This window comes from Desulfospira joergensenii DSM 10085 (assembly GCF_000420085.1).
Taxonomy (GTDB): domain Bacteria; phylum Desulfobacterota; class Desulfobacteria; order Desulfobacterales; family Desulfobacteraceae; genus Desulfospira; species Desulfospira joergensenii.
The window spans coordinates 1-57671 of the sequence record NZ_ATUG01000003.1 but is presented as its reverse complement, the minus strand read 5'-3'; the positions used below and the strand labels follow the sequence as shown (position 1 = coordinate 57671).

The window sequence follows — 57671 nt, the reverse complement described above, 5'->3', positions numbered from 1 at the left end:
TAGGAGTTGACGTTCTGCCCCAGAAGGGTGACCTCTTTGATGCCGTTTCGGGCCAGTATCCGGATCTCTTCCAGGATGGCTTCCGGGGCCCGGCTTCTTTCCCGTCCGCGGACATAGGGGACCACGCAATAGGTGCAGAAATTATCGCATCCCTGCATGATGGTCACAAACCTTGACACCTTGTTCTCTTCAAAACAGGTCTCATCGGGCAGGGCCTCAAAGATCATGTCGGATTCTTCGATATCCACGATCCTCTGGGTTCCTGATTTGAGTGCGTCGATATGGGCACCGAACCGGGAAAAGGCCTGGGTCCCCAGGACCAGGTTCAGGTGGGGAAGACGGTCAAAGGCCTTTTTCCCCTCCTGCTGGGCCACGCACCCGGCCATCACCGTGATAAGATGGGGGCGCCTGGTTTTTTCCCTGGCAAACCGGCCCAGAAAGCTGAAGGCCTTTTCTTCGGCCTTGTGCCGGATGGAGCAGGTGTTGCAGACCACGATGTCGGCCTCATCCATGTCCTGGGTCTTTTCAAACCCGTATGAATTGAGTATCCCGGCAAGCTTTTCTGAATCATAGACATTCATCTGGCAGCCGATGGTGTTGATAAATGCCAGTCCCTTATATTTCGTCAAACCTGAAATCCTTTTTTAAGTCCTCAATCACATGGGAAACGGTCTTTGTCCGATCCGGCGGCATGGATATCCTGATGTGGCCTTGGGCCGGGTCAAGTGTGGTCACCACACCGATTCCCTCATGGGCTTCAAATATAAATCGGATAAATCCGATCCGGGCCTTGTCCACCCGGTATTCCCTGCGAATGGTTTCCATAATCTTTTCGCTTTGATATTGAGGTTCTAAGCGTGGGAGTATACCATCTCATCCCATAAATTCCCAAACAATTTTTTGACTTTACCCCCTTTAACCGCTATATTTTTGTCCTTAACAAAAATGGAATCCTTATTCACATATCTGACCCCGGACCCTGAAAAGGCCAAATCCCTTTCCAGGGAACTGGACTGTCTCCCGGTGATTGCCGGCCTGCTCCTGGAGCGGGGAATCACAACGGCAAAAGAAGCCCGTTCCTTTCTTTCCCCCGGCTTCAGCGAACTGGGGGATCCCTTTGCCTTGAAGGACATGGACAAGGCGGTGGAGCGGATTTACGCCGGGATTCTGAACCAGGAAAAAATAATGATCTTCGGGGATTTTGATGCCGACGGTGTCACGGCCACTGCCCTTTTGGTTGAATTCCTGACCCTTCTCAAGGCAGACCTGACCTGGTATATTCCCCACAGGATACAGGAAGGATACGGACTCCAGCCCGACCATGTGGCCAGGGCCGCGGAGATGGACGTGGATCTGATCATCACCGTTGACTGCGGCATTTCCTCCATTGATGCGGTTGAAGCCGCCGCTGCCGAAGACATCGATGTGATCGTCACGGACCACCACGAACCCGGGGAGAGCCTGCCTCTGGCTCTGGCCCTCATCGACCCCAAACAAGAGGACTGCCCCTCGGGTCTGGATTACCTTGCCGGCGTCGGCGTGGCCTTTTTCCTGGTCATGGCCCTGAGAAAATTCTTCCGGGATAAAGGGGTGTGGAAGGAAATCAATGAACCCAGCCTTCTGCCTTTTCTCGATCTTTTTGCCATCGGCACCATCGGAGACATGGTTCCCCTGATCAAAGACAATCGGATCCTGTGCGTGGCCGGAATCAAAGAGATGCAGAAGAACCAGCGTCCCGGTCTTGCCGCCCTCTTCCGTGCATCCCGCCTGGACCCCGGCCGTCTGGACTCGGATGACGTCTCCTTTAAGATCGTCCCCAGGATCAATGCGGCCGGCCGGATTTCCCATGCCCGGATCTGCGTTTCCCTGCTGATCTGCCCAAGCCATTCAGAGGCGGACAGGACCGCCCAAATCCTTGATGAACTCAACCGGAAGCGCCAGATGATCGAAAAGGAGATCGTGGCGGATATTGAGAACCGGATCTCCAGAGATGCCGGTCTTCTGGATCACCGTCTGCTCATGATCTGGGATTCGGATTGGAATCCCAGCGTTCTAGGGATCGCTGCCTCCAAATTATCCAAAAAATATGTCCGGCCCGTGGTGCTCATGTCCAGTGTAAACGGAAATATCGTGGGTTCATGCCGGAGTATCAATCAGATCAATATCCACCAGGCCCTGGCGGAAAACGCCCATTTGCTCGTAAAATTCGGAGGGCACTCCATGGCTGCGGGCCTGACCTTGACCGAAAAAAGTTTAAAAGACCTGAACAAAGGCCTTTTGGCCCATCTCGATACCTGTTATTCCGACCCGGATTTCATCAAGACCCTGACCATTGACGCGGAACTCGACTTCAAGGAGATCAATTTTTCCCTTGCCCGGGAGCTGAGCTGCCTGCGCCCGTTCGGCACGGCCAATCCAGAACCTGTTTTCCTGCTCCGGAATGCAAGGGTGATCTCGTCCCATATTCTGGGAGGCCTCCACCGGAAGATGATGCTCCAGGACGACCGGTCCGGATCAGGGGATCCCATTGAGGCCTTTCACTTCAATGTCAGGGATATGGATAACCTTCCCAGCTTTTTCAGCCACTTGGCCTTCCGCCTGAAAATCAACAAATTCAGACCCGGGACCGTGCAGATTATTATTGAAGACCTATGATTTTTACCTTGATTAATTGCCTGTTTTTATAGTATATCTGTGGATTAGCGTTTAATGATTTCGTAAATTTAAGGACAGACCCATGGCCAAGATGTTCTACACCGGAAACAGGGAATCCAAACTTCTTTCCAAGATCGAATCTTCCAAGGAAAGAGAGAGAATAAAAACCATCCGCACCATCCGGGACAACATAGATGCCTTCAGCAATAAAGTCTCCATGAAGCTCATTGAAAACGGTCTCATTGAAACCGTGAGCAAATCCAGCATTGAAAACCAGATCGCCAGATGCCTGGACGAACTGGTCAAGGCCGAAGACTTTGACATCGATTATATGGTGGCGCCCTTCAGGACCCTGATATCAAGTCCCAATATTGCCTGCCTCTACCTGACGGCCTTTATCGTTGAAAAACTGATCAACCACAAGGACGTCATTGACATCTACGGCAGTGATGAGGATATCTATTTCAGCATTTTAAAGGAATTAAACGCCTTTATGGCCGGAGAATAGCCTTTAGACCGTCTCCTTATTCAGACATGGCAGCCCCGTGCGTCCACCCTTTCTTTTTGGAGCGCACCTTCCATGTCTATCAGGTAAAAAGAATCGTATAGATTCATGCACAGGGCCACATTCACCGGAATGATGCTGATTCTCTGACCCAGGGCCGGCGGCTTTTTGCAGCGACTGACATCCATCCACCCATGTTCTTCATGGAGCCTGAATATCCGGGCCTCGGGATACTCATACACATACCCCATTTCCAGGTTCCCATGGCGGAGCATCTGCTTGGCGGAAAGGGATTTGGACCCGGCGTCAATGATCACCTGTCCCGGTATACTGTCGGAAACAACCGTGGCAACGACCCGGGCAGCACAGTCCGAACGCCTGCAATGGTTGAATTTAAGTACAAAATAATCGTTTATATAGGCCGTACCGACCCGGACTTCATTGATGTAATTGATTCTGTGGGTCTCAAAAAGGGACGGGGTGGAACCCGAAGAAACCGTTTGAGGAAGCAGCCCTGCCCTGCACAGGGCCTTGAATACCGGTTCCCACCGGGCATTGATCTGCTCAAAACATTTCAGATCCCGGGCGGTATCCCCGTAGAGGTGTCCCAGATAGAGCTGAATGCCTTCATAGCCGAGCCCGGGCTTTTCTTGGGCATACCGGGCAAGCTCCAGGGTCTGTTCAGCATCGGTTACACCGCAGCGGTGAAGTCCCGCGTCAAAAATGATATGGATACCGACTCTTGTCCGGTTCCTGAGAGCAGCGGCTGAAAGACTATCCACCAGGGACTTGGAATCAACAGCGACTTTAACGTAGTGCCTCTTTGAAAGTTCTGCGATGATTTGGGCCCGCTCATCTCCCAGCGCCGGGTAGGCCACGGTAATGTCTGTTTTCTTTTCCGGGGCCAGGGTTTGAGCTTCCGTGGCCTTGGCCACGGCAATGCCGGCAGCACCTGCCGACATCTGCATCCGGGTAATGGCTCGAGATTTATGGGTTTTGACATGGGGACGAACTTGAAACCCGTGAAGATCTGCATAGGCATGGATGCGGTGAATATTCCGTTTGAGGATGGTTTGGTCCAGGACAAGAAAAGGAGTGGGAAGCCCTGAGGTAAGCGTGAAAAGATCCGGCATGAGCTAACCCGCCTTGCCTTCTTTAGATATGAAAACCGAGGTATTGTTCACCGGCGGCTGGGGCCGGATGCGCCTGTACTGCCTGAACCCTGCCGGCAGGTCAAAGCTTGACTGAACATCCAGGAGCCGCCGCAGTCCCTTTTCATATATACGGTAGGAAAGTTTTGTCCCCTCTTCCAAGCGGTCTGCAAGGTGGGAAAAAATCTCATCCTTGGGCAGGGCATCGGCACCGATCATGATCAGGCTGCAGTCTTCTGCCAGTGGCAAACAATAATGGTTGCCTTCAATAATGCGAATCTCTTCCGCCAGGCCGAGACCTCTAATCAGCTGGCGTGAAAGATCTGCATATTCCGGACATTGTTCAATGCCAATCCCCTTAATACCGTACCGGGTCCAGAGGCAGATGAGGGTCAAAGGCAAAGGGCCGCTGCCCAGGAAAACCACCTTGTCGCCGGACAAAAGATTGGCGCCGGACGATTCCATCCGGGCAAGTTCCAGGTAGTTGGGATAATATACAAACTGTCTGACTGCCTCCCAGGGTGCGGGAGACTGGATAATTGTCCTTGCGTTATCGATTTCCATGCGCAGCCCGTTTATTCTTTTCAACCGGCAGATATGGGCCATGGCTTTCCGAAGTTCCTTGTCCCTGCGGATCTCTTCAGCCTCCCGGTCATCGACATCCATTGCCGCCATCCGGTCAAGCCGTTGGAAAAAGGGATATGACCCTGCCTGGATCCCGTTAAGCAGTGATGTTTCCGTCACATCTGAAAGGGATGCGTAAATATCCAAGAATTCTTTTTTGACAAGGTCCAGGTCTGCCAAACTTTCCTACCTGTTTTTTTGATCAATGCGCACGAAAACCGTTGTGTTGTTTACCCTGCCTGTAGGGGCAACGGCCTTCACGATTTTAAATCCTTTGATGTCCTCGGGCTGAACCGGTTTGTACAGCACGGCCTGCATGCCGGTATAGGTCCTGAACACCACCGGTGCAGGCCCCCGTTTGTCCAGGATGTTTCGCAGATTTCTAAAAATTCTGACCTTGGGTTCTGCCAAGGCGGCCACAAGAACAATATCCCAATTAAAATTTTCCAGGGAGGAATCATCCCCTTGAACGATTTCAATCTCTTTTTGCAGGCCGAGATGTTGAATCACTTCCCTGGAAAGCCTGACAGTTTCAGGGGTATTGTCTATCCCGATGGACCGGATACCAAAGAGACGGTTCATGAGAATCAACGTCAGGGGAACAGGGCCGCTTCCAATGAACACCAAGCGTTTCCCGGGTGCAATGTGCATGGCCTCGATCTGTTTTTCCACCAAGGAAACATACCGGGGATACAGGGGGAAGGTGCCAAGAAGCTTCCAGGGATCCCGGCTGTGGATCAGTTCATCTGCCAGGTGATCCTCATGGATGCCGAAAAAGGCGGTGTAATAGGAACGGATCAGGGGCAGTTCATGCCGGATCTCTTCTTCGTCCAGCAGCAGGGAAGACAGGTGGCTGCCGGCATTCATATGGGCCAGGTCATCCAGAATCTGGTAGAGCCGGTATAGCTCTTCAGGAGGCAGTGCTTCAAGCCTCTTGCGGGAGTATTGCCTGATCCTGTCGGCAAATCCCATGATATGGGGCTTAATGACGGCAAGGCTGTTTTGGCAGTCTTTGCAGCACCCTAAAAAATCATGTTCCTTAAGTTCATGTTCATGGGAAAAATTGATATCGTGCATAGTTGTATCTTTATATCCTTCATTCCCCCAAAAGTGCTTCGGAAAGGACCGGTAAATTTCTCAATGGTGATGATGGCCGGGATTGGGATGGGAATGGGTGTATTGACCGACGTCCACATCAGTTCTGATTTTACCGTTTTCCATCATGTACATGGCATCCGTGATTTTCGACATGAATTCGATTTCATGGGAGATAAGGATATAGGAAAGTTCCAGCCGGTTCAAGACATCAATCAGGGTCTTTTTTGTGTTTTCATCCAGCCCGGTGCTGGGTTCATCCAGCAGGAGCACCTCCGGCTCCATGGATAGGACCGTGGCCAGGGCCACCAGCCGCTTTTCCCCACCCGACAGCCTGTGGGTGATACGGGACTCAAAGTCTGCAATGCCGAGTTTGGCCAATGTCTTGCGGGCAATCGCCTTTGCCTCATCTTTTGATCTCCCCAGATTGAGGGGGCCAAAGGCCACGTCTTCCATGACGGTGGGGCAGAAAAGCTGGTCATCGGCATCCTGGAACAGCAATCCCACTTTTTTGTACGTTTCTTTAAAATCCTTGTCCGTTTTCATTTCTTTGCCGAAAATTTTAATGCTTCCCGAGGTGGGTTTCAAAAGGCCCATGATAATATGAAAGAGGGTGGTTTTCCCACTGCCATTGGGGCCGACAAGGCCGATGCGTTCACCTCTGTTGATTTCAAGATTAATATGGTCCAATACCATACCGCGGCCGGGATAGCTGAAGCTGATATTGTTCAGGCGGATGAGGGGGGGATGACTTGTCATATTCTTGCTATAACCTCCATAATGATTAAAAGGGCAATCCCGATCATAGCAGCAGCGGTCCAGATCCAGTCTGAGCGGGAAAGGGAAAATTCATGCAGGCAATGGAACTCTCCCTTGAATCCCCGGCATTTCATGGCGTTGTACACCCGTTCCGCCCGTGTTGATGCCCGAACAAAGAGCATGCCGACAAGATAGGCATAGGTTTGATAGGTGTGCAAATTGGTTTTGGGTTGAAAACTGCGAATCTTTGCCGCACGGATCAGCCGCCGATATTCATTTTCAATGACAAAAATATAGCGGTAGGTCAACAACAGCAGGTGCACGAGATTTTTGGGCATTTTGAAAAAATTGAGCGTGTATCCCAGTGTACTGAAATCCATGGTGGCAATTAAAGCAATAAAGGTCAGTACAATGGCATTGGACTTAAGACTGATTTTAGCGCATAGAAGAAAGCCTTGTTTGGTCAGGCCAAGTTTTCCGATCCGGTATATGACGTCACCTTCATAGGTCAAGGGCAGGAGGATCCATAAAAAAAGGAGAAACCCCCAGATGACCAGAACTCTTTTTATGACTTCCCTTGGGTTCAGGCGGGCTGCAAAAACCAGGACCAGAGAAAGGACAAGGCCGGCCCAGAGGGTTGAAAAATTCTCACAAAGGGCAATCACAAAAGAAAGCAGGGTGGCAACAGCCACCCTGCTCCTTGGATCTATTGAGTGAACAGGAGAATCCCCTGCTGCAAAAACCTCTTCAATCATGGGTAAAAAACATCATCCTAATTTCTTCCGGGACTTGAAATAAAGCGCCAGGCCCATCAGACCGAAAATATAGCCGATTCCCCCTGCAATTTCACTAAAGGAGGGATCCTTCTGCTCCAAGTCCGCCATCATTTTTATCAGCGGAGTGATTTTTTTGTTCAGAGATTTTTCCACTGATTTTTCAACAATGGCCTCAAGTTCAGCTTTATTCAAAAAGGGAACCTGCGCCTCTTGGCTCGTTGGCTTTTCAACCTGGACCAGGGAGGGTGCTTCGGATTCCTGTTTTGCTTCATCCCTGTTTTTTTCCGATACTGAATTGTCCGTTGCAGCGGCCTCACCTATCTCGCCTATCTCCTCTAGGGGAATGGTCCATTCTCCCTTATGGCCCATTCCCGCAATGAGCTCAATGCGCATGGCGCACTTTTTAGGGATTTGAAATGAAAACTCTCCGTTTTCCTCGGTACGGGTACGCAAAAGCTCATTTCCGGACTTATCCCAGACAATGATTTCAGCATTCTTGGCTCTTTTCCCGCCGCTGAATTTGGTTTCCCCAAAAACCGTGTCCCCCTCCACCCAGGCAAAGACCGTTACTTTATGCGCCAGGGCATTGCCGCTGAATAGAGTCACAAAGACCACGGAACACCAAAAATATATAAAAGCTTTGTGGTTCATAAATTTATCTGACCTTCTGAATAATCTGTCATTAATATGGCTCCCAAGGGCAGGCCCAATCTTTCAAAATTACGGACTAAGCCTGTTTTTCCACGACCTTTTGCCTGGTTTCTGCTGCAGCAAGCCCTTGGCTTTGCCAGTGGGGCAGAAGCTCGGGGCGCACCTTTTTAAGAAAACCGACGCAGAACCCTGTTACCAGCCCCTCGATTACCATGACCGGCAGGTGGGCCACAACCACGGCCCATGCCACTTCAAAAAAGCTTTCTTCCGTAAACATCAGGGCCGCCCCCACAATAAGGCTGCTGATAAAAACACTTAAGAAGCCGCAGGCAAATGCGGCTGCAAAGGAGATTGCCCCGTTTTTATGGATAAAGGATCCGAATAGATAAAAACAGATCACTGCAGGCGAGGCCATGATCACCGTATTAATCCCAAGGGTGGTGATCCCTCCGAACTGAAAAAGCACCCCTTGGAGCAGCAGGGCGACCAATATGGACGGAAACGCCGCCCAGCCCAGCAAAAGTCCCACAATGCCATTGAGGATGAGATGGGCGCTGGAGGGACCAATGGGCACGTGAATCAGGGACGCCACAAAAAACGCGGCAGACAGAATGGCGGCCTGGGGGATTTTATCATCTTTGAGTTTTTTTAAGCCCACAGCCGTTCCGGCTGCGGCAAGCCCCATTCCGGTAATCAGAACCGGTGCTGAAAGCACGCCTTCGGAAATATGCATAACACCCTCCTCTTTAAAGAGACAAGCCGGGGCTTCCGTTGCCATCCCCGGCTCGGGTCTTTCGTTTATTTGCTCTTCCAGTCTTCGAACTTGATCCAGATCACAGCACCAAGTTCCACCCCTTTTTCCTCGCCGTCCTGTTTGAGTTTGAAGTCGGCTTCGTTCAGGGCGGCAAACCCCCACCATCCGGATTTGGGGGCGGCGTAAGTGAAAACGCCGTTTCCATCGGCCTTGATGGTCTGGGTTACCATATAATCCGTGGGCGCTTCATATTTATGGTCTGCATTGTAATATTCGATTTCCACCTCTGCATAGGGAACCGGTTTTCCGTTCATTTTAACGATACCCTGGAATACGTTGCCGTCATACAGCCCAAAGGGTTTGGACAGGGGAACGATCTCCGTTTTCAGGCCGAGTTCACCGTCCCAGCCTTCGTCATCCCCGAAAGAGGTGACAACGGTTTTGGTGTAATGGATGATAAAGCAGTCCTCTGCAGGCTCCCAATAGGGCTTTGGCTCCATGTAAAACATATATACGCCTGGTCTTTTAATTTTGTAATCGGTTTCCCAGGCAGTGTGGCCCATCACCTTTGTCTGTTTCAGGCTGCCCAGCAGGTCTTGATTTTTGCCGTTGGCAAGGACGGAAAAAATTTTGGGTTTTACCAGTTCCATGCCGATCATTTCAAAGGGGTGGGAAAACGAGGCTGTAACATGCACTGTCCGTGCATCGTCCTGCATCACCATTGAATCCGAGGGAATCACCATTCCGTAGTGGGCCTGGACGGATACTGCTGCGAAAACAATAAAAAGAAATACCGAACAAACACTTGCCTTTTTCATAATCTCTCCTTTTCAAAAAATCCATTAAACAGTGGTCGCAATAGTCTTTTCAGCCTTCGTGACTTGAGTTGTAAAAGAAGTAAATTGTTTTCAGGCAGGCTTCATGCCGGCATTAGTAATTGAAATATGTATAATAAAAAGAATCCTAAATCAATGCAAGATACTTAATCCTTGTTCAAAGATAGAAAATGATTCCCAAAAGAACAGCCAATGACTTACCAAGCTTTATTTTGCCCCTCCGAAAAAAACCACGAAAGTCCAGACACATCCTGTCAACCTTCGTGGTTTTTTTATATGTAAATATAGTGCTTTTTGGGTCTCAGGCTTCTGCCTGAATTTGGTCATTTATTTATCCGGTATTTCCCATACCGTCAATGGCTATTCTCCCATGGAATATTTCCGGTTATGTTTTCGTTTATTTTCTCACCCACTGCCCGGCTGGATTCTGGATATACTCTCCTGGATTGGCCTTTTGGGCCTTTCTCTTTGCCTGAACCTGTTCCACAACCCCCACGCTGGTCTTCTGCTGTTTGGCAAAATAGGTATAAATGGCCTTGCGGTCCTTGTTTTCCGCGGCAATGACCTCTTCCCGGGCTTTCGTTTTGCCCACATAGGCAAGGTATCCCTGGTTGTTCTCTCCGATGATTCCCTTGGTTTTCAGGTCGGCAATAACCGGCAGCCGTTTTTTCATCCTCTCCTTGATCCCCTGGCCAAAGGCGGTCTGACCTGAAACCATCAGACAAAGAATCACCAGTACAGATAATTTAAGAATATTATGATGTCTCATCGTCCCTCCTATTCCTTTATTTCATCTTCGGCTGCTTCAAGATCGTCAAAAAAGTCATCCAGGGCTTTTTCCACCCGGACGTTCACATCAATGGTGATGTGAATGGGTTTGATTTCAACGGGCTTCATCTCCACTTCATGGCTTGTCTGGCAACCCATTGAAACAAAGCCAAAAAGAATGAAGACCAATGCCGTACGAAAAATATTATTGGCCATAGTCTCTCCTTGTATTGTGTGCCACTATTATTTGAACAGGGATTCTATCCTAGTACCAAATTTCATGACCTGATTAAAGGGAAGTTTCAAATTTACATCCAGTTTTATTCCCTGGAAATGGGATCCGGGGCTGCCGGCCTTTACCCGGACAAAGGAGCCCAATTCCTTTTTATACTCAAAAGGGAGAACATTGGAAGGCTTGCCGTCCAGCTCCATCTTGAGGTCCAGGGTGTCTTTCACGGTATTGAGGGAAAGCTTTGCCCATGTATAATCAAAATTTTTTAGAGCCTCCCTGGCCAGGTCGAGCTGGACAAACTGGGGACTGTCCACGGGAATGCCGGTGGTGATCTTCTCGGTATTTCCAATTTTCACGGCACCCCCCTTGCCCGGAGTGGAAAATAAAAATCCATTGTCAAAGGAAATACTGCCATGGGCATAGGTGACCGGGATCCGTCCGCTTAAGGTCCCCTCCCCCATGGCCTGAAACGCCCCTATCTGCTCCAGCAGCCTTGCCAGTTCCAGCCTATCGCAGTAGATGATCAGCTTGTTCTGCCGGTCCTTTGAGGGGAACCGGATGGATTCCGATGTAACCAGACCCTTGCACCACCCTGCCCTTGCGTTTTCAATGTGGATGAATTCCCCGTCTTCGATACTGAAGCGTATCCTGGCGTCGGTAAACTTCAATTTGCCCGATTCAATAGACTCCATGGTCAGAATCTGCCCGGGAAGGGATTCAGGGGTGAGCAGGTCATTCAACTCCAGGGCCGCCTCAATCCCCTCAGCTTTCAAATTCATGTCGGGAAGAGAGAGAGAGCCGTCATGGATGATGACCTTGCCATGGGTTTGGATTTTCTCTCCTTTGTATGAGATCCCTCCCCTGCAGGACAGACCCAGATCATATTCAGCGGCCAGACCCAGCTCCGGAACCAGGGCCCGGACTCTTTCGGACAAAAGCCGGAAAAAGGGAGCTGAGAAATCCACCCGGGCCGATACTGTTTTGTCCAGGTCTGCATTTCCGGAAAAGTCCAACTTGAGTTCCTCAACATCCGGGCAGGCCAGATCTCCTTTGAATTCAAGCTCCAGGGGGCCGGTCTGGGCCATTTCTCCGGACATGCGAATTCCGGGTCTTTTGCCGTATTGGATGGAATCAACGGAAAAAGTCCCTTGCTTATACCTGCCGTCGGCACCGATTTTAAAGGGAAGACTTGCACGAATCCCCCGGCATTCAACCCCAAGCCCGGGAAAAGAAACCTGCCCGTTGATCAGCCCGGCAACACCGGTGAGTTCCGGATTATCTCCCCCGTCAAAACGGAAAAGAGCGCGGGTTTCAAGGGCCTTGAATTCTCCCCGGACCCCGGAGGCCCCAACCCGGATGCCGGAGATACGGGACTTTAGATCCAGGGCAAGACTCAGGCCGGTTCCGGCTTGTTTGGATGTTTCGTAGGCTTTTCCCCTTATATCGGATTCAATTTCAAGGGAACGGCCGGCAATCTTTCCTCCTTCCAGATCTGCCCATACCCTGCCGGACCGGATGAAGATCTTCCCCTTGATCTTTTCTTTATCCCCTTTCAGGGTCAGGGCCATGAAAGGATCTTCAACCCTGATTCTTTGAAGATCCTGCGCAACCACCAGGCCCTTTAAGGTTGATGTTTCTAAGTTCAGGCTCTTCAGTTTCGGCCCCTGGCCGCCGCCCCCTAAATCGAGTTGAAGGCGGCCGGACAAGGAAATGGGCAAAGGACCCGGTTCCTTTGATCCGGAACCCGGTTTTTGGATGCGGATTCCGGGAAGTTCCCTGCAGATAAGATTGAAGCCGGTGTTCAGGGTCAAAATTTTGTTTTCCAGGCCAAGGTCAGCGGACAATGAATCGATGCCCAGACCCCAGGGCCGGGCAAGGTTTATCTTGGACAGGGAAACGCCCCAGTCTGACCTGCCTTTTTTGACTATACGGATATCTGAACCGCCGGAAAATAAGAACGGGCTGTCAGACGGCCCCAAAAGAGAGACGAGATCGCCAAGCTCAAACCCGGCGGCATCCATGGTGAAACTCTGGATCGCTCCGGCAAAATCGCGTATGGACAGTTTTCTCAGATCCAGTCCGGCCAGGATCTGGACCTTATTTCCGAAAAGAGTGAATTCCCCGGAAAGATCTGTTCTTTTGTTCTCTTGGTCAATGGAAGCCAGAACCTCAAAGGGAATATGGATCCCTCTGCCCCTGAGGGTGAGGAAAATCAGGGAGTTTTTTACTACAAGTTTCTTGGGCAGCAGGGGCAGAATATCCTGAACCGATTTTTCCGTGTCCCCGGATACCGAACCCGTTTCCGGCCCTATCCCCTGAATAATGAATTTGTTGGATTCATCCATTTCCCCTTTTAGGGATATCCCTGAAAGAATCAGCTTTTGAGGTGAGAGCCAGAATGGAAAAGGCTGGGATAAATCCCATTCATACTCAAGCACAACCTGGTCTGCAGACAAACCCCTGCCCATGCCCAGGCCCGAAATCACCATGCGGGACGCCCCGATCCGGTCGATCCGGAATTGGATGTCCCTTTCCCGGAGGGTCTCCTTGAATTTCTGATGAATCGCCTGTTCGGCGATAAAGGGCAGGCCTGCCGCCAGAAGCATCAGGCAGGCAAAAAGAACAAGGCCTGAAACCAGACCTATTTTTATCAGGGTCTTAAATCGCATTTTTAATCTGAACCGTCAGGAACAGGTCTCCCTTGGGCTGTCCCGGAAGTGTCCTTCCCATCCCTGCCAGCCGAAGTTTTGTCCCCTGCCTTATCCCCGGGGGAATGGTGATCCTGTAGAGGGGCTTATAAAAGCCCCAGGGAATAGTGATGATTTTTTTGGCTCCGGCCAGGGCTTCCAGGGAGCTGACCTCGATCTGGCCGTGAAGATCCCCCCCCTGGGAGGCTGGCCGGGTCACGATGGCCTGGAGTTTGGGAGTATGCTTTTTCCGGGTAAATTTCTGAATTTTTTCCCGGGTGCCCGTGCTGGGCAGTTTCTTTTCCAGTTTCACCAGCAAAAGTCCGGCAATGAACCCCCCGACATGGGCCCACCAGGCAATACCGGCGCCTCCCCCGGACCCGGCGGCATTTAAAAACTGCATTAAAAACCAGAATCCCAGGAAGACAAAGGCCGGGATCTGGATGAACATGGGAATGATGATAATGGGCACCAGGGTCAGAATCCTGGACCGGGGATACAAAAGGAAATAGGCCCCCATGACCCCGGCAATGGCTCCGCTGGCCCCGATGGTGGGCACCATGGATACGGGATTGAGCAGAAAGTGGAACATGCCGGACAAAAGACCGCAGAGCAGATAAAATCCCAGAAATCTCAAGGATCCCAGATGACCTTCGATATTGTCGCCGAATATATAGAGGAACCACATGTTTCCCAGAAAATGCCAGAACCCGCCGTGGAGGAACATATAGGAGACCATGGAAAACAATTGGTTCAAAAAAGAAAAATGGCGGGACATCTCCGTTACCGTGTACTTTCCGGGCACCAGGCCGTACCGGTAAAAATAGGCCTGGTTGTCCAGACCCGCCTGAACCTGGAACAGAAATACCAGGAGATTGGCCGCAATGATGCCGTAAACGGCAACGGGCATGGTCTGGGAAGGCTGGTTGTCCCGGATGGGAATCATTTCACCACCTTGAGCCTGTAGGCCGGCTCCAGATTCATTTTGACGGCCTTGAGAATCTCCATGACCCCGTCCTCAATACTGAAAAATTCAAGGTCAAGCTCTTTTTGACAGGCCTTGAGCAAAGCTTGGTTTCCGTTGTCAAACCCCACCCGGCGCCGGATGTACTCCAGCCAGATAAAATAAAGATCCTGAAGCCTTGCCTCCTCCATTCTGGCGATATAGGTCCGGGCCCTGAGGGAAAGGTCCTGGATCACAATTGAAACGGCATCTTCCATTTTTTCCGGGAAATCCACCTGTTTCACCCTCTTGGGGAGATCCAGGCGGATCCTGCGTTCCCCTTCAAAATCGAGAAAAAGCATGTAAAGCACGGATTCAAGGATGGTCTTGACATCGAAATAGATCCCGGGATCATGGCTGGCCCGGGGCCCGGCCAGGTTGAGGACCTCGATCCCGTTTTCAAGAATAAAGGACTGGAGGACAAGGGAGGCTTCAAAGGCCTCGTTCATGGACAGATCGATATGAACATTGGGTTTTCCCTTCACCCGGGCAAAGGATTGGGTCAATAAAGAGCCCCCGGTGAGCTTTCCCCTGGAGATGATGGCGGTTCCCTGGGAATCCATGATATTCCGCTTGGTTCTTGCCGGGTAGTCCGCCTCCAGAATCTCCCGCAGCCGGTACCGCTCCGGCAGGGGACCGGCCTCGGTTTTCCGGCCCCTGGAAATCCATCCCCCATGGGGAATATTGAATTTTATGGCCACATCCAGGGCTGCCCGATCCGCCCCGGTCTGCCCTCCTGAGATTATTTTCTTGAGCATATCCATCATCAGCCTTGTCAAAAAGTTCTTTCATTATAATAACAATAGAGGGTATAACTTCAACAGGATTTTATCGGCCCCGTGAAAAACTCCTGGGAAACCGGAATTTTGGAGTCCGGGCTATTGACTTCAGACTTTTTGACCATAGGCTTATGAAAATCCCCAGCACAAATCAATGCTTCAAACTCATCCGTGAAATGGACATGATGGAACACATCATTGATCATTCCGTCATGGTCGGGAATGTGGCCCTCTGCCTGGGACGGCATCTTCAAAAGAAATTTCCCAGCCTTGATCTCAGGCTGACTTCCTCGGCTGCCCTGCTCCACGATATCACCAAAACCCGCAGTTTTGATACCGGGGAAGTCCATTCTGAAACCGGATGTTTTCTGATGGAGGAACTGGGATATCCGGAGGTGGGAAATATCATCCGCCAGCACGTTGTCCTGGACCATATTTCCATGGACTGCCCGGTGTCGGAACAGGAGATCGTCAATTACTCGGACAAGCGGGTTCTCCATGACCGGGTGGTCTCGCTGGAGCGGCGTCTGGAGTATATCCAGGAACGGTACGGCTCCAATATGGAGTTCCGGTCAAGGATCGAAAGGATGGCTGAAGTCACAAGGGTCCTGGAAAGTAAATTGTTCAAAAACCTTCCCTTTCGTCCCTTTGAACTGGAAGAGGAGATTGTTCCCGATATTTGCAGGCGATAATTAATTTGAGCCGATGCTCTCCAGGTTCCGGGTGATCTGATCCACTCTTTCCCGGATAATGGAAATTTTCTTTTCCTGGTCTTTTTTTTCTTCCTTCCTCAAAGAGAGGAGGTGTTCCATGTCCTGGTCCAGGGTGGCGTACATGGAGAACCGGTCATGGATTTTATCCTTAAAGTCCCGGGTGGCGGCCCGGATCAGGGGGATGAAGTACTGATCCAAAAGGATCTCGTGGTATTGGTCGATCTGCTGCCGGAAGGATTCCAGACACTTCTTTTTAATTCCTGCACCGGCTTTTTTAAATCCCGGGGTAAAGGAAAACCGAATATTTTTATTGATACATGAGGTGATGAGCAGGACAAGGCTGTGGAGGCTTAAGCCGGTAAGAATACTGGTCCGGATCCGCTTGGTGTACCTGGGGGAAAAAAGGGTCTGGGGCAGTTCCAGGCCCAGGATCTTCTTGACCGCCGGAATATCGATGGACGCGGCGGGAAAAGGATTCTGTTCCAGTATTTCCCGGGTAAGATCCTGAACCTCCCGGCCGGATTCTGAATTGAGCAGGGAATTCCGGGGATCCGGTTTTAAAAAATCAATGCGGTAGGAATCGAGCAGGGACTGGAAATAGGTTTCAATCCGGTCCTCCTGTTCCCGGACCATGGTTTTCAGATCCGGGATGATATGTTCCACGGCGAAGAGATCCAGCTTGCGCTTAAAATCCTGGAACATGAGGTAGAGGATCTGTTTAAACCCGGATTCCCTTAGCATGTGCCGGTAGGGACCGGGATCAATGGGGGTCTGTTTGATGAAATCCCGGACCTTTTTCCGGATATGGATGGAATCCCTGGAAAAAACGGATTTGAGGTGATCCTCAATTTCCCCTTTCAGTCCTGAAACGGCTCCTTCAACGGAGTTGTCCACAATGGACCGGAGACGGAGCCCGTTTTCCCGGATCGTCCGGGCCCGGGCCCGGGCCTGGTCGTCCTCTTCCGATCCCAGGACCTCCATGGACACGGCAGCCTTTTTATCCATGGCAGAGGCAATGATCCGGAGACGTTCCACATGATTGGAGATGAGAAGATCAAAGTGATGCCGGGCCAGGGAATGACTTAAATCCCCGTGAAAAGACCGGCTGTTTTCATTGCAGTATGCGGTCATGGCCTTGTCTGTCCGCCAGGAATCCAGCCGGATTCTGTTCTTTTGGGTCAGCCTGGGTTCCATGGCGGCAAACAGATCGTAGAGAGCTGAAAAAGAATAGAGGGCCGGGTCAGGGGTGAAGAGCCTGAGGTCGGTTTGAATCCTGGATTCAATTGCCTTAAGGTCGTCCAGGCCTTCATGTTCGGTAAGATCGCAGTTATTGAGAAAGAGGATGTTCTCAAAGAGTCCCAACCGCTTGATCAGCTCCAGGAAAGCGATGTCGGCCTGACGCAGCCCGGTCCGGGAGCTGATGCAATAAACGATAAGGTTGGCCGATTCGATATAGCGTATGATCTGGGCCAGCTGGGACGGGTCCGTGGAATCGGCTCCCTGGCAGTCTGCAATTTCAATATGGGGGTCAATGACCTTGCCGAACACCTCCAGGCAGACGTCCTTTACATAAAAGGCCCGGGCCGGATCCGCCGTGAAATCCTTATGATTGTCAAAGGACCGGGATTCAAACAGAATCTGTTTGGGATCGGCCCGAACCATGTCCTTGCAGAATTCAAATCCCCCAATGGCGTTTCTCAGCACAAGGGTTTCGGGCCGGATGCCCTCGCCGGTAACGGGAAAATCCCGGGTGAGTCTTGAATATACCTTTTTGAGAAGGGCCCGATCCTTTTTCCGCCTCATGTCAAAGCCGGACAGGGAGGGATCTGTTGGTTCGGAATCCCGGTTTTCTCCCGCATCATCCGGGTATGATCCGTCCAGGGGAAACATCTCCAGGGTTTTTCCCAGGATATGATTGATCTCGTCCCAGGATTTCAAGGTGATCACGGCCCGGTTTTTTTTCCCTTTTCTGATCCGGGTGGTAATGGAGGTGACCACGCCGGCTCCCCGGCGTACCAGTTCCTTTCCGATCAAGGCGTTGATAAAGGTGGATTTCCCGGATTTTATCACCCCGACCACGGCAATTTTGACCCGGCCGGATTCAATGAGTTCAGGAATTCTGGCGCAATGTTCCCTGAACCCGGCAAAGGCGCTGTCGGACATGCCGGGAATATTGTCCATCATGTCCATGACGTCCAGAAGATCGGTAATTGCGGCTTGGAGAGATTGGGTCAGGGCGTGTTTATTTGTCATAGGCCAAGAATCAAACGATGAGCATCATTGCCTTTTCGTACTTGTGATCCGTACGGGTGGAAAACATGATGTCCCGGGTCATGTCGCAGGTCAGCCAGGCATTGTCGAGAAGCTCGTTGTCCAGTTGGAGGGGGCCCCATCCGGCACATCCCAGCAAGATCATGGAAGATTCCGGACCCTTTTCCATGGCAATGGCTTCGAGAATGTCCCGGGAATTGCTTAAGGCCAGCCAGTCCGTTACCCTGAGAGTTTCATTCCATTTAAAGGGAGGGCCGTGGAGAACAAACACCCCGCTGGGCTGGACCGGTCCCCCCAGGAATATGTCCAGCTTGTCCACACCGTCGGTACAAGGGATATTCAGGTCGTCAAACAACTCCCGGCCCGTAAGAAGGGGATGAACCTTGTTCACGATAAATCCCAGGGCCCCGGATTCGTTGTGTTCACACATACAGGTCACGGTCTGGGCAAAATTGGGGTCGGGCAGTCCGGGCATGGCCAGGAGAAACTTGCCTTTCATATTCTGTGAGAGGGAATCATTCATACATATGCTCCACATTTAATCTTGACACAGGGCTTTTCCCCCACGTATGATCATTAAATAGGTAGTTTTAAATATTTTCAATGGATTTGCAATAGTTTTTATCCGAATTATGGAAGAATTAGACCGCATCCCTTCCCGGTCCGGACAGATTGCCAAAACACCGGGAAATGACTCCGGAACCCGGTCCCCATCCGAAAAACCAAATCAGGCGTCCGATGATCCGGATGGATTTTCCGCTATTTTATCGGAACGGCTCAAACCGGCTCAGTCATCCAATGATATGGGCCGGACAGGTTCTGATCCGGCCTCGGGACTGCCGGAATTAGAGGGTTCTTTCCCGGTCCGGGCCCTTGAAAACCCATCCGGGCCGGACAACCGGGACAGGGCCTATTTCATTGATACAATCGAAGAATTTATCAACGGCCTGGACACCTATGCCTCCTGGCTGTCAGATCCGGAAAAAAGCCTGAAACAGGCCCAGGATCTGATCCAAACGATGAGGGAAGGGCTCCGGGACCTGACCCTGAAACTGGATCAGAATTCCGAGGATGGGAATGCCCCGGACCTGGCAGGTATGATCACCCGCCTGAATGCCATTCTTGAAACCGAGCAGATCAAGATCGACCGGGGCGACTATTTATAGCCGCTCCGCCCGTCAATAAAAATCAGTCTTCTTCCCTTCCGTAGACATCATCAAACCGGACGATATCATCCTCCCCCAGATAAGATCCTGACTGGACCTCGATAAGTTCCAGGGGAATCTTGCCCGGGTTTTCCAGTCGATGTACGGTTCCCAAAGGGATATAGGCGGACTCGTCCTCTTTGAGAAGAATCTCTTCCTCCCCCCGGGTGACAATGGCGGCTCCCGACACCACGGTCCAGTGTTCGGCCCGGTGGAAATGCTTTTGTAAAGAGAGCTTGGCCCCGGGCTTTACCGTGATCCGTTTGACCTGAAACCGGTCTGAAGCATCAATGCTTTCATAATCCCCCCAGGGCCGGTAGACCCGGGAGTGGGAGATGGCCTCTTCCCTTTTCTGGGCCTTTAACTGGTTGACGATCTTCTTGACGTCCTGGACCCTGTCCCTGGGGGAGACCAGTACCGCATCCCGGGTCTCCACAATGACGAATTTCTCCAGCCCCACGGCCGCCACCAGCCGGGATCCGGCATGGATATAGGAGTCTGCCACATCATGGATGAGCACATCCCCGTCAATGACATTGGAATCCCCGTTTTTCTTTCCGGTCTGCCACAGGGCGTCAAAGGAACCCAGGTCGTTCCAGCCGGCATCCAGGGGAATCACGGCTCCCCGGTCTGTCTTCTCCATGACCGCATAGTCAATGGAATCCGGTTCCACCGAAAAAAAACTCTCCCGGTCTATCCTGAAAAAATCGAGGTCATGCCTTCCGCCTGCCATGGCCTTCCGGCATAGATCCACCATTTGGGGGGCGTGGATTTCCAGTTCAGCCACGATGGTGGAGGCCTGGAACATGAACATTCCTGAATTCCAATAATACTCTTTGGAGTCCAGATAGGCCCGGGCGGTTTCAAGATCCGGCTTCTCCACGAATCCTGCAATCCTGGAGGCGGTCCCCTTCCCTTCCATATTTTCTCCCTTTTGAATATACCCATACCCGGTTTCAGGGGAGAGGGGCACGATCCCGAAGGTGATCAGGTATCCCTGCTCTGCCAGCCCGGCCCCTTTGGTGATGGCCTCATGGAAGGCCGGCCGGTTTTCGATCACATGGTCGGCGGGCAGGACCAGGAGGATCGGGTCCTCCCCTTTTTCCAGGAGTTTGAGAACGGCCAGGCAGATGGCCGGAGCCGTGTTTCTGCCCACGGGTTCCAGGATGATGGCCAGGGGATCTTTATGGATCTGCCGGAGCTGTTCAGCAGTCATGAACCGGTGCTCTTCGTTGCAGACCACCAGGGGGCGGTCCAGATTTTCCACCCCGTCCAGGCGAAGGAGGGTGTTCTGGATCATGGTGTCCTTATTATAGAGATCAATTAACTGCTTGGGGTATAGCTCACGGGATAGGGGCCACAAACGGGTGCCTGACCCGCCGGCCAGAATTACCGGAACAATCATAAAATCTCCTCTTCAAATCTAAGCTTTTTGACCGACCCCTTTTCCTGGCCGGCCTTTCTCAATTTTTCTTTCTTATCCGTCCATCCTCTTTTGGGCACTAAACTGGTAGATACACAGATCATGCTCCACCTGAAATTCTTGAAACTTCTGGATATCAAATCCAACGGACCTGAACCACTTTTCAATCTGAGGCCTTGTAAACCCGAGCCAGACCCCGCCGATGATATCTCTGATATTTTCATGGTCATGCTTTTTAAAATCCGCCAATAAAAAGAGCCCCCCGGGCTTGAGCACCCGGAAAACCTCGGCAATGGCCTTTTGGGGCTCAAAGATATGAAAGAGCACCATACTCAGAATGACCCCGTCCACTTCCCGGTCCCGCATGGGAAGGTTTTCCAGTTCTCCCAGCCTCAGGTCGATGGAATCCGAGGCGGAAAGCCGGATCCGGGCCTGTTCCAGCATTTCCGGCGAGCTGTCCACTCCGATGAATTTTTCTGCCCTGTTATCGGTGCTTTCCCGGGACAGAACCGCCAGCATCTCCCCGGTTCCGCAGCCCAGGTCGGCCACGATCAATGACCGGCCGATTTCATCCCTGAGGACCCTGTTGAGATCAAATTCCCCCAGGACCTCTTTTTTGAGCCGGTCCCACTGGGGCGCCACCGTGCTGAAAAACCGACGGGTCCTGTTCTTACGGATCACAATGCTCTGCCGGGCCTTTTCCAGGTCCAGGGTGCAGATCTCATCGGTCCGGGCCTTTGAGCAAACATACTGGATCAATGTTCGGTTTTCACTAGTCTGGTTGGCGGAATAGTAAATAAAGCTTCCCTGTTTGCGGGAAGAAAGGAGACCGGATTCCAGCAGAATCTTGAGATGGCGGGAGACCCCGGACTGGATCATGTCCACGATGGAAACGATCTCGTTCACGTTCAACTCGACCTCATTGAGAATATTCAGCAGGCGCAGCCTTGTGGGATCGGAAAGGGCTTTAAATTGTCGTATCATTTCCATGGGGACCGGTTCTTAAATGTCTATCTCCTGTGTAAATTGAAACGCTGAGGGTGAAATATACCTGGGTTTCATTTCCGGCGCCTCCTTTGCAGATTGTTTTTTGTCTATTCTTGTATCACATCCTGGGCAAATCTCAACTCTTTGATGGGGGTACCCCCCAGAATATTATATTCTCGTCCCTGGTCCGGGACCAAAAAATGAAAAAGGCAGTCACCCCGACAAGGGGTGCTGCCTTTTTCGCAGGCAAAATAATAGTAATTAAGGAGGTAGGGCCGAAAGTCTGATTCCGATAACCTCTGTGTGAATCAAAGGGGCTTGGATGGCGCCAAAACCCTTTTTCCTTTTGGACCTGAATCAATATAACTACAATTTAACTAGCCGTCAAGCATAAAGTTATGATCAGCAAACTTTTTAATAAAAAACATTTCAGGTTTGAATCAATTGACAATGGAAAACTAATTGTATATACAATACTTACACTCCGGGAATCTGTTATGACCGACCAATTTTTTACAGGATGTCTGTTTTTCAATATCAATGCCTTTTCCAGGCAGATGACCAAGATGGCTGAAGCCCACTTCAAGCCTCTGAACCTGTCCCCTGCCCATGCGTCGCTGCTCCTAGTCGTTTTTCACCGGCCCGGCATCAGCCCCAAGGAACTGAGCAAAGAACTGCGCCTGACACCTTCCACCATCACCCGGTTCGTGGATTCCCTTTGTGTAAAAGACATGGTGGAAAGGGAGAGCCGGGGCAAGACCACCAAGATCTTCCCCACGAAAAAAAGCCTTGAACTCAAGGCCTCCATTGCAGGGGCATATAAAGGCTTTTACCTCGACTACACGAAAATTCTCGGCACTCAATTCGCCTTGAATCTGTCCCAGGAAATCGCAAGGGCCGGCGAACAAATGGACGCCTCGAATCAAAAAAAGCCTTAAATGAAAAAAAATTTCAAACTCGTTGTGGAATATGACGGTACTGATTTTTCCGGATGGCAGCGCCAGAAAGACCGGCTCACGGTCCAGGAAGAAATCGAAAGAACCCTTTCCACGATTCTGAACCAGGAAATTAAAATTTCAGGATCCGGCCGGACCGATGCCGGGGTCCACGCCCTGGGCCAGGTGGCAAGTTTTACTGCTTCCACCCGAATCGGGCTCCCGGATCTGAAAAAGGGGTTTAACAGCCTGATCAAACATCCCATAGTGGTCCGGGAGTGCACCCTGGCCCATGGAGATTTCCATGCCCAGTATAGTGCAATTTCCAAGGAATACCACTATATGATCCTGAACCGGGAAACCCCCTGTGCCGTCGGCAGAAATTATCTATGGCATATCCGCCCCCCCCTGGACCTTGATCTCATGAATCAATGCTGCACCCTCCTTGTGGGAGAGCATGATTTTAAATCCTTTGAGAATACGGGCAGTCCCAGGACATCCACTGTTCGGGAAATCTTCAGCGCCCAGGTAAGCTCCAGGGAAGATCATCGGCTGGTTTTTAAAATCTGCGCATCCGGTTTTTTAAAGAATATGGTGAGAAATATCCTGGGCACCCTGGTGGATGCCGGACGGGGAAAGATCGAGGTTCAAACCTTTAAAGAGATACTGAATGCCGGGGACCGGAGCCTTGCCGGCGCCACGGCCCCGGCAAGAGGCCTCTTTCTCTACAGGGTAAATTACTGACCGGGCTGGGGCTCGATTGTAATCTCCTCCTCATTCTCCCTTATCTTCTGAATATGAGCATTGTAATGGGCGATAATATCCCGCCGGTAGATCAGCCCGAGAAATTCGGACGGATTGTCCTCCATAACCACGGGCAGGGCATCGATATTTTTCTGGGTGAGCTTGAACAGAACCGTATTCAGATCTTCACCGGGATGGGTGGTGATCAGATTGGAGATCATGATGTCCTTCATGACCACCAGATCCTCAATATGCACGGTAAAGATGACCTCCCTTATATCCGTGGATGAAAAGATACCGGTAAACCGTCCCTCTGCGTTCATCACCGGGAAATAGTGCTGCTTGGTGGTCTGGAAGATCTTTTTAAACTCACTGAAAGGAAGGTTCTCGTTCACACATCGGACATCCTTGATCAGATGGCTCAGATTTTCCACCTTGATGGTCTGGAGGATGTCCATCATGAATTCCCCGGCATGGGCCGGAGAATCGATCCTCGATTTGACCTGATTTTCATACAGGGTCCAGCGCTGGGCCAGAAGATAACACAGGGAACAGACCAGCAGACTGGGCAGCAGCAGATGATAGGAGTTGGTCATCTCACTGACAAAGATAATCGTGGAAATCGGGGTGTTGGAAACCGCCGTAAAAAATCCGGCCATCCCCACGATGACAAAGGATCCGGGGGTGGCCACCACCGAAGGAATGAGCAGGTGAAAGATCTTGCCCACGGCCCCGCCCATGGCCCCGCCGATGACGACGGAAGGGCCGAATACCCCGCCTGAACCGCCCGACCCGATGGAAAAGGCAGTGGTAAAGATCTTTCCCAGGGCCAGGGCAATGAGGGTGGATATGGCCAATTTGTTGAATATGGCGTCCTGGGCCATGCCGTATCCAAAGGCCAGGGTATAGGGCAGGAAAAATCCGATGATCCCGGTCAAAAGCCCCCCGATGGCCGGCTTGATATGATTGGGGATCTTCCAGCGGTGGAAGATGTCGACAACCCCGTAGAAGACTTTTACATAGAGGGCTCCGGTAACCACCAGAACCCCGGCAAGAACCATATAGGGTCCAAGCTCCAGGGGATTCTGGAATTTAAACCCCGGAGAATCAAAAAGCGAGCCCCACCCAAATACCAGGCAGAAGATGCAATAGGCCACCACCGAAGAGATCCCGGCCGGGATAATGACCTCGGACTCAAAATCCGGATCCCGGTAGAGCACTTCTGCGGCAAAAAGAGCCCCGGCCAGGGGAGCCCTGAAGATACTGCCTACACCGGCGCCGATCCCGGCGGCCATCATGATCCTTCGTTCCCTTTCAGAGAGATTGAACCGGGTGGCCAGAAAAGATCCGAATCCCGCCCCGATCTGGGCAATGGGCCCTTCCCTGCCCCCGGACCCGCCCGTGGTCAGGGTGATGGTGGAGGCAATGGTCTTGATAAAGGGAATCCGGCTTCTGATCCTGCCTCCCTTGTGGTGGTAAGCGTCAATGGCAGCATCGGTACCATGCCCCTCGGCTTCCGGGGCAAAGGTATAGACCAGCCAGCCCGAGACAATACCGCCAAGGGCCGGGAGAACCAGGAGGATCCATCGATTGAAAGGAGTGTCGGTGTGGGGCAGGAGCAGATGTTCCCCTGCAGGAGGATTGGGACGGTATCCGGCCATAAGATCCAGGAAATAATGCATGCCAAGGCCGCACAGATAATGAAAAAGCACGGCACCGGCACCGGCAATGACACCGATCAAAACAAAGTAAAACAGCCATCTTCCGGCCAGGGCAATGTCCAGGGAGTCGAATTGTTTTTTAAGGCTCATGTTGTCATCAGCTGCGAAGATCCTTGATTCCGGTCAAAATTGTATCGAACAGAGTGGAAACGTCTTTTTCTTCCAGGCAGGAAAAAGCCACCCGGATGTTCTCATCCCCCATGGAGATGAGACCGACCCCGTATTGATCCAGGAGATGAATCCGCAATTTTTCCGCATCCACCCCCTTGATCCGGATGCACATGAAATATCCCGAGTTAAACGGGTATACCTCAAAGCCCTCCCGGTATTTGGGGTCCTTTAACACCTCTTTCATCTTCATGGCCCTGGCCTTGAGCAATTCGAACTTCTCGGCCTTAAGGCTGTCATACCTGGGATCGGCCATGGATTTGAGCAGGATGGACTGGCTTAAATGGGAGCAATTGGAGATATTGCCCCGGATGCAGCCGGCCGTCTTCTTTTCCAGGGCCAGGCCGGCCTCTTCCACATTTTTTTCCGCACAGATCCCATAGGTGACAAACCCGGTCCGGAAGCCCCAGACATAATCTTCTTTGGTGGCCCCGTCCAGTTTCACGGCCAGAAGCCGTTTTTCCCTGCCTGCGATCTTTGCAAACAAAGATTCCTTGGAAGTCTCCTCTTCAAAGAAGAGCCCGAAATAGGCATCGTCACATGCAGCCACCACATTGGTGCCCCCTTTGGCGATGTCCATGAGGATGGCGGCCACCCTGTCGGCCTCTTCCCGGCTCAGGGTGTATCCGCTGGGATTGTGGGGAAAATTGAGAATGGTGATGATCTTGTCGTTTTTTTCTGCCTGCTCCCGCATCACCGATTCAAAGGAGTCCAGGTTGAACCGGGTCAGACCCTCATCATAGGCCTTGAAATGAACGATCCTGGCTCCATTCCGGACACAGAAGGTCATATTGTAATTGCCCCACATCATGTCGGGCAGGACAATGACATCCCCTTTATTTACCCACATGTCCGACAAAATGCTGACCCCGTGGGTGATGCCCGAGGTCACCACCGGCAGGGTAATGCTCCTGCCCTCCAGCGACGGGTTCTTTTTGTAAAGATCCTGCTTCCATTTTTCCCTGAGTGCCGGGATACCGAAGGACGGGGCATAGGGCAGGTATTCATCCGGGGTGATCCCCTGAATATACTGGGTCACCGAGGAGAGGCTTAGAACGGAATTCCCCTCCTTGGCAATTCCGATGGTGGCATTGATGCGGCCGGCTTTTTCCTTGGCTTCGGCACTCTGGCTCAAGATGCCCTTGGGAAAGAAAAGAGCCTTGCCCATGTCTGAAAGCATCTCATAGACATGGGGGTTGGAATCCTGGATAACGGTGTTGAGTTCTTGAGCAATGGCGTTCATCTTTGAACCTTTCTTGAAAACAATGGGTACTATTATAAAATTGAAAATCCGGACAACCCGTCTGAAAACAAAAACTCTGCGATCCTACATGAAGCAGAAACCGCAGAGTCTGATGTTGAAAAAACTGGGTAATCTATCTTCTCTTGGACGCCTTGATCGGATTGATCTTCTGCTTTTTGGTTTCCGTAACGGTTTTGACGTGGGTAGCCATATTGCAATTGCCGTTTTTCCATTTCAGGGAGGGGTCCGGAGCGGCGGCGCAATAGTTGCCGGTGGGATACTCCGCAGACCTCTGGCATCCCATGCACTCGTCCACGATGGGAAGGCAGTTGCCTTCATTATAGCTGCATCCGGCAGCCGTCATAAATACGCAGTCGTCACCTTCTCTGACAGTTGTGCAAATCATAATTTTTTGTCCTAAATCCTCTGGGTTGAATTTATTAAAATCAAAGGAACCGCCTATCCTTTCCACGGTTTCTTTGGTGTCATCTCATCCTTTTCAGCCGACATGGCTGTAAACCTGATTCTCTTATCACAGGCAGGGGGTCTTGTCAATGATTGGGTGGATTGGATTTATATAAAAGAAGGATAAAAAGCGAGAACAATTATCAGTGAGAATAGGATCCCTTTTTGGACGAGATCAATCGCACGGATTTAAACCTTGAGATAACTGTACATCGATGCAGATATATATTTTCCAAACACTCCTTTCGAGATTTATAGAGGGTGTCATGTTGTTTCCCATACTATTATACAATTCGTGGGGTGCGTGAGCGGCTTTTCCTCTAAAATCTGTGCGCCCGGAATAATCGCAGCCAACTCATCGGCTTTATACGATTTGAATTCTTTCGGTGTGATTTCGTTATAGGTGATATAACCTCTTTTGGAGCATAGTATAATCTTCTCCATATATACATCCTGTATCTTACGCGGAAGTTCAGTAAAAGCATAATTACTGATTACCAGATCATAATTTCCTTGGGCAAGCTGATCCATTGTCCTGTAGGATAATGTTGATGTAATTGGAAAGTTATCTAAATATTTCTGAGCAAGTGCCAATGCGGGTTGAATGTCGACCAGACAATATGTTTCAGGTGTATAATAAGAGTTTAGAATTCTGCACTGGCCACCATAACCGACCCCTATCTCGCAAATATCGAAATCATCTAAGGTTTCAAAGAGTGTGCGTATGTCTGAAAGCACTTTAATATACCGCAGGGTCGATGGTGAAATCATACCAATCTCGGGATAATCATATTTTACAGGATTCCCATAGTTATCGTTTTCTTTAAACCCTGCCATTGAATGAAGAAAATCAGGATTATCAGATATAATTTTAAAATATTCCAATCCTAGTTTCTCTGTTACATGCTCTAAAATCTCAGTATATATTGGGCTCCGTCTGAAATTGTTGAATATCAATTCATCACTGCTTGCCTGGCTGCAAAATTGAGGATAGGTTTGATTATCTGACAGACTGTGAATACGTTTGGGGGCGAACTTCCGGAGAATTTTTGACGGCATATCTTTCATGGGGATTCCTAAGGCTCAGATTAAAAATATTCCTGCGATATCATTCGCAAAAAGTTTTGTTGTGTTTCAAATAAATCGAGAATCAATTTAATTGGAGATTATCCTTACTCCAGCATAAAAAGCAACAGAAAACTTTCTATATAAAACAACTTACCCGGAGCATTTTTAATGGTGTGTGATAAAGGCTGGGTTTATCGTGGAGGCCGGTACGGGCTGCGGCGGAGACATGGAGTGGAATTCTGTACAGCCTCTTAATGGAATGGAGCGGTTAAAAGGGGGAATTGTTTGAACAGTTTTCCCCCTTCAGTGCAATGCCAAATTTGATAATCGGTCGAGGCTGTAGGAATTTTTCACTCTGTGCAGCCGCGGCCCGTCCCGGCCGGATTTCCGAATTGCCGGGCGCTTCGCTTCTCTCCACAGATCTATCTTCAGACCAAAACATGGGGTCTGTGTCGACAAACCCGGTTATTGATGGGAACCTATTGAACACCGGGCCGGGAGTGTGTTAGAGTTCTTCAGGAACTCAAAATTAACGGTCATCATAAATCAGGAACACCTTATGAAATCCCTATTCAAGCTCATCCCGGCTCTGGTTTTCAGCATATCCCTTGTGGCAGCGGGTCTTGTTTCTCCTTATTCCGCAAAAGCCCAGGACATCATTACCAATAGGCTGGGTATGCGGTTTGTCCGGATTCCGGCGGGCAGTTTCATCATGGGAAGCCCCACCTCGGAACCGGGCAGGAACTGGAATGAGCAGCAGCACAAGGTGACCATCTCGAAAAGCTTTTACATGGGGGAAACAGAGGTGACCCAGGGGCAGTGGAACAAACTGGTCTCCCCCAATCCCTCGGCCTTTAAACTGGGCAATACCTATCCCGTGGACTCGGTGACCTGGAATGAGGCCGTGCAGTTCATCTCATTTCTCAATCAAATGGAAGGGACCCGAAAGTACCGGCTTCCCACGGAAGCCGAATGGGAGTACGCCTGCAGGGCCGGGGCCACCACGGCCTTTGCCACCGGCCCCATCACCAATTTTTCCTGCACAGAACCGGACCCGGCCCTCAAGGACACAGCCTGGTACTGCTATAACTCCGGACTCCAGGGGCCTGCCAGGGATTTCAAACCCCATCCGGTCAAGACCCTGAAGCCCAACCGCTGGGGGCTTTTTGACATGCATGGCAATGTCCAGGAGTGGGTCCAGGATGCCTGCAAATGGCGGGATATTTTAAGGGCCCGGGTGGGTGTGGTCACGGATACCTATAAGGAGAATATCGTGGATCCCTTAAGCCGGACCGGAAACCACAGGGTCATCCGGGGCGGGGGCTGGTACCAGAACGGCAAGTACCAGAGATGCGCCTATCGAAGTTACTACAAACCCATTGCCGTCCGCAACAGCCTGGGATTCCGTATCGTCCGGGAACAATAGAAGATCAGGAGGACCGGGTCCGGATCAGCCCCGGGAGGGCGGGAAGGTGCCTGTACAAAAAGGTGCCTGCCGCCAGAAGAACAAGATCCCTCACCAGGAGCCAGACCGCAGACAAGGGCTCTGACCGGGCTGCCAGGGAAAAACAGCCGCAGTCAAACTCATGGCCCCGGATCAGGTTAAACCCGACCACCAGAACAAAACCCAGAAGCAATGCATTGATGATGAGCAGGGCCGATGCCGGGAAAAAACCGAGGATCAGGCAGGTGCCGGCCACAAGCTCCAGAAAGGGGACCCAGATGGCCAGGATATTGATCACGGCCTCCGGAAAGATATCGTACCCGTAGAGGATCCTGGCAAAGTCCGCCGGATGGAGGATCTTGTGCAGGCTGGCATAGATAAAGGTGAGCCCCAGAACCAGGCGGATCAGCCAGAGCAGCATATTTTTCCCGGATAGACTATTCAATTTCAAACCCCATTTCCTGCCATTGGGCAAATCCCCCGGCAAAGACCCGGACCCGGGAGAATTGAAGGTCCATGAGCCGGGATGCAAAGGTGTGGCTGTCTGTGCATTGGAATCCGCTGCAATAGACCAGGATGGGCGTATCCCTTTTCACCAGCTTCAGAAGTTGATCCAGAAGGTCGTCAAACTCATCCAGGGGAAAGGAATAGGCCCCGGGAAGATGGCCTTCTTCGTAGACAAAGGCCGGCCTGACATCCAGAATCATCATCTCCTTTTGGGTCACAATCCTGCGGACTTCCATGGGATTGTTGATTTCAATATCCCCATGAACCGCATCATCCCTGGCCCGGGCCGAGACCACGCCCTTTTCGGTGTTCCATTGTCCGACCAGGGCGATTCCCGACGGGGAAAGATAGTTCATTCCCAGCCCGAGGAAGAGGGAAAGGGCCAGAAGCAGTACAACTCCCAGAATATTCTTTTTTGCCGGCATCACATGGATCTTATGAAATCGGGTTCAAAACCGGGCCTTGATTTTCCGGAACAGGCCCAGCCTTTTTTTTAAAATCAAAAGCCGCAGCCATTGTTCCAGAAGATCTTGGATCCTTTTCCCAGGGTCGGATTCATTCACCACGGCTTTGGGGGGATTTGCCTGGGCCGCCTCCACCCGTGCGATTGCCTCCCGGATTTTTGCTCCGGAATCATGGTCATTTAAATCGGCAAGGCTTTGATAAATATCCAGGGCCTCCTGGTAGTGACCCTGATTTTCATAGACCTTTGCCATTTCCATGGTCATAAATTCCTGATTCATTGGGTCTTGTCCTTTTTTTCAGGTTTGCTTTTGAAAATCAACTCTCCCTGTTCAACCATTTCATGTTCATGCTTGGCCAGGTGCTTGATATACTCGATATCGTTTCTCAGGCTGTTAATCTGGCGTTCAAGCTGTTTGTTTTCCTTTTCCACCGCGGATATCCTTGCGGTTACACCCGCTTCCTTTGCCTTTAATTCCTGATAATCCAGAATCCCGTTCCTGGAAAAAAAGATCAGGAAAAGCAGCAGGAGGATCAGTACAACGGTCAGATAAAATCCGATTTTTTCAAGTACGGTCATTGATGTTTATGCTTTATCCATTTTTTTGCCAGCCGGACTTCCGGGCCGGCTGCCCCAAGGGCAAGCCCCCCAAAAACCAGAACACCCAGAAAGACACAGGCCGTTACACCCATCCCGAACCCAAGTCTGCCCATGGTCTCGACATCCCTGAGCAGGCCGGCAGCCCAGCAAACGGGAATTATCATTATACCAGAGAGGAGAATGGCCCTGCAAGCGGAAACAAAAATCCTCATTCTGGACAAACACAGCCCTTTGGGAAGCCAGACAAAGAGCAGGACAAATCCGGCTGAACCGGAAAGGGAAACCGCCAGGGCAAGTCCCTGAAATCCCATGGGCTTGATCAGGGAAAGACAGAGCAGCGCGTTGACCGTCATGGAGACCATACCTGCAGCAAAGGGAAGCCGGACATTGGAAAGTGCATAGTGAAGGGTAACAAAGAGCCGGGTGCCGGCAAAGGCCCACAGCCCCAGGGCAAGGTACGACAGACAGGCCGCCGTATGCCGTGCCGCCTCCGGGCCAAAGGCCCCCTGGTCAAAAAAAAGAGTAACCAGGGGCCGGCTGAGGGACATAAGCCCGGCCATGGCCGGAATGGTCATGAAAAGCACCAGCCGGATCCCGTCTTCAAAGATCTTGGAGATCTCATCGGGGCTGCCGGAAACCGCTTTCCTGGAGAGGGTGGGCAGGAGAACGGCTGAAAAGGCTCCCCCCAAAAGGGCCAGGGGAAACTGAACCAGTCTGTCTGAATAGTAGATGTAGGAAACACTTCCCTCGGAGAGAGAGGAGGCAAAAAAAGAGGCCACCATTACATTGACCTGAAAAGAGGCGGCCCCGACCATTGCGGGAAGGGTTGCTTTGCCCGCACGGACAAATCCGGGGTGCAGAAGACAAAAATCCCTGAGAGAGGGCTTCAGTCTTTTCAGTATAAAGGGAACCTGGAAACAGAGCTGGACAAGTCCTCCCGCAAAAACGCCTGTTGCCAGTACCCGGATGTCTGCCTCAAAAAGACCGGCTGCCAGCAGGGTAAACAGAATCACCACCAGATTGAAGAGAATGGGTGTGGCCGCTGAAACATAAAAATTGCCAAAGGAGTTCAACACCCCCATGCTCAAGGAAATCAGCATGACAAAGATCAAATAGGGCATCATGATCTTTACCAGGACAACCGTTAGATTAAAGAGATAGGGATTTCCTGTAAATCCGGGAGCGACCCGGCCGAAGAGAAAAGGCGCCAGCAGGATTCCGGCCAAAACCAAAAGAACCGATACAAAGGAGATCAGGGCCAGGGCCGACATGAACATGGCCCGGGCCTGGTCAGGCCGGTCCTGTTCCAGGTACCTTGAAAATACGGGGACAAAGGAGATACTCATGATGCCGTCGGAAAACATCTTCCGCATCAGGTCAAAGGGACGGAAGACCATGAAAAAGGCGTCGCTCTGCAGGGAGGCCCCGAAAACCGAGGCAATCAGAACATCCCTTGCCAGCCCCATGATCCGGCTGACCAGGGTCAGTCCGCTCACCTGGGAGGTCTTTTTAAAGATCTTTCCCACAGGTTTGCCTTGACAAAAAATAGAAAAACATATAAGCTGTCTAATTTGAAATATTAATAATTATATTTATTACAATAACATAAGGAGCTAGACCAAGTTGGCGAATCATAAATCTGCAAAGAAACGGGCAAAACAGAGTCAGGTAAGACGGCTTAGAAACAAATCTGCAAAGACCTCGCTTAAAACCCTGGAGAAAAAGGTCCGCGCTGCCAAGGAAGCCGGTGAAGATGCCAAAGATGAACTCATGCGGCAGACACAGTCTGCGCTTCACAAGGCCGCAAAAAAAGGGATCATTCATAAGAAAACCGCTTCCAGGAAAATATCCAGACTGTCCAAGCTTGTTAATGCATAAGATCCATGGGTCCGGATCCGGGGCTTACATCCCAAGGGATTCAACCCGGTCCGGAACTCCTGCCTTTTGACCGGGGCAGGCTCTAGGGAGTTTCAGATCCTTACAGCGCCTGCCTCTTTTGCTTTCCAAACCCGGTTTTCAAGCCGGAGCCTTAAAAGTTCACCATCATCTGGCTGACCAGTCTTTCGGCACTCCGGGTGGCGATTTTGTCCACAGCCTCCCGGATATTTCCATCATCATCAACCTTATCCTCGGCCACAGTATAATCTTCATGGGATGAAAAATCCCTGACCGACCAGAGGATCTCATCGTCCGGACCCACGAGACGCACATCCACAACGGCGGTCACTCTTCTTTCCACAACGGTTTCCGTTGAGGTCCGGGACAGGGTAGAAAATTTAATCGCCTTGACCACCCCGACGATCCTCCGGGTGGCCCGGGATGAATCCACAACCTTGGTATCTGTTTTTTCAAGGATCTCCCGGATAAGTTCATTGGTGAAGGCCAGCCCGGCCCGGGTCTGGGAGCTGTTGTTTTCAAACACCTCCACAGCCACCCGGGTGACATTCTCCTTGATATACCCCCCGCCTTCCAGCCGGTAGCCGCAGGAAAAAACAGATACCATGATCACCAGAGCCAGCAGAATGCCGAATTTTTTATCCATGATTACACCACGATATTGACTAGGGTTTGTTTTTTTCTGATCACAATGATCTTTTTCACCGGCTGATCCTGGATATGCTTTTTGATCTTCTCATCGGACAGGGCCTTTTCCCGGACAAGATCCTCGCCGGCATCTGCACCGACGGAAAATTTTGATCTGAGCTTGCCGTTGACCTGGACCACCACCAGAACCTCATCGGACTCAAGACTGTCCTTTCTGAAGTCCGGCCATGGCTGTTCCAGAACAGATCCCTTTTTGCCCATTTTCTCGAAGAGTTCCTCGCTGAAATGGGGAATGATGGGACTGAGCAGAAGAACCGTATTCTCAAGACAAAAGTAAAGAACCGATTTCATCTCCGGGTCGGCCTTGTCAATATCCACATTGTACATGGCATTGACCAGTTCCATGACCGCGGAAATGGCCGTATTGAAATGAAAACTCTTGTCAATATCCTCCCCGACTTTCTGGATGGTCTGGTTGGCCTTGATATAGAGGTCCTTGGCATGGGAAGACTTGAGTCCGGAGGCCGGGCCGGTATAGGATGAAGGTTTTTCAATCTTGTCCAGACAGGTCCGGGCCAGACGCCAGACCCGGTTGACAAAGCGGTTGGCACCCTCCACCCCGTCCTCACTCCACTCCAGATCCCTCTCCGGAGGGGCGGCAAACAGGCAGAAGAGGCGGGTCACGTCTGCCCCGTATTTTTCCAGGAGTTCATTGGGGTCGACCACGTTTTTCTTGGACTTGGACATCTTGATGACCCGTCCCACCTCCACATCCTTGCCGCAGAGGGTACAGGACAGGGATCCGTCAGATTCCTTCTCGGCCTGCTCCGGGAAAAGGTACCCGTGTTCCGGACAGGTCATGGTTTCCTTGCAGACCATGCCCTGGGTGAGCAGCCGGGTAAAGGGCTCCTTGAACTCGATCATTCCCAGGTCCTTGAGCACCCGCATGAAGTACCGGGAATAGAGCAGATGAAGAACCGCATGTTCCACACCTCCGATATACTGGTCCACGGGCCCCCAATACCCTACGGCATCGGGATCAAACATGCCCTGATCATACCGGGGAGAACAGTACCGCAAATAGTACCAGGAGGATTCCACAAAGGTATCCATGGTGTCGGTATCCCTTCTGGCATCCTCCCTGCCGCATCGGGGACAGGTGGTTTTGGCAAAATAATCCAGGGTCGGAAGCGGGGAACCACCCTTTTCAAGCAGATTGGCATCTTCGGGCAGCAGGATGGGCAGATCCTCTTCAGGCACGGGCACCACACCGCAGGAATTGCAGTGGATCACGGGAATGGGTGCGCCCCAATACCGCTGTCTGGAGATTCCCCAGTCCCTGAGTCTGTAGGAGATGGCCTTTTTCCCCCTGCCCTTTTCTTCCAGCCACTGGATGATGGTTTCCATCCCCTCTTTATTATCAAGGCCGTTGAACTCACCGGAATTGACCAGGACCCCTTCTCCCGCATAGGCCTCTTCCATGGTGGCTCCGTCCAGGGGCTCTCCTTCCGGCTGAACCACCGGGATAATCTCAAGCTTGTATTTTCTGGCAAAGTCAAAGTCCCTCTGGTCTCCGGCCGGTACCGACATGATGGCTCCGGTTCCGTATTCCATGAGAACAAAATTGGCCGTATACACGGGAATTTTCTTTCCCGTGGCCGGGTTGATGCAATGGGCTCCGGTGAACACCCCTTCTTTTTCGTACTTTTCGATTCCCTCTGCGGAACGCTCCTGGCTGGCCACCTTTTCGATAAAGGCGGTCACCTCTGCCTCCTGATCCGTTCCCCTGCTCAGGGATTCCACCAGGGGGTGTTCCGGGGCCAAACACATGAAGGTGGCGCCGAAAACCGTATCCGGCCGGGTGGTAAACACCTCAATCTCTTCGTCCCGGCCGTCAATTTTAAACTTGAGCTCAGACCCCACGCTCTTCCCGATCCAGTTTTTCTGCATCACCGTGACCTTGTTGGGCCAGCCCGGAAGTTTATCGCAGTGGACCAGAAGATCCTCGGCATAGTCGGTGATTCTGAAAAACCACTGCCACAGCTTTTTTTGCTGGACCACCTTGCCACACCGCCAGCACCTGTCCTGCTCCACCTGTTCATTGGCAAGCACGGTCTGGCATTTCTCACACCAGTTGACAAAAGACTCCTTGCGGTAGGCCATGCCTTTTTCCAGCATCTTAAGAAAGAGCCACTGCTCCCACCGGTAATATTCCGGACGGCAGGTGGCGATCTCCCGGTCCCAGTCATAGGAAAACCCCATTTTTTTGAGCTGGGCTCCCATGGCCTTAATATTCTCGTAGGTCCAGGCCGCTGGATGGGTGTTGTTGTCAATGGCTGCATTCTCAGCCGGCATGCCAAAGGCATCCCACCCCATGGGATGAATGACGTTGAATCCCTTCATTCTCTTGTACCGGACCACCACGTCTCCGATGGTATAGTTTCTCACATGTCCGATGTGGATCTTTCCCGAAGGATAGGGAAACATCTCCAGAAGATAGTATTTTTCCTTTGACGGGTCCTCAAAAACCTTAAAAAGCCCTTTTTCATTCCAGTATCCCTGCCATTTGGACTCAACAGCATCGGGGTTGTACCGCTCCTCCATGGTCCTGATTCCTTTCCAAAGCATCTGTTTTAATAGTGAACTCTATTAGATGCCATAAGCCGGTCCAAATAGCAAGCCCGGGTTGGAGGACCGGGACACTTTCTTTTTGATGGTAAAGACAGGGCACTTCCCATGGATCATGGGTTCTGCGGCAGGTTGAATTCAATACTCTCTATTACCCGAAGGCATTTTTGGCAGGCTTTTTTATGTTTACGAAGGGCCTGGACCGCACGGACTTCTTCATCAAACCACTTACCGGGCCTGCCTGAAAGCATTTCAGTTTTCCATTGCCTGGAAAGGCAGAGGGGCTGTATTCTGTCCCTGTCCGCCGGGGAGGCCAATAAATGAAATTTCCCGTTTCCGCTTATCCTACCAATCCCGTATTTGACTGCTTTTTCCGACATCCGATCATCAAAAAACATCTGATTTCCCTTTTTCCATTTTCATCAGCGGCCAACAGGGCAAAATCCCTAAAATTCGATCAAACCTTGCAAGTTGAATTCCATCCGGGAACACTTTTCAGGACTTTCAGATTTTTTAATTAAAATAGATTTTATAATCAAAGACTTACTCTATATCACCAAAACCCGGGGTTACGCCCCAGGAATCATGCCTTGATTATATTTCGACAATCCGGGTCAAAAGCAACCACCAAAATGGGGTTATTTCACCAAGCTCCAGTCCCGATCCTATGAACCCGGCCTTATCCCTCATCCCCCCTAAGGCTTGATATCCGAAAATGCAATTGACCCCTGGAGTATATAGTGGTATATAGAATGGTTTTTAGTCACCTGATGGGCAGGTGACAGAAGTATTAATCCTTGCTCCGGCCAAATGCCGGGGCTTTATATCCGCAAGGAGTTAAAATGAGGAAGTATGAAACTGTTTTTATTTCTGACCCTGATCTCCAGGAAAAGGCTCGAACAGAATTGTTCGACAAAGTCAGAAATATCATTGCCAAGGAAAATGGAATTCTTTTAGATTTTGATGAATGGGGCAATAAGAAACTGGCCTATGAAATCAGAAAAAAAATCAGGGGCCACTACGCCTGCATCACCTACGGCGGCACCGGTGACCTTGTATCCGAACTTGAAAGAAATTTTCGTCTCAGTGACGATATAATGAAATTCATGACCATCCTTCTTTCCGATGACGTGACCGCCGAATCGCTGGCACAGGAAGTCGAAGAGGCTGAAAAAGCAGCCCAGGCATCTGCAGAATCCGCTGCCAAAGCAGAAGAAGCCAGACAGGCTGAGGCTTTGGAAAAAGCAGCCGAGGAAGAAAAGCCTGCAGATGAAGCCGAGGAAGAACCCGAAGCTGAAGCTGAAGAGGCAAAAGAAACCAAAGAGGTCGAGGCAGATGCTGAAGAGGCTGAAAAAGCCGAAGAAGAGCAGAACTGATTTAAGATTGAAGGAGATTTATTATGTATAGAGGTCAACGAGGCGGAGGTAAAAACAAATTTTTCCAGCGGCGCAAAATCTGCAGATTCTGTGTGGATGACGGCATGGAAATCAACTATAAAAACCCCAAAGCATTAAAACAATTCATCACTGAACGGGGCAAGATCATTCCAAGAAGGATCACGGGAACCTGTGCGAAACACCAGCGCAAGCTCTCCATTGCCATCAAACAATCCCGTCAGATCGCCCTGCTGCCCTTTGTGGGCAAACCCCTGTATTAAGGATACGGGAGTATTGCAGGTGACCGGCAATAGCATAAAAGCGCCCTATATCCGGGACATTATCCTGGGGATTTGCCTGTGCATGGTGATCTTTGCCATCATCTTTGCATTTCCCCTCATCGGGGTTTTTGCCCTGATTTTCCTTCCCCTGCCCGTGCTTTTCTACAGGCTGAAACTGGGGAGGAACAGCGGGGGGATCATCGTGGCGGTCAGTTTTGCCGCCCTGATGGTCATGACCCAGGGATTTGGATTTGATCTGCTTTACTTCGGGGTGCTGCTCATGACCGGATTTCTCATCGGAGAATGCATTGAACGGCAGATGGGCATTGAGCGGACAATGATCCTGACCGGGGTTGGGATACTGGGCCTGGGACTGGCCGGACTCCTGGTATATTCAGGACTCCAGGGGCAGAGCCTCGGGGCTCTTTTTTCCGATTACATGTCCCAGTACTTCACCATGAGCCGGCAGGTCTATTCGGAGATGGGCATAGAAGAGCAGCAGATCCAGATGCTCAACTCGGCAATTGTATTTGTTCTGCCGGGAATGTTCACCATCTCGCTCATGTCCACGGTATGGATGAATATCCTGATCATGAAAAGGCTGCTGGAAAAAAAAGGAATCCGTCTGAAGAACCTGGAGAACTTAAATCACTACCAGGCGCCGGACCACCTGGTCTGGGCCGTGATTATCCTGGGCATCCTCCTGTTTCTGCCGGCCGATGCACTCAAGTACCTGAGTGTGAACTGCCTGATTGTTTTAATGCTCGTTTATTTTTTTCAAGGAATAGCCATTGTATCATTTTTCTTCCAGAAAAAAGAATCACCCACGGCTCTTAAGGTTTTCTGTTACAGCCTCATCGCCGTTCAGCTCTATGTGCTGCTTCTGGTTATCGGCCTGGGATTCTTTGACAACTGGATCAATTTCAGGAAACTTGATACGCAAAAATGAGATACAAAATTTAAAACCAGCCTGACTTTAAGCTGGTCCTTTTTGGAGGTTACATGAAAGTCATATTAAAAGAAACCATTGATACACTGGGTATCGCAGGATCAGAAGTTGACGTGGCGCCCGGATACGGACGCAACTATCTTCTGCCCCAGGGCAAGGCCGTTGTTGCCACCCCCCAGAACAAAAGGGTAATGGAACAGGCCAAGGCCAAGCTGGAACTCCAGATTGCCAAGGAAAGAAAACTGGCCGAAGAAATGGCCGACACCATCAAGGGAGTGGTCTGCACCATCAAGGCCAAGGTCCATGAGGATGTACATCTTTACGGATCCGTCACCACCCATGACATCAAAGATGCCCTGAACAGCCAGGACATTATGCTGGAACGCCGCTCCATCCTCCTTGCCGAACCCATCAAGGAGATCGGGGAATACCAGGTTCCCATCCGGCTTTACAAGGATGTTGAACCCAAGATCACCGTGAATATCGTTCCCGAAGAAAAAGAAGAAAAATAATCATCCGGGGGAGCAGGGCCGGTTACCGGCCCCTCCCCCCTTTTTATCCCTGCCGTGGCCGTGAAATCACAGGAGGCCGTGGGGGATAAAGACTGTCCAAGAACCTTTTCATCCTTTTATATAAAAACCGCCGTGCCCCCGAACAAGACCATAAAAACCGATCCCCTGCTCAAGCGGACCCCTCCCCATGATATTGATGCGGAAGAATCGGTGCTCAGCGCCGTTTTCATCAACAATAACAATCTTTTTGATATCATGGAGATCCTCTCTCCGGATGACTTTTACAAAGGCGCCCATAAAAAGATCTTCAGGGTGATCCTTGAATTGGCATCCCGGGAAGAGCCGGCAGATCTTGTCACCGTTGCCAATGCCCTCAAGGAAAAGGGAGAGCTGGAAAGCATCGGAGGGGCCGCTTTTCTGGCTTCCATTTCAGATTCCGCCCCGGTGGCGGTTAATGCCGTTCACTATGCCAGGATCATCCGGGGAAAGGCCACCCTGCGGCTGCTCATTGACGCCTCATCCAAGATCATTGAAAACTGTCTTGAAGAGAGCGGAGACGTGGAAGAAATCATTGATTATGCGGAATCCGAGATTTTTAAAATTTCAGAAAAAAAGACCGGTTCCTCTTTCCAGAACCTGGGTCACCTCATTGATCTGAACATCGACAAGCTGGAGGAGCAGCAGGGCAAGGACGGCGGTCTGTCCGGCCTGTCCACCGGATACACCCGGCTGAACAACATCACCTCGGGCCTCCAGGGTTCGGATCTTATCATTCTGGCGGCCCGGCCCAGCATGGGAAAAACCGCCTTTGCCCTGAACATTGCCAGAAACGTGGCCCTGGAAGAGAGAAGGCCCGTGGCGGTCTTTTCCCTTGAAATGTCCAATGAACAGCTGTCCATGAGGCTTTTGACCTCGGAGGCCCGCATCGACTCCAACCGTCTGCGCACCGGTTTTATCAGCCAGGAAGACTGGAGAAACGCCACCCAGGCGGCCGGGCTCCTTAACGAGATTCCCATTTTCATCGATGACACCCCCAATATCTCGGCCATGGATGTGAGGGCAAAGGCCAGGAAACTGCTCCAGAAGCAGGGAGACCTGGGCCTTGTGATCATCGACTATCTCCAGCTCATGAAATCCCCGTTCAAGTCGGACCGGCGGGACCTGGAAATCGCTGAGATCTCCCGGTCCCTCAAGGCCTTGGCCAAGGAACTCAACATACCGGTGGTGGCCCTGTCCCAGCTCAACCGGATGCTGGAACAGCGGGCGGATAAACGGCCCATGATGTCGGATCTGAGGGAGTCCGGAGCCCTGGAGCAGGATGCGGACATCATCGCCTTTATTTACCGGGACGAGGTATACAACAAGGAGCCGGACAACCCCAAAAAGGGAATGGCAGAGATCATTGTTGCCAAAAACCGAAACGGAGCCATCGGAACCGCCCTCATGCATTTCCACGGCCAGTATACCCGGTTTGAGGAGCTTGCCCCGGATTTTTACCAGGACGTTCAATGAAGCAGATCGTTTACGGCACCACCACGGGTCTTAAGAATACCCAGATCAAGCGCATTGAAAATCTCTATTCCCTTAAATCCCCGCCGGAGTTCATCCTTGACCCGGAAATTGCCAGGGAAATGGTGGAAATCAGCCATGAGATCCGCCGCCAGGTCGGCATCCTTGTCAACCGCAGCGGAAAGGTGATCTCGGTAATCGCCGGAGAACCCCACAGGATCGTCATTCCGGTAACCCCGGACCACATGGCCATCCCCGGCCGGCTCAAGGGGCTAAGATGCATCCACACCCACCTGCAGGACGAACCCCTGACCCGGGATGATCTCACCGATCTGGCCCTGCTGCGCCTCGATTTCATCACGGCCCTCTGCCTCACCCCGGACGGGCAGCCAGGCCCTGTATACTCCGGCCATATCATTCCCGATGAAACCCTGGATCCCTTTCAGGTCCTGGAACCTTCCACTATAGAAGATCTTGACAATGACTGCCAGAACCGGATCCTTGCCCTGGAATCGGAACTGAGCCGGAACAATGCCCTTCACAAACCTGAATCCGGACGGGAAAACGCCTTTCTCATCAACGCCACTACCACAGATCCCAGGGAAGCCCACGCCTCCATGGAAGAGCTCAAGGAATTGTGCAAAACCAGCCGGATACAGGTGGTGGGAACCGCTGTCCAGCGCAGGAAAAGCATTGACTCCAAATTTGTCGTGGGAAAGGGGAAATTATCCAGCCTGGTGATCCGGGCCATCCAGCAGTACTCCACAATGCTGGTCTTTGACCGGGAGTTGTCCCCCTCCCAGATCCGGTCCATTGCTGATTTCGTTGAGATGAAGGTCATTGACCGGACCCAGCTCATCCTGGACATCTTTGCCAAACAGGCCAAATCCAGGGAGGGTAAATTCCAGGTGGAACTGGCGCAGATGGAGTACCTGCTTCCCAAGCTGAGCACGAAAAATACGGCCATGTCCAGGCTTACCGGAGGAATCGGAGGCAGGGGGCCGGGGGAGACCAAACTTGAAATCAACCGGCGGAGGGTCAGGGACCGGATTGCCCGCCTGAAAAAGGAGATCCTGAAGATCCGGAAACAGCGGGGACAGCAGAAAGCCCGGCGCAGGAGGAAAGACCTTCCCGTCATCTCCATTGTCGGATATACCAATGCCGGCAAATCCACCCTTTTAAACACCCTGACCCAGAGCAATATCATCGCGGCAAACCGGCTCTTTGCCACCCTTGACCCCTCATCCAGGCGGCTCAGATTTCCCAGGGATCAGGAGGTGATCATCACGGACACGGTGGGGTTTATCCAGAACCTTCCCAGGGAACTCATGGAAGCCTTCCACGCCACCCTGGAAGAACTCTCGGACGCAGATATCATCCTCCACGTCATTGATATCAGCAACCCCAGGTATCTGCAGCAGAAGGAGTCTGTGGAAAAGATCTTAAAAGGCCTGAACCTGGATAAAATCCCCACCCTTTATGTATTCAATAAACTCGACCGGGTAAACATGGAGGATTTTGACAACAAATGGCTCCTCAACCAGGGGATTGCCATATCCGCCACCAACCGGCAGAGCCTTGGCCCCCTGGTGGAAAAACTGGAATCCATGGTCAGCCTTTCCCCCCTGTAATTTTCTTGCCAGTTTCCATCTTTGATCCTGGGAAGAGGAACAAAAAATTTAAGTGTTGACCATTCGATTTTTTTCATTTACATAAGAAAAAATCTTTTGAGAATGGATGGAATATGGAAATAAAATTAATGAACGAGACCCTGCCAAATCCTTCTGGCAAGAAGGATTCCATTGATACTCCCGAGTGCTTTGGCGACTATGATAAACAGAGCAAACTCTGCTCAACCTATTGTGCAATATCCATCAAGTGCTGCATTTTACACGCCAGAAATCCCAAGATCGATATCCTCGAAAAACTCTTAATTCACAATCAATACGCCATTAAACTTCACTGAATAAAAATCTTGCCGGGATTGAGAATATTTTCCGGATCAAACACCTTTTTAATCCCCTTCATTAAATTCAGCTCAATTGAACTGATCTCCCTGGGAAGGAACTTCATCTTGGTAATGCCGACCCCGTGTTCTCCGGTAATGGTACCTCCCAGATTCAGGGTGACTTCAAAAAGATCGTCCACGGCCTTTTCTGCCCGCTCTGCCTGGTCTTTATCCCGTTGATCGTACATGATATTGCAGTGGATATTGCCGTCGCCGGCATGGCCGAAACTGACCAGGGTCAGGCCGGATTTTTCCTGAATTTTCCGGGTCTCCCTGACCAGATCCGGAATCCGGGAAATGGGGACCACGATATCTTCGTTGATCTTGTTCTTGGCAATTTTGAAAAGAATGGGAGACAGCGCCTTTCTGGCCTGCCAGAGCTGGTCTGCCTGGGCCTGGTTCTCTGCCAGGATCACGTCAAGGGACCCGTGCCCCTCACAGAAATCCCTTACCTGAACGGCTTCCCTTTCAATGGTATCTGAATCCCCGTCCAGTTCAAGGATGAGCAGGGCTTTCACCGAATCCGGCATCTCAAAGCTGAGACTGTCCCGAACCAGACGGATGGAGGCTTCATCCAGATATTCCACGCACCTGGGGACAATGGCCTGTTTCATGATTCCGGACACGGTTCTGGCCGCCTGATCCACGCTGTCAAAAAAGGCAGCCATGGTTTTCACCTGTTCGGGTTTGGCCAGAAGACGAAGGGTAATTTCAGTCACCAGGGCCAGGGTGCCTTCGGATCCCACGATGAGCCGGGTCAGATCATACCCGGCCACGCCCTTGGCCGTGGCCACTCCGGTCCGGATTATCTCCCCCGAGGGCAGAACCGCCCTGAGCCCCAGGATATAATCCCGGGTTACCCCGTATTTGACGGCCCTGGGTCCGCCGGCGCATTCACCCACATTCCCGCCAATGGTGCAGACCGATGAGCTGGCCGGATCAGGAGGATAAAAAAGGCCTTTTTCCTCCACGGCCCGGTGAAGATCCCCCACGATCACCCCCGGCTGAACCCGGGCAATAAAATTTTCCCTGTCGATTTCCAGAATCCGGTTCATCTGGCTGGTCACCAGGACGATGCCCCCCTGAACAGGAACGGCGCCCCCTGTCATTCCGGATCCGCTTCCCCTGGGAACCACGGGGATCGAATTTGCAAAGGCAAGTTTTAGTATGTCTGCGGCCTGGGCTTCTGTGCTGGGAAAGACAACCGCCTGGGGAAGATAGGAGCGGCCGGTGGCATCGTAGGAATAGCAGAGGAGTTCTTCTGAATCCAGGGTAACCCCTGCTTTACCGACAATGGCCTCAAGCTCTTTAACCGTATTGCCGGTAAATCCCATTTAAAATCTGCCGGATTCAAGTTTGGTGGAAAGATAGTTGACCTGCTCGTAGATGAGACCCCGGGTCCGAATCTCTTTTTCTATGGCATTTACGGAATAAATGGCCGTGGCGTGGTAGCGTTTGAAACTGGTGCCGATTTTCTTGATGGGCAGGTCTGTATACTTTTTTGCCAGAAACATGGCCACCTGCCGGGGTTTTACGATCTTCTGCTTTCTGGATTTGGAGATAATCTCTTTTTCACTGATGGAAAACTCATTGCATACCAGTTTCTTGATCAGATCGATGGTGATCCGCTTCCGGTTATGGGTGATATTTGCCAGAACGCTTCTGGCAAGCTGGATATCAATGGTCTGATTCATGATTTCCCCCTTTGCCGCCACACCAAAAAGCCCGCTTTCCAACTGCCGGACATCATCACAGAGTTCCTGGGCAATGTATTCGGTCACATCCATGGGGATGGCGCAGTTCAGAGTGTTTGCCTTTTTCTGCAATATCTTGACCCGGGTCGGGAAATCAGGGATTCCGATTTCCGTGACCAGGCCCATGCTTAGCCTGGATTTGAGCTGATCGTTCAGCTTGGGGATATCATCGGGCCGTTCACATCCAGAAAAGATGATCTTCTTGTCTGCATCCAGAAGATAGTCCAGGGTAATGGCCAGCTCCTTCTGGGTGGCTGTTTTTCCTGCCAGAAAATGAATGTCCTCCAGGATCAGGACATCACATTTTTTGCGGTACTTTTCCTTGAAGGATTCAATCTTATTGTTTCTCAGGGCAAAGATCATCTCATTGGTAAAATCTTCCGCCGTCACATAATAGACCCGGGAGCTTAAGCCGTGGGTAATGATATGGTGGCCGGCAGCCTGGGATAAATGACTTTTCCCAAGCCCGGTTTTTCCCAGAAGATAGAGGATGGATGAACCGTTGATGGTTCCCCGGGCAAGGGAAAGCGCTGCCGAGTAGGCAAAGCTGGAGTTGTCCCCCACCACAAAATCATCAAAGGTGAATCCTTTCTTCATCATTCTGCCGCTCCTGAAACAGGCATCGAATCCAGGGAGTTTTGCCTGGGGGCTTTTGTTCTTTTTCGGCTTGAAAGATAGTGCCGGATAGGCTCCTTCTACTTTTTTCCCTGATTTTTTGACTTTTCCTGTTTTTCCGGGTTCTGCCCTGAATTGGATCTTGACTTCACTGCCGAGTCTTGAGAATTCGTTCTCAAAGACATCAAGGTAGTTTTCTTTCAGGCGGCGGATAAAGAATTCATTTGGAGTGGACAACCAGATGGAGTTCCCGTCATACTCAAGCAGTTCAACCGGGTCTATCCACATTCGATAGCTGTGGTCTGGAATTGTTTGTTTGATTTTAGATTTGACCTGTGTCCAGAATGATTCAATATTTTTCAAAAACAGTCCTTCCCTTCCTGAAATAAACCCTGCGCTAAATTCTGTTCAGGAATAACACCCGGTGTAAAATTCCTGCTGAACTATATTTGTATATAAAAATCAATTGTGCCGAATCTGACACATTTTATCGAATACTTAAGATTGAACTTAAAGTATAGAATTTTTTATTCCAAAATTTATATCCGGTCAAATCTGATAACAAATGTTAGAACAAGACTAGGATTTTGTTTGGCATGTTTTTTCAAGTATTTGTTTTTATAGATATTTTTCTGTGAAACATCCCTTTTTTTAAATATTACAATTAGTTCTACAACTGCTTATATTTTCAAGGTTTTTTCCCCGGCCCGGTTTTCGCCGGGAAGCAGGTGTAAAAAAAACCCTCTGTTTTCCTTTTGTTTTCTCCGATTTTTTTTGAATTTAATAAAATCTGCCAGTTTTTTTAAACTTGAGTTCAATAAGGGTTTCACAATTTTAAGACTCCCATATTTACTCTTGGCCGTTTCAATAGTATATTGCTGCTTTGCCAACCCAAAGTTCATGGACATCCTATGACCCCCTTTCGTCCGATCATCGGTATTACAATGGGAGATCCCCTTGGCATAGGCCCGGAGATTCTCATCAAAACCCTGAATGACCCCCGGGTCTATTCCATATGCAGACCCCTTGTTCTCGGGGATGCTGGGATTCTTGACAAGGCCCTTGTGTTTTCGTCGGTTTCCATGGACATCAATTGTCCTGAAACTCCTGACCAGGGCCTGTATGAACATCAAACCCTGGACGTCCTCAATCTGTCCGATTTAAATCCGGATATCCTGGGCCTCACAACCCCCACTGCTGAAACCGGCCGGGCCATGGAAAATTATATCATCAAAGGGGTGGACCTGGCAGTTAAAAATCAAATAGCCGCCCTGGTTACCTGCCCCATCACAAAAACCGGGCTTAAACTTGCCGGGTCACAATTTCATGGTCACACGGAATTGATCGCAGAGCAGACCCATACCAAAGAATTTGCCATGATGCTGGCCGGCAAAAGCCTTCGTGTGGTTCTGGTGACCATTCACATGCCCATTTCACAGGTGCCCGGAGCCCTGAGTTCCGATGCCGTTCTCAGGACCATACGATTGACCCGGGACAGTCTGAAAACCCGTTTCGGCATTCCCGAACCCAGGATCGGAGTCGCCGGATTAAATCCCCATGCCGGAGAAGACTCCATGTTCGGAGAAGAAGAAAAAAATATCATTTCCCCGGCAGTGGGCTCTGCCCTGAAAGAGGGGATTGACGTGAAAGGCCCCCTGCCCCCGGACACCATTTTTTATCATGCCGTGCAAGGGGCTTTTGATGCAGCGATCTGCATGTATCATGACCAGGGACTGATTCCTTTTAAACTGGTTCATTTCAAGGACGGGGTAAATACCACTTTGGGCCTTCCCATTATTCGAACCTCTGTCGACCACGGAACTGCCTATGATATTGCCTGGAAGGGAAAGGCAGATCCTTCATCCCTGATGGAGGCCGTTAAAATGGCCGTTGTCCAGGCCGGAAACCAACTCTCTGGAAACTAGAATCGGACATTCCATGAAGCCGGACAATATTCTTATCCAGGGGGCCAGGGAACACAACCTGAAAAACATCGATGTTGAAATTCCCAGGAACAGCCTCACCGTTGTCACCGGCCTTTCCGGATCTGGAAAATCAACCCTGGCCTTTGACACCCTGTATGCCGAAGGCCAGCGAAGGTATGTGGAATCCCTTTCCACCTATGCCCGGCAGTTTCTCGGGCAGATGGACAAGCCGGCAGTGGATGCCATCATCGGCCTGTCTCCGGCCATATCCATTGAGCAGAAAACCGCCAGCCACAACCCCAGGTCAACCGTCGGGACCGTCACTGAAATCTATGATTTCTTAAGACTTCTCTTTGCCAGGGTGGGCAAACCATTCTGCCATGAATGCGGCAAACCCGTTTCATCCATGTCCATTGATCAGATCTGTGATCAGATCCTGGATCTTGACCCGGGGACAAAGATCATTCTCCTGGCCCCCCTGGTCAAGGATGCAAAGGGGAGCCACGACAAGCTCTTTGCCAGGATGAAAAAAGAGGGGTTTGCCCGGGTCAGGGTGGACCGGGAAATGATCCGCCTGGAAGATCTCACTCCCCCTGCCAAAAACAAAAAACATACCATCGAAGTGGTGGTGGACCGCCTGGTCATCAAACCGGGAATGGAAAAAAGGCTGACCGACTCCATGGAACTTGCCCTTTCCATGTCGGAAGGGGTGGTGACCGTCCTGGACCTGGGTCGGGAAAAGGAGATCCTGTTCAGCGAAAATGCCTCCTGCCCCGGCTGCAATGTCAGCTATTCAGAGTTTACTCCGGCCAGTTTTTCCTTTAACTCTCCCCAGGGGGCCTGCCCCCGCTGCGACGGTCTGGGCACGGCTTCTGAATTTGATCCGGACCTCATTGTTCCCGATCCCGCCATCTCTTTGCGCCAGGGCGCGGTTCTTCCCTGGCAGAACAGGGACTCTGTCCAGTTCATGGAATTTCTGGATGCCCTGACCTCCCATTATAAGGAGGACATATATAAACCCTTTAAAAAACTGGCCCCAAAATTTCAAAAGGCCATCCTCTACGGATCCGGGAAAGAAGAGATCCCCTTTTATGTGGAAAGGGCCGGCAAAAAGATCCTGTACAAGAAAAAATTTGAAGGGGTGATCCCCGGACTCCGGCGCAGATACAGTGAGACGGACTCTGCCTCTGCCAGGGAAGAGATTCAGCGGTATATGAACTTCAGACCCTGCTCCCATTGCAGGGGAACCCGGCTCAACCCGGCCTCAGGCTCAGTCAGGGTCGGTGAAAAGGCCATCTGGGAGATCTCCTCCATGCCGATCCAGAATATCCTTGGATTCATCTCCTCCCTTGAAATGGCCGGCAGGGATAAAGTGATTGCATCGGCCATCTTAAATGAACTCGAGCAGAGACTGGGCTTTCTCCAGAACGTGGGCCTTGAATACCTGACCCTGGACCGGTCCGCCGCCACCCTGTCCGGAGGGGAAAGCCAGCGGATCCGGCTGGCCACCCAGATCGGCTCCCGGCTCACCGGGGTTCTCTATGTTCTGGACGAACCCAGTATCGGACTCCACCAGAGGGATAATGCAAGGCTGCTGAAGACCCTCATGGGCCTCCGGGATCTCGGGAATACGGTCCTGGTGGTGGAACATGACGAAGAGACCATTCTTGCCTCGGACCATGTCATTGATATCGGACCCGGAGCCGGTGTCCATGGCGGGAAGATTATGTTCTCAGGGCCTCCCGAGGATTTGTTTAAAAGTCATGACTCCCTCACCGGTCAATATCTTTCCGGAAAAAAACAAATACTGGCGCCTGAAAAAAGAAGAAAAGGAAACGGAAAGGCCCTGACCATCAAAAAGGCTTCGGCAAACAATTTAAAAGGGATCGATGTTTCCTTTCCCCTGGGATGCTTTACCTGTGTGACCGGGGTGTCGGGATCGGGCAAATCCACCCTTGTTCTGACCACCCTGTTTCTGGCCCTGTCCAATCAGATCAACCACACCCGGAAAAAGGTGGGCAGGTATGGGGAGATCCTGGGCATCGAGCTTCTGGATAAGGTAGTCCACATTGACCAGTCCCCAATCGGAAAGACTCCCAGGTCAAACCCCGGCACCTATACCCAGGTATTGAATCCCATCCGGGACCTTTTTGCCAGGACCCCGGAAGCCAAGGCCCGGGGATATAAACCGGGAAGGTTCAGTTTTAATATCCGGGGAGGACGGTGTGAAGCCTGCTCGGGAGACGGAATCGTCAAGATAGAAATGCATTTTCTGCCCGACGTTTATGTGGGGTGTGATGTGTGCAAGGGCAAGCGCTTCAACCGGGAAACCCTGGACATTAAGTACAAAGGAAAGAACATTGCCCAGGTCATGGATATGACCATCAACCAGGCGGTCCGATTTTTCGATAAGATCGCTCTTATCCGAACCAAGCTTGAAACCCTGGTCCAGGTAGGGCTGGGCTATATCAAGCTGGGGCAGTCCGCCACGACTCTGTCCGGGGGCGAGGCCCAGAGAATCAAGCTCTCCCGGGAACTCTCCAAAAGAAGCACCGGCAAAACCATTTATATCCTTGACGAGCCCACCACAGGACTTCATCCCGATGATATCAATAAGCTGCTCATGGTGCTGAACCGTCTGGTGGATGCGGGAAATACCGTTGTGGTCATCGAACACAACCTGGATGTGATCAAGTGTGCCGATCATGTGATCGACCTGGGACCGGAAGGGGGGGACAAGGGAGGGGATATCGTTGCCCTGGGAACCCCGGAGGAGATCTCAAAAAACCGCAAATCCTATACCGGATACTATCTGGAAAAAATCCTCAGCAAAGAAACTTGATGTCTGCTCTGCCGGTTTGAACTTGTTCTTATTCCGAAACCCTGACTCCGCCTTCCAGAACACAGACATCCGTATCACAGGGGCAGGCCCCGTCGATCTCGCAGGCATAGGCTATTCTGGAAGCCTTCTCAAACAAATCGCCGGAAACAACGGGAAAGGAAACTTCCGGGTCCAGGGCTAAAAGAGTCTTTTTTCCGGGAACGGCATCCAGCCCGTGGCCCGTTACCCTGCCGGTAATTCCATCTATAATTTCCGCATCTTCCCCGTTGGTGGTGACGATCACCGGGATCTGGTAAGGATGAATGATTCTCGAAAGGGCCAGGTTGGAGAGCCGCCTTGTCACCAGGGACCCTGGTGCATATTTGATGACCATCCCGGTTTTGTCCCGGGCCTGGACGAGAAAATCGATTTTGAGTTTTGCCCTTTGGCTTCCCGCAGATACGGTCAGTTCTGTCTCTTTCCTGATATCCTCTTTGGCGTATCCCAGATTCATGATCAGAAGCCTGGCCAGTTTCTGGCGGTACCGTTCATCGTGGGTGTCGGCCAGAACCCGGCCGCTTAAAAAATCAATAAGCTCTCCCATGATCAAATGGTGGGGATTGGTTTCCATGGCATCCTCTTCCTCCTGGTTTTATTTACCTCTATCCTTAAATATATAAGAAGATTTTTAAAAATAACAATAGGAGGCCAGGGTGTTTGAATAATCGGTGACCGACTGGTCGTGTTTCCCTAAAAGATAAGAGGCTATCCCCCCTGCCGCGCCGGGAGCCAAAGCAATGACCTGGGTATAATCTGAGATGGCCCTGGGATAGTATTTTTTTAAAACCCTGCGCCAGAAATGAGAATCCATGGTTCCATCTCTGTTTATCCCTTTCTGGCAGGTTCAGTCAATTTATACGGTCTGCCGTGTAAAACAAAAGCATTCAACCCCTTTGTCTTCATCCATCTCGTATAAATCCCGCTCTGTTTTTGGCTGGATTCGGCGCATGGCCAGCAGCTTGAAAATTTCCATTACCATGGGATGCTTTTTAAGGTCGTTCCCGGATATTTTGCGGAGCACGACATCGCTGTCGGCCAGAATCATGGCCCTATGTCGATGGTCTGGGGGGAAAAAAAACATTCCCCCAAAGACATTCCCCGGGGAAAGGTAGGTGCGACCCTCCCCATCCAGCATAACAACCGAGCCGCTTTCAATGTAATACACATCATCCTGGGAGTCGTCCCGGCCGAGGATCTTTTGGCCCTTCTTTTTCCAGATAAGGGTAAAGCATCTCTCCCATTCGGTATCCACCACGAGGGTGTGGTAAAATTCTAGATTCATGGCCCAGAGAAGCTCATTGGAAAAATGCAGCAGGCGGATGCCCAGCGAATCACCAGCGGTCTTGGGTAGCATCACACCGTCATGGATAAACCCGTCCACCGGAACCGACATGTGGTCGATATAGTCCAGCAGTTTTTCTGAAGGCAGGTCTTTTTTGCCGGTGATCGCGGAGAACAGATTCTGGGCGTCGCTCAGTCGTTCCCTGGCACGGGGAAAATCCGGGAAGATCCCTTGAAGCCCGTGGCCGAAAAACAGGTTCACCGCTTCATTTTTCAATTCAATAAATCTGGACAAAAGTTCCGGGTCGACATCTGGGGGACACTGGTGGATGCCAGGTTTATAGATTGTGTACACATGGATGGGGTGATCCAGGTTCCTGGGCGTGATCTTGCCGATACTGACGGTGCTCTGCCTGTTCCTTGACTGGCCAATGGCCACCCCCCTGTCCATCAGAAAACTGGTGCCGAAATAGCCGCAGAGTTCTTCCAGCCTTTTGGCCGCGGAAAAACTTGCACCGCACCGCATGGGTTTCCCTTCAATGGATGTCTCAATGATGTCCCCTTCAAAGAGGCCGATACGGATTTTGGGAATACACCCCTGCCCCATGGCTATAGAGAGCTTGACCGCTGCCGAAACTGCCCGGTCGCAGCATTCTGATGCGGCTTCTCCCGGCTTTTTCTCAAAAATGGAGATGGCGCCGTCTCCGGCAGAGGGTTCTATGGGCTGGTACGGTTTCCCGTCACTATTGATAATTTCACGGAGGCTGCAGTGATAGTTCACAATAAAATCGCGAATTTCCACAGGTCCCATATCTGCCGTGATCTGTGAATAGCCAACCATATCACAGAGAAGGATTACCACATGTTTTTCACTTTGGCGCTTTGAGTCCTGTTTATTCATTCCATTCTCCCAAGACCCTGGATATGGGTCGATTAAGATATAGGTATTCGGGCAACCTCCCAAGATTTACCATTGGATCTGAAATCCCAAGAAGAGGTTGTGGTCCATGCTGTCATGACCAAGTGCCGCATCATAATTGGCAAATAGACTGAAGCCTTCCTTTTCGATCAGGGCCAGGCCAAAGCCGCCTACCAACATATCCCTGGCCGCTTTGCTGTTTTTCACAGAAAATGCGCCGGCCCCTGTTGAATCTCCAAGAAACCGGGTGGTGGCATACCGGTTCCCGTTGACAAATTCATGGGCCCAGCGGCCGCTGAGTTCCAGGATCAGCCGTCTGTCGTCTGCCAGGTGAACCTCCTTGACTGCCCCGACTCCGACGGACCCAATCACCGAGGTCTCCTCACGGTTGTCCACATGCAGGTTCAGGGAACCGGCCCCGGTCTCTTTGTAGGCGTCATAATCCATGTGAACCGTCTGTATAGAAACCAGGGGCTGGATAATGCCCCCAAGCCCATCATGGTCAATGGCTTGGGTGGCTTCCATATAGGCTGAATACACATTGCCCTCAAACTCTCCTTTGGCAACCCGGTCGATACCACCGAAACGGATGTGCCGCCGGGTTTCATAATCATTCCGGCCAAAGGCGGCGGCAAAGGAGACATGCCAGGGGCCAGGGGTCCAGGCCCCGTAAAAGCCCCCCACAATCCCCTCTGCCGTGCCGGTGTCATCCAGGCTGTCAAAGCCGATGTCCGATTCCGTCCAGCTCAAGCTCAGACCTGCCAGAACATTGGAGGGGATGCGATTGTCCGCTCCCAGGACAACTCCGCGGCTCTGAAATGAATATTGGTCAAAGAGCTCATTTCCGGAGCGGTCTCCAAAGACCCCGACTCTTTGGGCCCAGATGCCCCAGTTCCGGTCTGTATGCCTCAAATCGGCATTGCCAAGGCCAAAAAGCAGGGTGTCGGTATCTGACATTTCAAAGGATCGATCAGCCGTTGGAAGAGGACCCTGACTCCATTGGGCAAAAGAGGGGGCGTTCTGAGCCTGGAAGGCAGACACCCGGCTGGTGATGCTTTTCATCTGCTGGGTGGCGGTGCTCAGGTTCACATTATAGAAAGAGGTCAGGCCGGCACCGCTCATCTGGTCAAGGGCATTCCGGGTCTGGGGAGCCGTAAGCCCCACCATGACTGCCTGCGCCTCGTCCAGATCGCCCTGGGTGGCAAGGGTTTCCAGGGACTTGGCCACGGATTTCTGGTTTTCAGTGACGGCGATATCAGAAAACATGGTATCGTTCCGGGTCATGGTCAGCAGGACATCATTGCCGTCGCCGTCGGTATAGGAGACCGTGGGCCTCAAAAATACCAGATTGGAAGCAATAGCCCCAAAGGTGTCGGTAACAGGGTCTGCCCCATCATTGTCGATGATAAGGTAAGTGCCCTCGGCCGCATAGGTGCCCTCGGCCGCAATCACGTTCAGGGTGGCATTGCCCAGATCCACGGTGCCGTTGACGATGGTCTGATCCCCGTTACCGTCGGCGTCGATTTCGACTTCGTAAACCGAGCCTGCCGTCAGGCTCAGATTCCCCGTGGTAATGGTACCGATGGAGTTGCCCGGTGCCAGGACCCCGCTTACACGGGTCTCACCGGAGAAGCCCATTCCTTCCAGAATCCCCGAAGCACCCACCACAACCGGGCTGGATAGGGTGCCGTTGAGCCGCAGGATGCCGCTGTCCACCACGGTACCGCCGGTGTGGGTATGGTTGCCCACAATGGTGAGCATGCCGGTACCGGTTTTGGTCAGGCTGCCGCTGCCTGAGACGGTCCCGGAAATGGTGTTGTCGTTGCCGTTGGTGTCAATGATGCCGCCCCCCCCGTTGAGGATCACGTCCTGGGACATGGTAAAGCCGGCCGTGGCCTGCAGGATGCCGCCGTCAAAGGAGAGATCCCCGCTTCCCAGGCTATCGGCTCCCACGGCCAGGATGCCGCCGTTAATGGCCGTGCCCCCGGTATAGGTATTGGTGTCGGTGAGGGTAAGAATACCGCTGCCGGTCTTGGTCAGGGAGCCACCGCCTGAGAGGGAACCTGAGAGGGTATTGTCGTGGCCGTTGGTGTCAATGGTGCCGCCCCCCCCGTTGAAGATCACGTCCCGGGACATGGTAAAGCCGGCCGTGGTCCTGAGAATGCCGCCGTCAAAGGAGAGATCCCCGTTTCCCAGGCTATTGCCCCCTGCGGCCAGGATGCCGCCGTTAATGGCCGTGCCCCCGGAATGGCTGTTGGAGCCCGTGAGGGTGAGAAGGCCGTCCCCGGTCTTGGTGAAGGAGCCATTGCCGCTGATGCCCCCCGTATAGGTGCCGTCTCCGTCAGCGGCGGTCCGGTTCAAGATCAGAGAACCTGAAACTATGAAATTCCCCTGGATATTGCCGCCATTAACCTGGAGACCTCCCTGCTGGACATTGGTGGACCCGGTGAGAGTTAAACTGTTCCCGTCAAGGGTTACCTTGCCGGTGCCGAGTTTGTCTATAGTGCCCGTGCCTGAAATGGCACCGGAGAAGGTGCCGTCGACATCCTGCATAAAACGTAAGTGTGAAGAGCTTTCAGTCTGTATGCTGCCCTGGAGGCTGTCGGTGGTTCCGATCAGTGCGCCGGACCGAATGGTGGTACCCCCGGAGTAGGTGTTGGCCCCGGTGAGAGTTAAGTTGTTCCCCCCCTTGTCTATGGTCAGCGAGCCGGTTCCCTGGATGTTCCCTTCATAGGTGGTGGTCCCGCCGTTGAGGAGTGTCAGTCCGGCGTCCAGGTTGATGATACCCCCTGTGCCGCTCAGGGTGGCGATGGTTTCCGCGTCATCCACATCCAGAACCCCGCCGTTCACGGTCACCGTTCCGGTATCGACAATGGCGCCACCGCCCTGGAGGACAAGGAAGCCTTCATTGAGGGTGGTGTCCCCGGTATAGGTATTGATGCCGGTGAGGGCCAGGGTGCCGCTGCCGGTCTTGATCAGGGAGCCATCGCCTGAGAGGGATCCTGAGAGGGTATTGTCGTGGCCGTTGGTGTCAATGGTGGCCCCGCCGGCATTGAGAGTGGTATTCCGGGCCGTGTCAAAGGAGGCCGTGGCCTGCAGGATGCCGCCGTCAAAGGAGAGAGCTCCCGAGCTATCCCCGAGGTTGTTTTCCGCGCCCACGGCCAGGATGCCGCCGGTGACGGCCGTGCCCCCGGTATAGGTATTGGTGCCGGTGAGGGTCAGGGTGCCGCTGCCGGTTTTGGTCAGGCTCCCGCTGCCAGACAATACCCCGGAAAAGGTGGTGGCCGCCCTTGTATCCAGGGTGCCGCCCCCGGCATTGAGGAGGGTATCGCCGGCAAAGTCTGTGGTTCCCGTGGTGATAAGGGCGCCGCCGTTAAAGGACAGGGTCACCGGAATGCCGTTGGCTTGCCCCAGGCCCTCTCCCGATGCAACGGAAAAGGCCCCCTCTTCAATTGACATGGTGCCATTGAAACTGACAGAATCGGACAAAGAGACAGTGCCGGTCCCCCTTTTGACAAGGGTACCGCCGAAGCCCATCAGGTTGGTATTATGAGTGCCGTCAGAATCCTGATCAAAGACCAGGGTGCCGCCATTGATGGTCAGAACCTTGTCCAAGTTGCCGGTATTCCCCACCAGGGTCCCATCCGCAACATGGATCCCGTTATTGGCATCATTGCTGCCGGTCAGGACCATGGTGCCGTCGCCGGATTTTTTTATCCCGCCGACTCCTGAGGTGTTTCCGTTCAGGGTAAGGGTCCGGTCGGCATCAACATTGAACGTGACGGTACTAAGTGGCGAGTTTAATAACAGATCCAGGTTGATCTCCATGTCCCTGTTAATTAAATCAATCCCGCCGGAGACAAGGCCCATGGCATTGCCGCTGAGGACAACCGTGTCTGTTCCCCCGCCCGAACCATCTACCCGGATGACCATGTCGGTGAGGACCATGTCATTGTTGGCGTAGATGTCACTGGCACCGAAGATCAGGGTATCGCCGTCACCCGGAGCCGCATTCCAGTTGTCTGCATCGCTAAAAAGCTGGATTCCACTGCTGCCCTCCCAGGAGACCACTGCGCAGAATACCGGGGTGGTGTGGATAAGATAAAATACCACAATCAGGCATCTGACCCCAAAAAAGTGTTTTCTTAGAACTGCCATTGCCTTCCTCCTTTGTTTGGACGATAGCTGGCTAAGGATTCAACACCTTGGAGAGGGGTATTTCAAACGAGAATCAAGTAGGATGTGGGCTTGCTCCCAGCCTGCCCTAAAAACTCTTTCATCCATCGAGAGGTTTTTCTTCTCCAAGTTATTCGGATATCCCCAATAGGCCAAAAGCCAAGCCTGATGCCAATAAAAAAACTGAGTCCCTTTTTCAAGACAACCCAGTTTCATGGCGTACGACTTATAACTTTTGCAACCCGGCTGTCTTGAAACAAGATCCGTGGCTTTCCGTCCCTGGCTCGCGCCAGGTTTGGCCGGTCTGTTTATTTAACAATTTGTTTTAGTTCATAAACACCTTCTTTTATCAACGCACGATGTTAATTAACTGCGAGCGACTATAAAAATAACTAGACATATGGTTAATGAATAAAATTTAATTGTCAACAAAAAACATATTTTTAAAGGGTGTTGAAACCGTTCAAATTTCTGTTTCGTTATAGGTGCCCCACGCGTTTGTAATTCTTTTTTCCAATGTCAGATTGTCCGGCTTTTACCGTAGCAATATCTGGTTTTGTTTTTTACCGCATAAAATCTATTTCAGACGGCGGCCTTTGTTGTATTCAGATATACCAATAGCGACCGATCAATCGGCTCAGAAAAAATCCCGCATTGAACGTTCAATTCATCCTGTGGCAGCAAACAACTCCTTTTGCCCATCTTCTTTTTTCATTGGTTTATGCCTTGTTCCGGCCATTTCAATCAACAATGTTACGATAGTCGTCAGAGTTGATCGGACAATCACACCATGCTGGCTTCTTACCCGTGTTTGTTCGAGGCCTTCTCTTTTTTTCATCAGATTAAAGGGCCTTTCACAGTTTTTCCGGATCTCGATTGCGTCTTGAGATCCGCTATGAAAAATCGGCATTGGTTGAAAATAGCCGCTGTCAAAATCAACGATCCTTGATTTTGAACAATTTGATTCAAACGCACACTCACCCGGAACGGCATCACATCCAAATTCGTGGCCTTCCGGTGTCGATCCCAAAAACTGCATTGGAATCTCACAAGAATCATTACAGGCAACCCTTAATGGCGA

53 protein-coding genes, 1 pseudogene and 1 riboswitch (1 of these 55 running past the window's edge) are annotated in these 57671 nt (G+C 51.4%); of the genes and pseudogenes, 17 read left to right on the top strand and 37 right to left on the bottom strand.

Going from position 1 to position 57671, the window contains the following annotated elements; all coding sequences use genetic code 11:
- Positions 1 to 629: the beginning of a tRNA (N6-isopentenyl adenosine(37)-C2)-methylthiotransferase MiaB gene (gene miaB, locus F608_RS33250; protein WP_022668365.1), read on the bottom strand. Its footprint begins 757 nt before the window's first position; 629 of the gene's 1386 nt are visible here — the first part of the coding sequence; it begins with the start codon at positions 627 to 629; its stop codon lies beyond the left edge, outside the window.
- Positions 616 to 825 carry a DUF4911 domain-containing protein gene (locus tag F608_RS0124435; protein WP_022668364.1) on the bottom strand — a complete coding sequence of 70 codons (210 nt, stop codon included), beginning with the start codon at positions 823 to 825 and terminating at the stop codon, positions 616 to 618. The genes miaB and F608_RS0124435 overlap by 14 nt, the downstream gene beginning before the upstream one ends.
- Before the next feature lie 120 nt (positions 826 to 945).
- Between F608_RS0124435 and recJ the strand changes: the two genes are divergently transcribed.
- On the top strand, positions 946 to 2655 hold the full coding sequence (gene recJ, locus F608_RS0124430; RefSeq protein WP_027363090.1) for a single-stranded-DNA-specific exonuclease RecJ: 1710 nt from the start codon (positions 946 to 948) through the stop codon (positions 2653 to 2655).
- An 82-nt stretch (positions 2656 to 2737) separates the two neighbouring features.
- Entirely contained in the window at positions 2738 to 3163 is a 426-nt protein-coding gene (locus F608_RS0124425; protein ID WP_022668362.1) for a hypothetical protein, read from the top strand.
- 20 nt (positions 3164 to 3183) lie between these two features.
- Here the strand turns inward: F608_RS0124425 and F608_RS0124420 are convergent, their stop codons facing one another.
- The 13 genes from F608_RS0124420 to F608_RS33240 form a co-directional block, all read right to left on the bottom strand.
- Complete coding sequence (locus tag F608_RS0124420) at positions 3184 to 4293, bottom strand: alanine racemase (protein ID WP_022668361.1); 1110 nt, start codon at positions 4291 to 4293, stop codon at positions 3184 to 3186.
- A 3-nt stretch (positions 4294 to 4296) separates the two neighbouring features.
- Positions 4297 to 5115: a nicotianamine synthase family protein gene (locus F608_RS0124415; protein WP_022668360.1), complete on the bottom strand. Its 819-nt coding sequence runs from the start codon at positions 5113 to 5115 to the stop codon at positions 4297 to 4299.
- Between the two features lie 6 nt (positions 5116 to 5121).
- A complete protein-coding gene (locus tag F608_RS0124410; RefSeq protein ID WP_027363089.1) occupies positions 5122 to 6012 on the bottom strand; it encodes a nicotianamine synthase family protein in 891 nt (296 codons plus the stop codon).
- A gap of 60 nt (positions 6013 to 6072) precedes the next feature.
- On the bottom strand, positions 6073 to 6789 hold the full coding sequence (locus F608_RS0124405; RefSeq protein WP_027363088.1) for an energy-coupling factor ABC transporter ATP-binding protein: 717 nt from the start codon (positions 6787 to 6789) through the stop codon (positions 6073 to 6075).
- On the bottom strand, positions 6786 to 7544 hold the full coding sequence (gene cbiQ / locus F608_RS0124400; protein ID WP_022668359.1) for a cobalt ECF transporter T component CbiQ: 759 nt from the start codon (positions 7542 to 7544) through the stop codon (positions 6786 to 6788). The genes F608_RS0124405 and cbiQ overlap by 4 nt, the downstream gene beginning before the upstream one ends.
- A gap of 12 nt (positions 7545 to 7556) precedes the next feature.
- Complete coding sequence (locus F608_RS0124395) at positions 7557 to 8216, bottom strand: transthyretin-like family protein (RefSeq protein ID WP_022668358.1); 660 nt, start codon at positions 8214 to 8216, stop codon at positions 7557 to 7559.
- 76 nt (positions 8217 to 8292) lie between these two features.
- Positions 8293 to 8949, bottom strand: a complete 657-nt coding sequence (gene cbiM / locus F608_RS0124390) for a cobalt transporter CbiM (protein WP_022668357.1) — start codon at positions 8947 to 8949, stop codon at positions 8293 to 8295.
- Between the two features lie 65 nt (positions 8950 to 9014).
- On the bottom strand, positions 9015 to 9788 hold the full coding sequence (locus F608_RS0124385; protein WP_022668356.1) for a DUF4198 domain-containing protein: 774 nt from the start codon (positions 9786 to 9788) through the stop codon (positions 9015 to 9017).
- Between the two features lie 415 nt (positions 9789 to 10203).
- Positions 10204 to 10575 carry a YdbL family probable chaperone protein gene (locus F608_RS0124380; RefSeq protein ID WP_022668355.1) on the bottom strand — a complete coding sequence of 124 codons (372 nt, stop codon included), beginning with the start codon at positions 10573 to 10575 and terminating at the stop codon, positions 10204 to 10206.
- 8 nt (positions 10576 to 10583) lie between these two features.
- A complete protein-coding gene (locus tag F608_RS0124375) occupies positions 10584 to 10790 on the bottom strand; it encodes a YnbE family lipoprotein (RefSeq protein WP_022668353.1) in 207 nt (68 codons plus the stop codon).
- 27 nt (positions 10791 to 10817) lie between these two features.
- Entirely contained in the window at positions 10818 to 13475 is a 2658-nt protein-coding gene (locus F608_RS35315; RefSeq protein WP_022668352.1) for an intermembrane phospholipid transport protein YdbH family protein, read from the bottom strand.
- Positions 13465 to 14439 carry a rhomboid family intramembrane serine protease gene (locus tag F608_RS0124365; RefSeq protein ID WP_022668351.1) on the bottom strand — a complete coding sequence of 325 codons (975 nt, stop codon included), beginning with the start codon at positions 14437 to 14439 and terminating at the stop codon, positions 13465 to 13467. Before F608_RS0124365 ends, F608_RS35315 begins: the two co-directional genes overlap by 11 nt.
- On the bottom strand, positions 14436 to 15254 hold the full coding sequence (locus tag F608_RS33240; RefSeq protein WP_244154333.1) for a putative molybdenum carrier protein: 819 nt from the start codon (positions 15252 to 15254) through the stop codon (positions 14436 to 14438). Before F608_RS33240 ends, F608_RS0124365 begins: the two co-directional genes overlap by 4 nt.
- Before the next feature lie 152 nt (positions 15255 to 15406).
- Here F608_RS33240 and F608_RS0124350 point away from each other — a divergent pair, with 152 nt between their 5' ends.
- Positions 15407 to 15967: an HD domain-containing protein gene (locus tag F608_RS0124350; protein ID WP_022668349.1), complete on the top strand. Its 561-nt coding sequence runs from the start codon at positions 15407 to 15409 to the stop codon at positions 15965 to 15967.
- Here the strand turns inward: F608_RS0124350 and F608_RS33235 are convergent, their stop codons facing one another.
- Positions 15968 to 18241, bottom strand: coding sequence for a dynamin family protein (locus tag F608_RS33235; RefSeq protein WP_022668347.1), 2274 nt, complete (start codon positions 18239 to 18241; stop codon positions 15968 to 15970).
- 10 nt (positions 18242 to 18251) lie between these two features.
- Positions 18252 to 18782, bottom strand: a complete 531-nt coding sequence (locus F608_RS0124340) for a YqgE/AlgH family protein (protein WP_022668346.1) — start codon at positions 18780 to 18782, stop codon at positions 18252 to 18254.
- A gap of 109 nt (positions 18783 to 18891) precedes the next feature.
- Here F608_RS0124340 and F608_RS0124335 point away from each other — a divergent pair, with 109 nt between their 5' ends.
- The gene (locus F608_RS0124335; protein WP_022668345.1) at positions 18892 to 19425 is read left to right on the top strand and encodes a hypothetical protein; all 534 of its coding nucleotides are present in this window, start codon (positions 18892 to 18894) and stop codon (positions 19423 to 19425) included.
- A 22-nt stretch (positions 19426 to 19447) separates the two neighbouring features.
- Here the strand turns inward: F608_RS0124335 and F608_RS0124330 are convergent, their stop codons facing one another.
- The gene (locus F608_RS0124330) at positions 19448 to 20869 is read right to left on the bottom strand and encodes a mannose-1-phosphate guanylyltransferase/mannose-6-phosphate isomerase (RefSeq protein WP_022668344.1); all 1422 of its coding nucleotides are present in this window, start codon (positions 20867 to 20869) and stop codon (positions 19448 to 19450) included.
- A 72-nt stretch (positions 20870 to 20941) separates the two neighbouring features.
- On the bottom strand, positions 20942 to 21877 hold the full coding sequence (locus tag F608_RS0124320) for an ArsR/SmtB family transcription factor (RefSeq protein WP_022668342.1): 936 nt from the start codon (positions 21875 to 21877) through the stop codon (positions 20942 to 20944).
- A gap of 494 nt (positions 21878 to 22371) precedes the next feature.
- On the opposite strand from F608_RS0124320, the gene F608_RS0124310 reads away from it, so the two are divergent.
- Both F608_RS0124310 and truA read left to right on the top strand, forming a co-directional pair.
- Entirely contained in the window at positions 22372 to 22812 is a 441-nt protein-coding gene (locus tag F608_RS0124310) for a MarR family winged helix-turn-helix transcriptional regulator (protein WP_027363087.1), read from the top strand.
- Complete coding sequence (truA, locus tag F608_RS0124305; protein WP_022668339.1) at positions 22813 to 23553, top strand: tRNA pseudouridine(38-40) synthase TruA; 741 nt, start codon at positions 22813 to 22815, stop codon at positions 23551 to 23553.
- On the opposite strand, the gene F608_RS0124300 is transcribed toward truA, so the two are convergent.
- The 4 genes from F608_RS0124300 to F608_RS0124285 all read right to left on the bottom strand — a co-directional run bounded on the left by F608_RS0124300 (position 23547) and on the right by F608_RS0124285 (position 28218).
- On the bottom strand, positions 23547 to 25364 hold the full coding sequence (locus F608_RS0124300; protein WP_022668338.1) for a chloride channel protein: 1818 nt from the start codon (positions 25362 to 25364) through the stop codon (positions 23547 to 23549). The two genes, truA and F608_RS0124300, sit on opposite strands and share 7 nt — an antisense overlap.
- A 7-nt stretch (positions 25365 to 25371) precedes the next feature.
- On the bottom strand, positions 25372 to 26685 hold the full coding sequence (locus tag F608_RS0124295) for an aminotransferase class I/II-fold pyridoxal phosphate-dependent enzyme (RefSeq protein WP_022668337.1): 1314 nt from the start codon (positions 26683 to 26685) through the stop codon (positions 25372 to 25374).
- 133 nt (positions 26686 to 26818) lie between these two features.
- A complete protein-coding gene (locus F608_RS0124290) occupies positions 26819 to 27091 on the bottom strand; it encodes a PxxKW family cysteine-rich protein (protein WP_027363086.1) in 273 nt (90 codons plus the stop codon).
- Between the two features lie 323 nt (positions 27092 to 27414).
- Positions 27415 to 28218, bottom strand: a complete 804-nt coding sequence (locus F608_RS0124285; protein ID WP_022668335.1) for a putative sugar O-methyltransferase — start codon at positions 28216 to 28218, stop codon at positions 27415 to 27417.
- Positions 28219 to 28777: 559 nt separating this feature from the next.
- Here F608_RS0124285 and F608_RS0124280 point away from each other — a divergent pair.
- Positions 28778 to 29644: a formylglycine-generating enzyme family protein gene (locus tag F608_RS0124280; RefSeq protein WP_022668334.1), complete on the top strand. Its 867-nt coding sequence runs from the start codon at positions 28778 to 28780 to the stop codon at positions 29642 to 29644.
- 4 nt (positions 29645 to 29648) lie between these two features.
- Here F608_RS0124280 and F608_RS33230 read toward each other — a convergent pair whose 3' ends face one another.
- Genes F608_RS33230 through murJ form a run of 5 tightly spaced genes read right to left on the bottom strand, consistent with a single transcriptional unit; the run spans position 29649 to position 32758 of the window.
- A complete protein-coding gene (locus F608_RS33230) occupies positions 29649 to 30113 on the bottom strand; it encodes a MauE/DoxX family redox-associated membrane protein (RefSeq protein ID WP_022668333.1) in 465 nt (154 codons plus the stop codon).
- Complete coding sequence (locus tag F608_RS0124270) at positions 30100 to 30594, bottom strand: rhodanese-like domain-containing protein (protein ID WP_022668332.1); 495 nt, start codon at positions 30592 to 30594, stop codon at positions 30100 to 30102. The genes F608_RS33230 and F608_RS0124270 overlap by 14 nt, the downstream gene beginning before the upstream one ends.
- A 24-nt stretch (positions 30595 to 30618) precedes the next feature.
- Complete coding sequence (locus tag F608_RS0124265) at positions 30619 to 30912, bottom strand: hypothetical protein (protein WP_022668331.1); 294 nt, start codon at positions 30910 to 30912, stop codon at positions 30619 to 30621.
- A complete protein-coding gene (locus F608_RS0124260; RefSeq protein ID WP_022668330.1) occupies positions 30909 to 31211 on the bottom strand; it encodes an FtsB family cell division protein in 303 nt (100 codons plus the stop codon). Before F608_RS0124260 ends, F608_RS0124265 begins: the two co-directional genes overlap by 4 nt.
- Complete coding sequence (murJ, locus tag F608_RS0124255) at positions 31208 to 32758, bottom strand: murein biosynthesis integral membrane protein MurJ (protein WP_022668329.1); 1551 nt, start codon at positions 32756 to 32758, stop codon at positions 31208 to 31210. Before murJ ends, F608_RS0124260 begins: the two co-directional genes overlap by 4 nt.
- 97 nt (positions 32759 to 32855) lie before the next feature.
- On the opposite strand from murJ, the gene rpsT reads away from it, so the two are divergent.
- Positions 32856 to 33110, top strand: coding sequence for a 30S ribosomal protein S20 (rpsT, locus tag F608_RS0124250; RefSeq protein WP_022668328.1), 255 nt, complete (start codon positions 32856 to 32858; stop codon positions 33108 to 33110).
- A gap of 151 nt (positions 33111 to 33261) precedes the next feature.
- Here rpsT and lptE read toward each other — a convergent pair whose 3' ends face one another.
- Positions 33262 to 33774: an LPS assembly lipoprotein LptE gene (gene lptE, locus F608_RS0124245; protein WP_022668327.1), complete on the bottom strand. Its 513-nt coding sequence runs from the start codon at positions 33772 to 33774 to the stop codon at positions 33262 to 33264.
- 2 nt (positions 33775 to 33776) lie between these two features.
- Positions 33777 to 36380 carry a leucine--tRNA ligase gene (gene leuS, locus F608_RS0124240; RefSeq protein ID WP_022668326.1) on the bottom strand — a complete coding sequence of 868 codons (2604 nt, stop codon included), beginning with the start codon at positions 36378 to 36380 and terminating at the stop codon, positions 33777 to 33779.
- An 866-nt stretch (positions 36381 to 37246) separates the two neighbouring features.
- Here leuS and rpsF point away from each other — a divergent pair.
- The 7 genes from rpsF to F608_RS0124200 all read left to right on the top strand — a co-directional run bounded on the left by rpsF (position 37247) and on the right by F608_RS0124200 (position 42997).
- The gene (gene rpsF / locus F608_RS0124230; protein ID WP_022668324.1) at positions 37247 to 37780 is read left to right on the top strand and encodes a 30S ribosomal protein S6; all 534 of its coding nucleotides are present in this window, start codon (positions 37247 to 37249) and stop codon (positions 37778 to 37780) included.
- 23 nt (positions 37781 to 37803) lie between these two features.
- On the top strand, positions 37804 to 38061 hold the full coding sequence (gene rpsR, locus F608_RS0124225) for a 30S ribosomal protein S18 (RefSeq protein WP_022668323.1): 258 nt from the start codon (positions 37804 to 37806) through the stop codon (positions 38059 to 38061).
- Between the two features lie 19 nt (positions 38062 to 38080).
- The gene (locus F608_RS0124220) at positions 38081 to 39010 is read left to right on the top strand and encodes a DUF2232 domain-containing protein (protein ID WP_033399059.1); all 930 of its coding nucleotides are present in this window, start codon (positions 38081 to 38083) and stop codon (positions 39008 to 39010) included.
- Positions 39011 to 39063: 53 nt separating this feature from the next.
- Entirely contained in the window at positions 39064 to 39522 is a 459-nt protein-coding gene (gene rplI, locus F608_RS0124215; protein WP_022668321.1) for a 50S ribosomal protein L9, read from the top strand.
- Between the two features lie 120 nt (positions 39523 to 39642).
- Positions 39643 to 41034: a replicative DNA helicase gene (gene dnaB / locus F608_RS0124210; RefSeq protein WP_425248205.1), complete on the top strand. Its 1392-nt coding sequence runs from the start codon at positions 39643 to 39645 to the stop codon at positions 41032 to 41034.
- Positions 41031 to 42662 carry a GTPase HflX gene (gene hflX / locus F608_RS0124205; protein ID WP_022668319.1) on the top strand — a complete coding sequence of 544 codons (1632 nt, stop codon included), beginning with the start codon at positions 41031 to 41033 and terminating at the stop codon, positions 42660 to 42662. The genes dnaB and hflX overlap by 4 nt, the downstream gene beginning before the upstream one ends.
- 113 nt (positions 42663 to 42775) lie before the next feature.
- A complete protein-coding gene (locus F608_RS0124200; protein ID WP_022668318.1) occupies positions 42776 to 42997 on the top strand; it encodes a hypothetical protein in 222 nt (73 codons plus the stop codon).
- On the opposite strand, the gene F608_RS0124195 is transcribed toward F608_RS0124200, so the two are convergent.
- Positions 42991 to 44373 (bottom strand): FAD-binding oxidoreductase, encoded by a 1383-nt coding sequence (locus tag F608_RS0124195; protein ID WP_022668317.1) that lies wholly within the window; start codon positions 44371 to 44373, stop codon positions 42991 to 42993. The genes F608_RS0124200 and F608_RS0124195 overlap by 7 nt on opposite strands.
- The gene (gene dnaA, locus F608_RS0124190) at positions 44374 to 45762 is read right to left on the bottom strand and encodes a chromosomal replication initiator protein DnaA (RefSeq protein WP_027363083.1); all 1389 of its coding nucleotides are present in this window, start codon (positions 45760 to 45762) and stop codon (positions 44374 to 44376) included.
- Between the two features lie 557 nt (positions 45763 to 46319).
- Between dnaA and pdxA the strand changes: the two genes are divergently transcribed.
- Entirely contained in the window at positions 46320 to 47333 is a 1014-nt protein-coding gene (gene pdxA, locus F608_RS0124180; RefSeq protein WP_022668314.1) for a 4-hydroxythreonine-4-phosphate dehydrogenase PdxA, read from the top strand.
- 13 nt (positions 47334 to 47346) lie between these two features.
- Positions 47347 to 50175, top strand: a complete 2829-nt coding sequence (gene uvrA / locus F608_RS0124175; protein WP_022668313.1) for an excinuclease ABC subunit UvrA — start codon at positions 47347 to 47349, stop codon at positions 50173 to 50175.
- A 28-nt stretch (positions 50176 to 50203) separates the two neighbouring features.
- On the opposite strand, the gene F608_RS0124170 is transcribed toward uvrA, so the two are convergent.
- The 5 genes and pseudogenes from F608_RS0124170 to F608_RS33225 form a co-directional block, all read right to left on the bottom strand.
- Positions 50204 to 50785 (bottom strand): type I restriction enzyme HsdR N-terminal domain-containing protein, encoded by a 582-nt coding sequence (locus tag F608_RS0124170; protein WP_022668312.1) that lies wholly within the window; start codon positions 50783 to 50785, stop codon positions 50204 to 50206.
- Between the two features lie 57 nt (positions 50786 to 50842).
- On the bottom strand, positions 50843 to 51025 hold the full coding sequence (locus F608_RS0124165; RefSeq protein WP_022668310.1) for a hypothetical protein: 183 nt from the start codon (positions 51023 to 51025) through the stop codon (positions 50843 to 50845).
- Between the two features lie 42 nt (positions 51026 to 51067).
- On the bottom strand, positions 51068 to 52396 hold the full coding sequence (locus F608_RS0124160) for a cyclic nucleotide-binding domain-containing protein (RefSeq protein ID WP_022668309.1): 1329 nt from the start codon (positions 52394 to 52396) through the stop codon (positions 51068 to 51070).
- Positions 52397 to 52462: 66 nt separating this feature from the next.
- On the bottom strand, positions 52463 to 56572 hold the full coding sequence (locus tag F608_RS0124155) for an autotransporter outer membrane beta-barrel domain-containing protein (protein WP_022668308.1): 4110 nt from the start codon (positions 56570 to 56572) through the stop codon (positions 52463 to 52465).
- Positions 56573 to 56823: 251 nt separating this feature from the next.
- Positions 56824 to 56900: riboswitch (cyclic di-GMP riboswitch) on the bottom strand.
- A 357-nt stretch (positions 56901 to 57257) separates the two neighbouring features.
- A pseudogene (locus F608_RS33225) lies at positions 57258 to 57671 on the bottom strand (transposase); the annotation flags it as partial.

What these genes read in the sequence shown, in the direction of transcription:
- F608_RS0124260 (WP_022668330.1), bottom strand. Translation starts at nt 31,211, where the DNA reads ATGACCGTACTTGAAAAAATCGGATTTTATCTGACCGTTGTACTGATC.
- F608_RS0124170 (WP_022668312.1), bottom strand. Translation starts at nt 50,785, where the DNA reads ATGGAAACCAATCCCCACCATTTGATCATGGGAGAGCTTATTGATTTT.
- F608_RS0124385 (WP_022668356.1), bottom strand. Translation starts at nt 9,788, where the DNA reads ATGAAAAAGGCAAGTGTTTGTTCGGTATTTCTTTTTATTGTTTTCGCA.
- F608_RS35315 (WP_022668352.1), bottom strand. Translation starts at nt 13,475, where the DNA reads ATGCGATTTAAGACCCTGATAAAAATAGGTCTGGTTTCAGGCCTTGTT.
- pdxA (WP_022668314.1), top strand. Translation starts at nt 46,320, where the DNA reads ATGACCCCCTTTCGTCCGATCATCGGTATTACAATGGGAGATCCCCTT.
- F608_RS33235 (WP_022668347.1), bottom strand. Translation starts at nt 18,241, where the DNA reads ATGACAAATAAACACGCCCTGACCCAATCTCTCCAAGCCGCAATTACC.
- F608_RS0124265 (WP_022668331.1), bottom strand. Translation starts at nt 30,912, where the DNA reads ATGAATCAGGAATTTATGACCATGGAAATGGCAAAGGTCTATGAAAAT.
- F608_RS0124435 (WP_022668364.1), bottom strand. Translation starts at nt 825, where the DNA reads ATGGAAACCATTCGCAGGGAATACCGGGTGGACAAGGCCCGGATCGGA.
- F608_RS0124425 (WP_022668362.1), top strand. Translation starts at nt 2,738, where the DNA reads ATGGCCAAGATGTTCTACACCGGAAACAGGGAATCCAAACTTCTTTCC.
- truA (WP_022668339.1), top strand. Translation starts at nt 22,813, where the DNA reads ATGAAAAAAAATTTCAAACTCGTTGTGGAATATGACGGTACTGATTTT.
- F608_RS0124285 (WP_022668335.1), bottom strand. Translation starts at nt 28,218, where the DNA reads ATGAAAGATATGCCGTCAAAAATTCTCCGGAAGTTCGCCCCCAAACGT.
- F608_RS0124280 (WP_022668334.1), top strand. Translation starts at nt 28,778, where the DNA reads ATGAAATCCCTATTCAAGCTCATCCCGGCTCTGGTTTTCAGCATATCC.
- F608_RS0124340 (WP_022668346.1), bottom strand. Translation starts at nt 18,782, where the DNA reads ATGAATGATTCCCTCTCACAGAATATGAAAGGCAAGTTTCTCCTGGCC.
- F608_RS0124195 (WP_022668317.1), bottom strand. Translation starts at nt 44,373, where the DNA reads ATGGGATTTACCGGCAATACGGTTAAAGAGCTTGAGGCCATTGTCGGT.
- F608_RS0124330 (WP_022668344.1), bottom strand. Translation starts at nt 20,869, where the DNA reads ATGATTGTTCCGGTAATTCTGGCCGGCGGGTCAGGCACCCGTTTGTGG.
- lptE (WP_022668327.1), bottom strand. Translation starts at nt 33,774, where the DNA reads ATGGATAAAAAATTCGGCATTCTGCTGGCTCTGGTGATCATGGTATCT.
- F608_RS33240 (WP_244154333.1), bottom strand. Translation starts at nt 15,254, where the DNA reads ATGCTCAAGAAAATAATCTCAGGAGGGCAGACCGGGGCGGATCGGGCA.
- F608_RS0124395 (WP_022668358.1), bottom strand. Translation starts at nt 8,216, where the DNA reads ATGAACCACAAAGCTTTTATATATTTTTGGTGTTCCGTGGTCTTTGTG.
- rpsR (WP_022668323.1), top strand. Translation starts at nt 37,804, where the DNA reads ATGTATAGAGGTCAACGAGGCGGAGGTAAAAACAAATTTTTCCAGCGG.
- F608_RS0124310 (WP_027363087.1), top strand. Translation starts at nt 22,372, where the DNA reads ATGACCGACCAATTTTTTACAGGATGTCTGTTTTTCAATATCAATGCC.
- F608_RS0124295 (WP_022668337.1), bottom strand. Translation starts at nt 26,685, where the DNA reads ATGAACGCCATTGCTCAAGAACTCAACACCGTTATCCAGGATTCCAAC.
- F608_RS0124320 (WP_022668342.1), bottom strand. Translation starts at nt 21,877, where the DNA reads ATGGAAATGATACGACAATTTAAAGCCCTTTCCGATCCCACAAGGCTG.
- F608_RS0124410 (WP_027363089.1), bottom strand. Translation starts at nt 6,012, where the DNA reads ATGCACGATATCAATTTTTCCCATGAACATGAACTTAAGGAACATGAT.
- F608_RS0124375 (WP_022668353.1), bottom strand. Translation starts at nt 10,790, where the DNA reads ATGGCCAATAATATTTTTCGTACGGCATTGGTCTTCATTCTTTTTGGC.
- hflX (WP_022668319.1), top strand. Translation starts at nt 41,031, where the DNA reads ATGAAGCAGATCGTTTACGGCACCACCACGGGTCTTAAGAATACCCAG.
- F608_RS0124160 (WP_022668309.1), bottom strand. Translation starts at nt 52,396, where the DNA reads ATGAATAAACAGGACTCAAAGCGCCAAAGTGAAAAACATGTGGTAATC.
- F608_RS0124290 (WP_027363086.1), bottom strand. Translation starts at nt 27,091, where the DNA reads ATGATTTGCACAACTGTCAGAGAAGGTGACGACTGCGTATTTATGACG.
- F608_RS0124155 (WP_022668308.1), bottom strand. Translation starts at nt 56,572, where the DNA reads ATGGCAGTTCTAAGAAAACACTTTTTTGGGGTCAGATGCCTGATTGTG.
- F608_RS0124420 (WP_022668361.1), bottom strand. Translation starts at nt 4,293, where the DNA reads ATGCCGGATCTTTTCACGCTTACCTCAGGGCTTCCCACTCCTTTTCTT.
- F608_RS0124200 (WP_022668318.1), top strand. Translation starts at nt 42,776, where the DNA reads ATGGAAATAAAATTAATGAACGAGACCCTGCCAAATCCTTCTGGCAAG.
- F608_RS0124405 (WP_027363088.1), bottom strand. Translation starts at nt 6,789, where the DNA reads ATGACAAGTCATCCCCCCCTCATCCGCCTGAACAATATCAGCTTCAGC.
- F608_RS0124365 (WP_022668351.1), bottom strand. Translation starts at nt 14,439, where the DNA reads ATGATTCCCATCCGGGACAACCAGCCTTCCCAGACCATGCCCGTTGCC.
- cbiM (WP_022668357.1), bottom strand. Translation starts at nt 8,949, where the DNA reads ATGCATATTTCCGAAGGCGTGCTTTCAGCACCGGTTCTGATTACCGGA.
- F608_RS0124165 (WP_022668310.1), bottom strand. Translation starts at nt 51,025, where the DNA reads ATGGATTCTCATTTCTGGCGCAGGGTTTTAAAAAAATACTATCCCAGG.
- cbiQ (WP_022668359.1), bottom strand. Translation starts at nt 7,544, where the DNA reads ATGATTGAAGAGGTTTTTGCAGCAGGGGATTCTCCTGTTCACTCAATA.
- F608_RS0124270 (WP_022668332.1), bottom strand. Translation starts at nt 30,594, where the DNA reads ATGCCGGCAAAAAAGAATATTCTGGGAGTTGTACTGCTTCTGGCCCTT.
- F608_RS0124350 (WP_022668349.1), top strand. Translation starts at nt 15,407, where the DNA reads ATGAAAATCCCCAGCACAAATCAATGCTTCAAACTCATCCGTGAAATG.
- F608_RS0124380 (WP_022668355.1), bottom strand. Translation starts at nt 10,575, where the DNA reads ATGAGACATCATAATATTCTTAAATTATCTGTACTGGTGATTCTTTGT.
- F608_RS0124300 (WP_022668338.1), bottom strand. Translation starts at nt 25,364, where the DNA reads ATGAGCCTTAAAAAACAATTCGACTCCCTGGACATTGCCCTGGCCGGA.
- rplI (WP_022668321.1), top strand. Translation starts at nt 39,064, where the DNA reads ATGAAAGTCATATTAAAAGAAACCATTGATACACTGGGTATCGCAGGA.
- recJ (WP_027363090.1), top strand. Translation starts at nt 946, where the DNA reads ATGGAATCCTTATTCACATATCTGACCCCGGACCCTGAAAAGGCCAAA.
- leuS (WP_022668326.1), bottom strand. Translation starts at nt 36,380, where the DNA reads ATGGAGGAGCGGTACAACCCCGATGCTGTTGAGTCCAAATGGCAGGGA.
- F608_RS0124335 (WP_022668345.1), top strand. Translation starts at nt 18,892, where the DNA reads ATGGAAGAATTAGACCGCATCCCTTCCCGGTCCGGACAGATTGCCAAA.
- rpsF (WP_022668324.1), top strand. Translation starts at nt 37,247, where the DNA reads ATGAGGAAGTATGAAACTGTTTTTATTTCTGACCCTGATCTCCAGGAA.
- uvrA (WP_022668313.1), top strand. Translation starts at nt 47,347, where the DNA reads ATGAAGCCGGACAATATTCTTATCCAGGGGGCCAGGGAACACAACCTG.